This window comes from Streptomyces sp. NPDC021080 (assembly GCF_044333225.1).
Lineage (GTDB): Bacteria > Actinomycetota > Actinomycetes > Streptomycetales > Streptomycetaceae > Streptomyces.
Window position 1 is genome coordinate 1 of record NZ_JBIRQM010000011.1, and the last position, 57,005, is coordinate 57,005.

The 57,005-nt window shown below is 71.0% G+C and carries 49 protein-coding genes and 2 pseudogenes; 26 read left to right on the forward strand and 25 right to left on the reverse strand.

Going from position 1 to position 57,005, the window contains the following annotated elements:
* The 8 genes and pseudogenes from ACH4S8_RS26175 to ACH4S8_RS26210 all read left to right on the forward strand — a co-directional run.
* Positions 1–255, forward strand: a pseudogene (locus ACH4S8_RS26175) (glucose-6-phosphate isomerase); the annotation flags it as partial.
* A 10-nt stretch (positions 256–265) separates the two neighbouring features.
* Positions 266–1,144, forward strand: coding sequence for a phosphogluconate dehydrogenase (NAD(+)-dependent, decarboxylating) (gene gnd, locus ACH4S8_RS26180; protein WP_398398077.1), 879 nt, complete (start codon positions 266–268; stop codon positions 1,142–1,144).
* A 280-nt stretch (positions 1,145–1,424) separates the two neighbouring features.
* A complete protein-coding gene (locus tag ACH4S8_RS26185; RefSeq protein ID WP_398398079.1) occupies positions 1,425–1,934 on the forward strand; it encodes a helix-turn-helix domain-containing protein in 510 nt (169 codons plus the stop codon).
* Between the two features lie 215 nt (positions 1,935–2,149).
* On the forward strand, positions 2,150–3,085 hold the full coding sequence (locus ACH4S8_RS26190) for a GNAT family N-acetyltransferase (protein WP_398398081.1): 936 nt from the start codon (positions 2,150–2,152) through the stop codon (positions 3,083–3,085).
* 103 nt (positions 3,086–3,188) lie between these two features.
* A complete protein-coding gene (locus ACH4S8_RS26195; protein WP_398398083.1) occupies positions 3,189–3,731 on the forward strand; it encodes a transposase in 543 nt (180 codons plus the stop codon).
* Between the two features lie 364 nt (positions 3,732–4,095).
* A complete protein-coding gene (locus ACH4S8_RS26200; RefSeq protein ID WP_398398085.1) occupies positions 4,096–5,082 on the forward strand; it encodes an RNA-guided endonuclease InsQ/TnpB family protein in 987 nt (328 codons plus the stop codon).
* A 14-nt stretch (positions 5,083–5,096) separates the two neighbouring features.
* A complete protein-coding gene (locus ACH4S8_RS26205; protein WP_398398614.1) occupies positions 5,097–5,345 on the forward strand; it encodes a zinc ribbon domain-containing protein in 249 nt (82 codons plus the stop codon).
* A 66-nt stretch (positions 5,346–5,411) separates the two neighbouring features.
* Complete coding sequence (locus ACH4S8_RS26210; RefSeq protein ID WP_398398087.1) at positions 5,412–5,867, forward strand: tellurite resistance TerB family protein; 456 nt, start codon at positions 5,412–5,414, stop codon at positions 5,865–5,867.
* A gap of 148 nt (positions 5,868–6,015) precedes the next feature.
* On the opposite strand, the gene ACH4S8_RS26215 is transcribed toward ACH4S8_RS26210, so the two are convergent.
* Complete coding sequence (locus tag ACH4S8_RS26215; RefSeq protein WP_398398089.1) at positions 6,016–7,917, reverse strand: galactose oxidase-like domain-containing protein; 1,902 nt, start codon at positions 7,915–7,917, stop codon at positions 6,016–6,018.
* 328 nt (positions 7,918–8,245) lie between these two features.
* Between ACH4S8_RS26215 and ACH4S8_RS26220 the strand changes: the two genes are divergently transcribed.
* Positions 8,246–10,516, forward strand: a complete 2,271-nt coding sequence (locus ACH4S8_RS26220; RefSeq protein ID WP_398398091.1) for a Dyp-type peroxidase — start codon at positions 8,246–8,248, stop codon at positions 10,514–10,516.
* A gap of 503 nt (positions 10,517–11,019) precedes the next feature.
* On the opposite strand, the gene ACH4S8_RS26225 is transcribed toward ACH4S8_RS26220, so the two are convergent.
* Positions 11,020–11,457, reverse strand: a complete 438-nt coding sequence (locus ACH4S8_RS26225; RefSeq protein WP_398398093.1) for a PPOX class F420-dependent oxidoreductase — start codon at positions 11,455–11,457, stop codon at positions 11,020–11,022.
* 73 nt (positions 11,458–11,530) lie between these two features.
* On the opposite strand from ACH4S8_RS26225, the gene ACH4S8_RS26230 reads away from it, so the two are divergent.
* From ACH4S8_RS26230 to ACH4S8_RS26240, 3 genes are all read left to right on the forward strand, one after another.
* On the forward strand, positions 11,531–12,112 hold the full coding sequence (locus ACH4S8_RS26230) for a TetR/AcrR family transcriptional regulator (RefSeq protein ID WP_398398095.1): 582 nt from the start codon (positions 11,531–11,533) through the stop codon (positions 12,110–12,112).
* A complete protein-coding gene (locus ACH4S8_RS26235; protein WP_398398097.1) occupies positions 12,109–13,533 on the forward strand; it encodes an MFS transporter in 1,425 nt (474 codons plus the stop codon). Before ACH4S8_RS26230 ends, ACH4S8_RS26235 begins: the two co-directional genes overlap by 4 nt.
* Positions 13,534–13,667: 134 nt before the next feature.
* Positions 13,668–14,894 (forward strand): serine hydrolase domain-containing protein, encoded by a 1,227-nt coding sequence (locus ACH4S8_RS26240; RefSeq protein ID WP_398398099.1) that lies wholly within the window; start codon positions 13,668–13,670, stop codon positions 14,892–14,894.
* Between the two features lie 41 nt (positions 14,895–14,935).
* Here the strand turns inward: ACH4S8_RS26240 and ACH4S8_RS26245 are convergent, their stop codons facing one another.
* Together ACH4S8_RS26245 and ribA are read right to left on the reverse strand one after the other, a co-directional pair.
* Positions 14,936–16,165, reverse strand: coding sequence for an MFS transporter (locus tag ACH4S8_RS26245; protein ID WP_398398101.1), 1,230 nt, complete (start codon positions 16,163–16,165; stop codon positions 14,936–14,938).
* Between the two features lie 172 nt (positions 16,166–16,337).
* Positions 16,338–17,045 (reverse strand): GTP cyclohydrolase II, encoded by a 708-nt coding sequence (ribA, locus tag ACH4S8_RS26250; RefSeq protein WP_398398103.1) that lies wholly within the window; start codon positions 17,043–17,045, stop codon positions 16,338–16,340.
* 38 nt (positions 17,046–17,083) lie between these two features.
* Here ribA and ACH4S8_RS26255 point away from each other — a divergent pair, with 38 nt between their 5' ends.
* Complete coding sequence (locus ACH4S8_RS26255) at positions 17,084–17,848, forward strand: creatininase family protein (protein WP_398398105.1); 765 nt, start codon at positions 17,084–17,086, stop codon at positions 17,846–17,848.
* 137 nt (positions 17,849–17,985) lie between these two features.
* Here the strand turns inward: ACH4S8_RS26255 and ACH4S8_RS26260 are convergent.
* The 5 genes and pseudogenes from ACH4S8_RS26260 to ACH4S8_RS26280 form a co-directional block, all read right to left on the reverse strand.
* A pseudogene (locus ACH4S8_RS26260) lies at positions 17,986–19,083 on the reverse strand (lysylphosphatidylglycerol synthase transmembrane domain-containing protein); the annotation flags it as partial.
* Positions 19,002–20,003: a class I SAM-dependent methyltransferase gene (locus ACH4S8_RS26265; protein ID WP_398398616.1), complete on the reverse strand. Its 1,002-nt coding sequence runs from the start codon at positions 20,001–20,003 to the stop codon at positions 19,002–19,004. The pseudogene ACH4S8_RS26260 and the gene ACH4S8_RS26265, both read right to left, overlap by 82 nt.
* On the reverse strand, positions 19,931–21,145 hold the full coding sequence (locus ACH4S8_RS26270) for a glycosyltransferase family 4 protein (protein WP_398398107.1): 1,215 nt from the start codon (positions 21,143–21,145) through the stop codon (positions 19,931–19,933). Before ACH4S8_RS26270 ends, ACH4S8_RS26265 begins: the two co-directional genes overlap by 73 nt.
* A complete protein-coding gene (locus ACH4S8_RS26275) occupies positions 21,142–21,540 on the reverse strand; it encodes a 6-carboxytetrahydropterin synthase (protein WP_365872562.1) in 399 nt (132 codons plus the stop codon). The genes ACH4S8_RS26270 and ACH4S8_RS26275 overlap by 4 nt, the downstream gene beginning before the upstream one ends.
* A 137-nt stretch (positions 21,541–21,677) precedes the next feature.
* Positions 21,678–22,658 (reverse strand): NAD(P)-binding protein, encoded by a 981-nt coding sequence (locus tag ACH4S8_RS26280; protein ID WP_398398110.1) that lies wholly within the window; start codon positions 22,656–22,658, stop codon positions 21,678–21,680.
* Between the two features lie 108 nt (positions 22,659–22,766).
* On the opposite strand from ACH4S8_RS26280, the gene ACH4S8_RS26285 reads away from it, so the two are divergent.
* The 5 genes from ACH4S8_RS26285 to ACH4S8_RS26305 all read left to right on the forward strand — a co-directional run bounded on the left by ACH4S8_RS26285 (position 22,767) and on the right by ACH4S8_RS26305 (position 27,174).
* Positions 22,767–23,573 carry a CDP-alcohol phosphatidyltransferase family protein gene (locus ACH4S8_RS26285; protein WP_398398112.1) on the forward strand — a complete coding sequence of 269 codons (807 nt, stop codon included), beginning with the start codon at positions 22,767–22,769 and terminating at the stop codon, positions 23,571–23,573.
* Positions 23,574–23,654: 81 nt separating this feature from the next.
* Positions 23,655–24,542: a DNA-3-methyladenine glycosylase family protein gene (locus ACH4S8_RS26290; protein WP_398398114.1), complete on the forward strand. Its 888-nt coding sequence runs from the start codon at positions 23,655–23,657 to the stop codon at positions 24,540–24,542.
* 126 nt (positions 24,543–24,668) lie between these two features.
* Positions 24,669–25,808 (forward strand): ABC transporter ATP-binding protein, encoded by a 1,140-nt coding sequence (locus ACH4S8_RS26295; protein ID WP_398398116.1) that lies wholly within the window; start codon positions 24,669–24,671, stop codon positions 25,806–25,808.
* Entirely contained in the window at positions 25,805–26,503 is a 699-nt protein-coding gene (locus tag ACH4S8_RS26300; protein WP_398398118.1) for an ABC transporter permease, read from the forward strand. The genes ACH4S8_RS26295 and ACH4S8_RS26300 overlap by 4 nt, the downstream gene beginning before the upstream one ends.
* Positions 26,500–27,174 carry an ABC transporter permease gene (locus tag ACH4S8_RS26305; RefSeq protein WP_398398120.1) on the forward strand — a complete coding sequence of 225 codons (675 nt, stop codon included), beginning with the start codon at positions 26,500–26,502 and terminating at the stop codon, positions 27,172–27,174. Before ACH4S8_RS26300 ends, ACH4S8_RS26305 begins: the two co-directional genes overlap by 4 nt.
* Positions 27,175–27,390: 216 nt before the next feature.
* Here the strand turns inward: ACH4S8_RS26305 and ACH4S8_RS26310 are convergent, their stop codons facing one another.
* The 4 genes from ACH4S8_RS26310 to ACH4S8_RS26325 are packed head-to-tail and all read right to left on the reverse strand — an operon-like array spanning position 27,391 to position 31,474.
* On the reverse strand, positions 27,391–27,963 hold the full coding sequence (locus ACH4S8_RS26310; protein WP_398398122.1) for a GTP-binding protein: 573 nt from the start codon (positions 27,961–27,963) through the stop codon (positions 27,391–27,393).
* A complete protein-coding gene (locus tag ACH4S8_RS26315; RefSeq protein ID WP_398398125.1) occupies positions 27,953–28,384 on the reverse strand; it encodes a DUF742 domain-containing protein in 432 nt (143 codons plus the stop codon). The genes ACH4S8_RS26310 and ACH4S8_RS26315 overlap by 11 nt, the downstream gene beginning before the upstream one ends.
* A 58-nt stretch (positions 28,385–28,442) precedes the next feature.
* A complete protein-coding gene (locus ACH4S8_RS26320) occupies positions 28,443–28,916 on the reverse strand; it encodes a roadblock/LC7 domain-containing protein (RefSeq protein ID WP_398398618.1) in 474 nt (157 codons plus the stop codon).
* Between the two features lie 2 nt (positions 28,917–28,918).
* Positions 28,919–31,474: an ATP-binding protein gene (locus ACH4S8_RS26325; RefSeq protein ID WP_398398127.1), complete on the reverse strand. Its 2,556-nt coding sequence runs from the start codon at positions 31,472–31,474 to the stop codon at positions 28,919–28,921.
* Between the two features lie 342 nt (positions 31,475–31,816).
* Here ACH4S8_RS26325 and ACH4S8_RS26330 point away from each other — a divergent pair, with 342 nt between their 5' ends.
* The 3 genes from ACH4S8_RS26330 (at position 31,817) to ACH4S8_RS26340 (ending at position 34,804) form a co-directional block, all read left to right on the forward strand.
* Positions 31,817–32,776, forward strand: coding sequence for a glycine betaine ABC transporter substrate-binding protein (locus ACH4S8_RS26330; RefSeq protein WP_398398129.1), 960 nt, complete (start codon positions 31,817–31,819; stop codon positions 32,774–32,776).
* A 117-nt stretch (positions 32,777–32,893) separates the two neighbouring features.
* Positions 32,894–34,510, forward strand: a complete 1,617-nt coding sequence (locus tag ACH4S8_RS26335; RefSeq protein ID WP_398398131.1) for an aromatic amino acid ammonia-lyase — start codon at positions 32,894–32,896, stop codon at positions 34,508–34,510.
* 171 nt (positions 34,511–34,681) lie between these two features.
* On the forward strand, positions 34,682–34,804 hold the full coding sequence (locus ACH4S8_RS26340; protein ID WP_398398133.1) for a hypothetical protein: 123 nt from the start codon (positions 34,682–34,684) through the stop codon (positions 34,802–34,804).
* Between the two features lie 39 nt (positions 34,805–34,843).
* Here the strand turns inward: ACH4S8_RS26340 and ACH4S8_RS26345 are convergent, their stop codons facing one another.
* The 6 genes from ACH4S8_RS26345 to ACH4S8_RS26370 form a co-directional block, all read right to left on the reverse strand.
* A complete protein-coding gene (locus tag ACH4S8_RS26345) occupies positions 34,844–35,245 on the reverse strand; it encodes a hypothetical protein (protein ID WP_398398136.1) in 402 nt (133 codons plus the stop codon).
* Positions 35,246–35,314: 69 nt separating this feature from the next.
* The gene (oxc, locus tag ACH4S8_RS26350) at positions 35,315–37,066 is read right to left on the reverse strand and encodes an oxalyl-CoA decarboxylase (RefSeq protein ID WP_398398138.1); all 1,752 of its coding nucleotides are present in this window, start codon (positions 37,064–37,066) and stop codon (positions 35,315–35,317) included.
* 94 nt (positions 37,067–37,160) lie between these two features.
* Positions 37,161–37,373 carry a formate dehydrogenase subunit delta gene (locus ACH4S8_RS26355; protein ID WP_398398140.1) on the reverse strand — a complete coding sequence of 71 codons (213 nt, stop codon included), beginning with the start codon at positions 37,371–37,373 and terminating at the stop codon, positions 37,161–37,163.
* Positions 37,370–40,198: a formate dehydrogenase subunit alpha gene (fdhF, locus tag ACH4S8_RS26360; RefSeq protein ID WP_398398142.1), complete on the reverse strand. Its 2,829-nt coding sequence runs from the start codon at positions 40,196–40,198 to the stop codon at positions 37,370–37,372. Before fdhF ends, ACH4S8_RS26355 begins: the two co-directional genes overlap by 4 nt.
* Positions 40,195–41,835: a formate dehydrogenase beta subunit gene (locus tag ACH4S8_RS26365; RefSeq protein ID WP_398398144.1), complete on the reverse strand. Its 1,641-nt coding sequence runs from the start codon at positions 41,833–41,835 to the stop codon at positions 40,195–40,197. Before ACH4S8_RS26365 ends, fdhF begins: the two co-directional genes overlap by 4 nt.
* On the reverse strand, positions 41,832–42,311 hold the full coding sequence (locus tag ACH4S8_RS26370) for an NAD(P)H-dependent oxidoreductase subunit E (protein WP_398398146.1): 480 nt from the start codon (positions 42,309–42,311) through the stop codon (positions 41,832–41,834). The genes ACH4S8_RS26365 and ACH4S8_RS26370 overlap by 4 nt, the downstream gene beginning before the upstream one ends.
* A gap of 360 nt (positions 42,312–42,671) precedes the next feature.
* On the opposite strand from ACH4S8_RS26370, the gene ACH4S8_RS26375 reads away from it, so the two are divergent.
* Complete coding sequence (locus ACH4S8_RS26375) at positions 42,672–43,361, forward strand: GntR family transcriptional regulator (protein WP_398398148.1); 690 nt, start codon at positions 42,672–42,674, stop codon at positions 43,359–43,361.
* Positions 43,362–43,384: 23 nt separating this feature from the next.
* On the opposite strand, the gene ACH4S8_RS26380 is transcribed toward ACH4S8_RS26375, so the two are convergent.
* Positions 43,385–44,146, reverse strand: a complete 762-nt coding sequence (locus ACH4S8_RS26380) for an acyl-CoA dehydrogenase family protein (protein ID WP_398398150.1) — start codon at positions 44,144–44,146, stop codon at positions 43,385–43,387.
* A gap of 179 nt (positions 44,147–44,325) precedes the next feature.
* The gene (locus ACH4S8_RS26385; protein ID WP_398398152.1) at positions 44,326–44,880 is read right to left on the reverse strand and encodes a beta-class carbonic anhydrase; all 555 of its coding nucleotides are present in this window, start codon (positions 44,878–44,880) and stop codon (positions 44,326–44,328) included.
* 308 nt (positions 44,881–45,188) lie between these two features.
* Between ACH4S8_RS26385 and ACH4S8_RS26390 the strand changes: the two genes are divergently transcribed.
* Positions 45,189–47,678 carry a heavy metal translocating P-type ATPase gene (locus tag ACH4S8_RS26390; protein ID WP_398398154.1) on the forward strand — a complete coding sequence of 830 codons (2,490 nt, stop codon included), beginning with the start codon at positions 45,189–45,191 and terminating at the stop codon, positions 47,676–47,678.
* A 162-nt stretch (positions 47,679–47,840) separates the two neighbouring features.
* On the forward strand, positions 47,841–48,725 hold the full coding sequence (locus ACH4S8_RS26395) for an ABC transporter substrate-binding protein (protein WP_398398156.1): 885 nt from the start codon (positions 47,841–47,843) through the stop codon (positions 48,723–48,725).
* A gap of 53 nt (positions 48,726–48,778) precedes the next feature.
* On the opposite strand, the gene ACH4S8_RS26400 is transcribed toward ACH4S8_RS26395, so the two are convergent.
* Positions 48,779–51,433 carry a SpoIIE family protein phosphatase gene (locus ACH4S8_RS26400; RefSeq protein WP_398398158.1) on the reverse strand — a complete coding sequence of 885 codons (2,655 nt, stop codon included), beginning with the start codon at positions 51,431–51,433 and terminating at the stop codon, positions 48,779–48,781.
* A 269-nt stretch (positions 51,434–51,702) separates the two neighbouring features.
* On the reverse strand, positions 51,703–52,497 hold the full coding sequence (locus ACH4S8_RS26405; RefSeq protein ID WP_398398161.1) for an SGNH/GDSL hydrolase family protein: 795 nt from the start codon (positions 52,495–52,497) through the stop codon (positions 51,703–51,705).
* Positions 52,498–52,685: 188 nt separating this feature from the next.
* Here ACH4S8_RS26405 and ACH4S8_RS26410 point away from each other — a divergent pair, with 188 nt between their 5' ends.
* Entirely contained in the window at positions 52,686–53,591 is a 906-nt protein-coding gene (locus ACH4S8_RS26410; protein WP_398398164.1) for a 2'-5' RNA ligase family protein, read from the forward strand.
* Positions 53,592–53,758: 167 nt separating this feature from the next.
* Complete coding sequence (locus ACH4S8_RS26415) at positions 53,759–54,979, forward strand: Ig-like domain-containing protein (protein ID WP_398398620.1); 1,221 nt, start codon at positions 53,759–53,761, stop codon at positions 54,977–54,979.
* 505 nt (positions 54,980–55,484) lie between these two features.
* On the opposite strand, the gene ACH4S8_RS26420 is transcribed toward ACH4S8_RS26415, so the two are convergent.
* Positions 55,485–55,937 (reverse strand): hypothetical protein, encoded by a 453-nt coding sequence (locus ACH4S8_RS26420; protein WP_398398166.1) that lies wholly within the window; start codon positions 55,935–55,937, stop codon positions 55,485–55,487.
* Positions 55,938–56,051: 114 nt separating this feature from the next.
* A complete protein-coding gene (locus tag ACH4S8_RS26425) occupies positions 56,052–56,489 on the reverse strand; it encodes a hypothetical protein (protein WP_398398169.1) in 438 nt (145 codons plus the stop codon).
* Positions 56,490–57,005: the final 516 nt, after the last annotated feature.

Genomic DNA, 57,005 nt, shown 5'->3' on the forward strand with positions numbered 1-57,005 from the left:
AACCACCCCACGACCACGATCCTGGCCGCCGAGCTGACCCCCTCGGTCCTGGGCCAGCTCATCGCCCTCTACGAGCACAAGGTGTTCGTCCAGGGCGCGATCTGGAACATCGACTCCTTCGACCAGTGGGGCGTCGAACTCGGCAAGGTCCTCGCCAAGCGCGTCGAACCCGCCCTGACCGAAGGCGCCGACGTACCCGGACTCGATCCCTCCACGGCCGCGCTCGTGGCCGCTTACCGCAACCTCCGAAAGTAGTGAACTGACAATGCAGCTCGGACTCATCGGTCTCGGCAAGATGGGCGGCAACATGCGCGAGCGCATACGCCGCGCGGGCCACACCGTCGTCGGCTACGACCGTAATCCGGACCTCGCCGACGTGCACAGCCTCGCCGAACTCGTGAGCAGTCTCGAAGGCCCGCGCGTGGTCTGGGTGATGGTGCCGGCCGGCGCCCCCACCCAGACCGTCATCGACGAACTCGGTGACCTGCTGGAGGCCGGCGACACGGTCGTGGACGGCGGCAACTCCCGCTGGACGGACGACGAGAAGCACGCCGAGGAGCTGGCGGCCAAGGGCATCGGCTTCGTCGACGCCGGCGTCTCGGGCGGTGTGTGGGGCCTGGAGAACGGCTACGCGCTGATGGTCGGCGGCGATGCCGAGAACATCGAGAAGGTGCGGCCGGTCTTCGACGCGCTCAAGCCGGAGGGCGACTTCGGCTTCGTGCACGCCGGCAAGGTGGGCGCGGGCCACTTCTCCAAGATGGTCCACAACGGCATCGAGTACGCCATGATGCAGGCCTACGCCGAGGGCTGGGAGCTCCTGGAGAAGGTCGACTCGGTCACCGACGTACGTGAGGTGTTCCGCTCCTGGCAGGAGGGCACCGTCATCCGCTCCTGGCTGCTCGACCTCGCGGTCAACGCCCTGGACGACGACGAGCACCTGGACAAGCTGCGCGGTCACGCGGAGGACTCGGGCGAGGGCCGCTGGACCGTCGAGGCGGCCATCGACAACGCCGTTCCGCTGCCCGCCATCACGGCGTCGCTCTTCGCCCGGTTCGCGTCGCGGCAGGACGACTCGCCGCAGATGAAGATGATCGCGGCGCTGCGCAACCAGTTCGGCGGCCACGCGGTCGAGTCGGCGAAGTAGGGAAGGGCGGTCCTGCTCGCGGATCGAACCCGATCCGCGAGGGGGACCGCTCACGGCCGAAGCCGTCGGCCGGCTCTCCACCGAACGCGGCGATCCCGTGACCGCCGCGCGGAATCAACCGGGAACTTCCGTCACGGTCCGCTGGACGAGTAAGCCCGAACCCCGCCTGAGCCGCGGTGCGTGTGCATCGCCACGATCGTTCCGTTTACAGAACGTTCTGTTTATGGAACGCTAGTCGCGTCACGACAATGCATCGCCGGCGCGGTAGGGGCGGAAAGCTATGGAACTGGCCCAGGAGGTGGGCGAGCGGCTGCGCCGTCTGCGCCAGGACGGCGGCCTGTCGCTGTCGGAACTGGCCCGCCGCTCCGGCGTCGGCAAGGGCACGCTCTCGGAACTGGAGACCGGCCGGCGCAATCCGACCCTGGAGACTCTGTACGCGCTGACCACGGCCCTCGAGGCGCCGCTAAGCACGGTCGTCGGCCCCGCCCCGGTGCAGGGCGCGGCGGTGCACGCGGTGCTGACGGACCGCGTGCAGGACGCGGCTGCAGTGTCGGAGGTGTATCGCATCCGCATTCAGAGCGGCGCGGTGCAGCACTCGGCCGCTCATGTGCCGGGCGCGGAGGAGCACTTGCTGGTCTTCAGCGGCACGGCGCGGGTTGGTCCCGCCTCCGCCCCGTTCGAGGTGGGCCCGGGCGGCCACGCCCGGTGGGCGGCGGATGTACCGCATCAGTACGAGGCGGTGGGGAGGGATGTGGAGGGGGTGTTGGTGGTGCGCTACCCGGTGGAATGAGATGCCTACGCCGTACCGCCCTGCGCCAGGCCACGACCACCGCCGATCGGCCGTGGGATCCACCGCTGCGGCAGGAGGCCGACAGTATCCAGTCCGTAGGCCCGGGTCTGATGGTCGGTCTGACAAGGGCAGGAACAGCCAAGCCTGCCGGTGCCACTGGGTGGGATTTCGTGCAAAGCCGGCTACGTCATCGAGAGACAGGATGATCCCAGTACATGCCTGTACGTATAGCGCGCCCAGACGAACTACCTGCCCTCGTCCAGCACTCCGACCAGCCCGAGCGCAACGCCGGGACGGCCGCCTACCTCACCGACCTACTTGCCAAGAAATGCACCCGGCCGGAGTGGTGCCTGGTCGCGGAGGACGAGGCCGGTCGGCTCACCGCGGCCACCGCGCTATGGACCCTCCCCGGGAACGACGTCCCGATGGCCCTGGTGCTCCTTGAGACACCGTGGGACGAACCCGGCCTGGCCACCGGCCAGGCGCTGCTGGCCGAGGCCGTCGCCCTGGCCGACTCGCTCGGCGCCACGGAGCTGGAGCACGTCACCGACTCGCCGACGCAGCCGCCGCAGTACCAGGCGGAGCCGGAACGGCGCGCCGAGCTTCTCCGACTGGCGGGCTTCGAGCGGGCCCGTGACGGTCGCCGCTTCCGCCGCCGCTCCGAGGTAGAACTCACTTCGCATGATGACCGATTGACCTGGCATTCCCTGCCCAGTCTGGGCCGTGAGCCGTTCATCGCCCTCCTCGCCGAGGCGCTGCCGACCAGCACCGACGCCCAACTCGCCGCCAAGGTCGCCCGGCATGGCGCCCGGCGTGCCGCGGAGAGCCTCTTCGCGGACATGGAGGAGTTCTTGTACGAGCCCTCGTGGTGGGAACTCGGCTACGCTCCGGACGGCACGCCGGCTGCACTCAGCCTCCCCGCCCGAAACCCCTCGACCGCGGTGATCGGCCTGGTGGCTGTGTCTCCCGCCTGCCGCGGCAACGGCTACGCGACGGCGGTGGTGGCCCGCGGCACGCGGCTGCTGGTCGAAGCGGGCGCCGAGGAGATCCGCGGCGACTGCGACGCGGCCAACACCGCCATGATCATGGCTTTCGAACGGGCAGGCTACGAGAACTTCGCCGACCGCCAGGAGTTCACCCGCCGGTTGTGAGCGGGGGCCGCTCCCGCGCCGTAACGAATGCTGAGCGGCCCCTCCCCACCCCGGTTGGTAGGGCTGGACGAGTAGGTCCGAAGTCCTGCGGGCGCAAAGGAGAATGGTCTCGTTCGGGATGCCGCGGCCAACAGTGAAACGCTCGGACCTGGCCGGATGGGCGGGCTATGGGTACTGCGCCAGCCACTCGCGGTTCTACTGGGGGCTGAAGCTGTATCTGGTGTGCACTCCGTCCGGGATGCCGATCCTGTGGGCTTTGGCCGATCCGAAGATCGGCGAGCGGGAGGTGCTGGCCTCGATGCTCGAAGTCGAGGCAGACATGGTCGCCGAGCACGATGGCATCCTGCTGGTCAGTGACAAGGGCTTCGCCGGACGAGCCTTCGAGACGCTGCTGGAGGAACATGGCATCACGCTCCTGCGGCCGTCCCGCAAGGACGAGAAGGCCCGCTACGGCGAACCGATGCTCAAGAAGGTGCGGCAACTGATCGAGTCGGTGAACGACACCTCAAAGGTCAGCTCGACCTCGAACACCACGGCGGCCGCAGCTGTGCCGGAGTCGCGATTCGCGTCGCTCAGCACATCCTCGCGATGGCCGCCGCGATGTGGCACAACAACGCAACCAAAGCCCCGATCACCCGGTCACTGACCGCATATGACCACTGACCGGAGATCAGACTTACTCGTCCGGTTTCCACCCTTTCTTCCGGGCAGGGTACCCGGTCCTTCAGGGCCGGGGTGAATGCCCGCTCCCGCGGAGCGGGGCAGGGGAAGCCGAATCGCCGACAAGGCGGTTCGGCGTCTCGAGCGAGACGGTGGTGAGGCCGGCCTCGAGCAGGTGCGGCACCTCGGAGCCGACGGCGGTCGCTCGGCGGTGGCCGGTAGTCGTGGTCGGGTGGGTCGGTGGCCGGGAAGGGTCGCTCGCGCGGGTGATGTCGGTCGATGGTGTGGGCGGTCGGGGAACGTGCGGGCTAAATTCGCGGTCATGGCGCGGTTTCGGATGTATCCGACGGGTGAGCAGGCGGTACAGGGGTCGTAGGGCGGCTCCCGGTTTTGCCGAGCAGTGTCGTCAGCTCACCGAGGCCCGGCGTGAGAACGCGTGGCTGGGCGCGGGCAACGCCGATGTGCAGCAACAGACGCTGAATGACTTCGCCGCGGCCAAGAAGGCCCGCTTCGCGTCCGGGTTCGGTGAGCCGACCTGGCGCAGGAAGCACGTGCACGAGGGCTTCCGCGTCATCGGCACCGACCGCGTTCCGGAGTTCGAGGCGGACGGCTCACCGAAGCTGAACGCCAGGGGCAGGCAGGTCATGGGCCGGTCGGTCGTCGTGCAGAAGCTCAACCGGCGGTGGGCGCGGGTGAAGGTGCCCGGCTGCGGCTGGGTCCGCTTCCGGCTCACCCGGCCCGAACTGCCCAAGGCCAAGACGTTCCGTGTCACCTTCCGCAACGGCCGGTGGCACATCGCGTTCGCCGTCGTCCCCGCCCCCGTGGACGGCCCCGGCACGGGTGAGGTCATCGGCATCGACCGGGGCGTGGCCATCACCGCCGCCCTCTCCGACGGCCGGAAACTGAACTGCCCGCAGCTCACCGTCAAGGAACGCGCCCGGATCCGCAAACACCAGCGCCGGGCCGCCCGCGCCCCCAAGGACAGCGAGCAAAAGAGCGCCGAGTACGCGAAGGTAGCCAGGCTCAGGGCCCGTGAGGCGGACCGGCGCAAGGACTGGTGCGAGAAGACCAGCACCATGCTCGCCCGCACCTACGACCTGGTGCGGTTCGAGAAACTCAACATTCGGAACATGACCCGCTCGGCCAGCGGCACCGTGGCAGAACCCGGCAGGAAGGTCGCCCAGAAGGCCGGGCTGAACCGGGCGATCCTCGCCCAGGGCTGGGGCCTGCTCCGGCAACGCACCGGACACAAGGCCCCGGGCCGCACCGAGGACGTCCCCGCCCCCTGCACCAGTCTGCGCTGCAACGCCTGCTGGGGGCATCTCCCACGCCCTTAAGGCAGTGGGGGAGGATCGACAAGAACTCGCGCAAGAACCAAGCCGGGTTCGTCTGCTCCTCCTGCGGCTTCACCTGCAACGCCGACACCAACGCAGCAGTCAACGTCGCGGCAGGACAGGGCGGGTTTCCCCGCCCCCGGCGAACAGCCGGTGCCGGAGGGGTGACAACGGCCACCGGCCGCTCGAACACCCGTGAACCCCAACCCACACGGGCTGGAATCCCCCTCTTTCAGGAGGGGGAGGATGTCAAACTGCTGCCGTAGAAACCGAAGCGCACTCCGGTCCGCCCGCTCGGGCGGACCGGGCTCTTGACTACATATGGAGTTCTCATGGCCCTGTGGGACCGCATCAAGGAGTCCGCGTCGACGATGCAGACCCAGCTCGTGGCGAAGAAGAACGATCTCAAGAGCGGCGCCTTCCGCGACGCGAGCATGGCGATGTGCGCGCTCGTCGCCGCCGCGGACGGCTCGATCGACCCGTCCGAGCGGCAGCGCGTGGCCCAGCTCATCGCCACGAACGAGGTGCTGCAGAACTTCGACGCCATGGACCTGCAGCGCCGTTTCGACGACAACCTGAACAAGCTGACCGCCGACTTCGCCTTCGGCAAGGTCAGCGTTCTCCAGGAGATCGCCAAGGCCAAGAAGAAGCCCGCCGAGGCGCGCGCCGTCATCCAGATCGGCATCGTCATCGGAGGTGCCGACGGCGACTTCGACAAGACCGAGCAGGCCGTCGTGCGCGAGGCGTGCTTCACGCTCGACCTGCCCCCGCACGAGTTCGACCTCTAGGGCGCCCTGTACCCCGGCCGACCGGACCCCGGCTCGTCCGAAGACGCCGGGGCGGCCGGAGCGGCGCACACCTCGCCGGGTCCTGAGCGATGGCGGAGCCGAAGCCTCCGAGGACCTCCGAAGAGCGGAGGTCCTCGGAGCCGGGCGGTTACCGCGAACGGAGGCTCGACCCCCGCGTCTGGCCGCCGGAGGCCGGCTTGAGCTGTACCCAGCCGGCGGTGCTGGGTACGCCCTCCTCGTTGAGGAGGAAGAGCATGTAGTACCCGGGCGGGGCGGCGTTGGCCGACGGAGGTGCCTGCAGTTCGAGGAAGCTGCCGCTACGGCTCTTGATCCGCAGGTCGAGGTGGCGCTGGCTGGTGTTGAGCGAGTGGGTCGCGGTGGTCGGTGCCAGCAGGACGGCGCGGGTGACGTCGGCGGCGGTGTTGCTGCTCACCGTGATCTTCTCGTTGTACCCGACGGACGGGTTGAACACGGTGCCGAGGTGGGGACGGCTGCCCTGCTGGAGGTAGGCCGGCTCGTAGATCTCGATGCTGCCGTTCATGTCGTCGGTGATGTCGGGGTCGTTGGCGAGCTGCTGGAGCTCGTCACCGGTGACCATCACCCGGCCGTCCGGGAGCACCACGGCGTTGGAGTGGTAGCCGCGCGGCAGCCGCTGGGCCGGGCCGAGTTTCCAGTTGCCCTTCTCGTCGCGCAGTTCGATCTGGCGGTACTTCAGATCCGCGTTGGGGTTGTACGGGCCGTTGCCGTAGTCACGGATGTCGAAGGCGCCGTTGACGGTCATCAGGGTCCCGTCCGGCATGAGCAGGGTGTCGTCCTGGGTGCGGCCGAAGGCTCTCGCCTTCTCCTTGCTCCACTGGTTGCCGACCAGCTGATAGGTGTTCGGGTCGTCCCGGTCCCCGCCGAGCACCAGCACCGAGTCCGGGCCCTTGAAGCCGGCCGGGAGCGGCACGGCCGAACCGTAGTTGCGCGGCATGTTGTCCGGCCGGGGTGCCAGGTCCGTCCGGGTCTCGGCGACGGGGTCGAACTTCCACTGCTGCTCGGGGTTGCGGCCCAGGCCGTAGATCTTGCCGTCCCGCAGCGAGAAGAGGTGCGGGTAGTCCCGCTTGAACGGGGCGTCGGCCTTGAACAGTTCCGGCGCCCAGCCCTCCGGCTTGTCCGTCTTGGCCGTGGGCACCGGCTTGTTCAGAGCGGGGAAGCGCTCGACGATCGAGGTGGGGGTGCCCCAGCCGAGCTCCGACTGGCCGGACATGATCAGCTGCCGCCCGTCCGCACCGGTCACCACCGACGGGTACCACCGGCCGACCACCATGTCCTGGTTCTGGTACCACTTCTCCTCCCACGGGTCGAAGACGAGGGAGAGCTTGGCGCCGCTACCGCCGTTGCCGCCGAGGTTGCCGCCGAAGACGCCGAGCATCCCGTTGGGCAGGAAGGAGTGACCGGCACAGAAGAACGGCGCGGGACGGGGCTGGTCGAGCCCGTCCGGCATGTTGATCACGGGCGGTGTGACCTTGGTGAACGAGCCCGGTCCTGTGCCCTTGGCCGGATCCCACAGGTAGGCGCGGCCCGCGTTCTCCTTGCCGATGGTGTCGGTCGGGGCCGGCTCCTTCTGGGGGTTGGTCTCGATGCGCTCGAAGGAGAACAGCAGCACCTTGCCGGTGGGCAGCATGGCGATGTGCGCGGCGAAGTCCGGGGACTGGAAGTACTCCCGGAACCTGCCGGCGTCCAGCGCGTCGAAGTCCGCGTTGACCTTGGCCTGGGAGGCCGTGAGCGCCTTGAGCCGCTCGGTGCGGGTGGTCTGCGGGTACTCGCCGACGGCCTTGACGGCCTTCCTGGTCATGGCGTGTTCCTCGGCGTGCTCCTCGCCGATGACTTTCGCCTCCTCCGGGTCGGCCTTTGCCCGGTCGGCCGAGGGGGCGTCACCGCCGTGCCCGTGGGCGGCGGCCGGGCCGGACGACAGCACGGTGAGGGTCAGCGCGGAGACGGCACACGCGGAGAGCGTCGCGGACAGCATCCTTCTGGACGACCGCCCGGTCAGGTTCCTACGGGACATGGGACTCCTTGCGAGAGAGAGGCAGGGCGCGCAGCGGTGGCGTCGCGGCCGCGCCGTGTCACCGACCCGATGGCGGGCACATGACGCGAGCACATGACTACTGACAGTGTTCGCGGCTCGGTCGCCCGCTGTCGCGCGATGCCGGGCGGGCGGGTGACCCTCCGACAGCCGAACGAGTCAGAACCCTTACAGGACAAGGGTTTTGCGTCACGGCGCACACCCGCCGAAGGGTCCGGCCAACGATGCCCCGCCCCTTCGTCGATCACGCGGCGTAGCGCCATGATTACTATGATCATTACATGGCATATGCGGCTGTCAAGGAGGAGACGTGTCAGAAGAGACCAAACTGCGCGAGAGCGACGACATCCAGGGTGACGTGATCGCGGGCTTCAAGAAGGACCGCATGACGCTGCTCTTCCTCAAATTCGAGGACCCCGCGCGAGCCCGTACCTGGGTGAAGCGGCTCGCGTCCCAGATCTCCACCACCAGACAGGTGGCCGCCTTCAACGCGGCTTTCAGCAAGGCCAGGCAGTCCACCGGCGGCGACGACCCGCAGACGCTGAAGGCCACCTGGACGAACGTCAGCTTCACCTACGAGGGCCTGAAGGTCCTCGTGGGCGGCAAGGACCCCCTGCCCTCGGTGCGGAAGGGCGGCACTCTGGAGGCGTTCAAGGAGGGGTCCCACAAGCGCTCGCTGGGCGACACCGGCGACAGCTCACCCGAGAACTGGCTGTTCGGGGACGGCAAGGGCCAGACCGTGCACGCCGTGATCACCGTCGCCTCCGACACCGCCGACGGTCTCCAGGACGCGTTGACCGCCCAGCGCGAGGCAGCCGCGCAGGCCAAGATCGTGATCGTCTTCCAGCAGAACGGCGCCACGCTGCCGGGCACCCGCCGCGGAAAGGAGCACTTCGGCTTCAAGGACGGGGTCAGCGAGCCGGGGGTGATCGGCTTCGACGAGCCCGACCCGGAGCGGCCGGAGTACGTCAAGGACCATCCGGGCACCCGGCTGGTCCCGCCCGGCGAGTTCGTCATCGGGCACGACCGGGTCGGCGGGATTCCGTACGACGAGATGCCGGAGTGGGCCGCCAACGGCAGCTTCCAGGTGGTGCGCCGGCTAGCTCAGGACGTGCCGGGCTGGTGGGCCCAGGTCGCCGCGCAGCTGAAGGTCCTGAGGAAGGCCAAGGTGGTGCCGGACGAGGCGAGCACCGAATGGCTGGCCGCCCGGCTGGTGGGCCGTTGGCGCTCGGGCACTCCCGTCGCCAAGTGCCCGCACGCCGACATGCCGGACAACGCCCTCGCGGGCCAGGACAACGACTTCGGCTACCGCAACGACCCGGAGGGGTTCACCACCCCGCTCTTCTCCCACCTGCGCAAGACCAACCCCCGGGACGGCCTGCAGGAGAAGCCCGGCACGGAGCCGTTCCCCGAGAAACCGGTCATGGACCGACGCCGGATCATCCGCCGCGGCGCCCCCTACGGTGCGCCCTTCGACCCGGCCTCGGACGGCCCGGGCGGCCCCGACCACCCGCGCGGGCTGCTCTTCGTCTGCTACCAGTCCGACCTCGTCGAGCAGTTCGAGTTCATCCAGAAGAGCTGGATCGACAACGTCGACTTCCCGCCGAACCGCCCCGCGAAACCCGGCCCCGACCCGATGGTCGGCCTCACCGGCAAGGTCGGCTTCGAGAGCCCCGGTGCGACGACCGAGCTGAGCTTCCACCAGTTCGTCACCACCGAGGGCTCGGTCTACGCCTTCGTCCCCTCGCTCACCACACTGCGGCTGCTGGGCGACGGCCGCCTCACCGACAAGCTCCCGGACGCCGTCCGGCCGACCGACGCCTTCCTCCCGATTCCCGATCGCCAGCGGGACGACGGCAAGAGCTGGTACTGGGCCTACGGGACCGGCGGCGACGGACCGGTCTGCCGCACCGTCTCCATCGCCGACGGCGACGAGCACAAGGACGTCGTCGAGCGCCCCGACCGGCCCCTGGCCGCCTGGCCGTGCTACCTCGGCGTGTCGAAGGTGGACGCGATCCTGCCGGTGCCGGACGAGCAGCGCGTGGGCGGCCGGAGCCGGTACTGGCTGTTCCACACCGTCGAAGGCCGCCAGGTCTACCGGCTGATCTCGATCGCGGACGGGGCGGAGTCCGGACTCGACCCCGAGGCGGCAGGCGCCGTCGACCGGCCCGACCGGCCGATCTCGGCCTGGGCCTCGTTCAACGGCATCGAGCAGGTGGACGCTTTCCTGCCGGTGCCCGACATGCAGCGCCAGAACGGGAAAAGCCACTACTGGCTCTTCCACTCCTCCCTGGGGCAGCAGGTCTACCGACTGATCTCGATCGCCGACGGCTCCGCGCACAACGACGTCATCGAGCGCGGCGACCGTTCGCTCGGTCTGTGGCAGTCGCTGGCCGGCGTCTCCCGCGTGGACGAGTTCCTCGCCGTGCCGGACATGCAGCGCGTCAACGGGCTGAGCCTGTTCTGGGTGTTCCACCAGCAGAAATACCGGATCATCTGCATCGCCGACGGCCGCGGGCACAACGACCAGGTCACGGTCGAGGACCGCTCGATCACCCTGTGGAAGTCCCTGACCGGCTGAGGCCCGCCGGTGGTACGGGCGTCCCGGGTGACCGGGGCCGCCCGCACCACCCGGGTCCGCGGACGCCGGCCGGTCGGCCTCCGCGTGACCCGGCCGAGCCGTGACCGCCGATCCGTCCGGGGCGTGGTCGTCGTGGCCCGCCCGCCCGGACCACCCAGGTCTCCGAACGCGCGAGGCCTCCCGAGGACGTGGGCATCTCCTCGCGTTTCCGCGTGCCGTCGCGATTCCGACCGCCCGCACGCTTCGGCACGCCCCGTCGCCTCGACCGGAACATCCGCGCCCCGCAGGGCACTTGGTACGACGCCGCGCCGACCCCGACGATCACCACACCCGAAACGCTCGCGTACGCGACACCCTTGGGCCGTGACTCCGCGCACCCCGGCCGGGTTCAGGGGCGGCCGGCGTGCGCGGAGCCCTCGTCGACCGCCGCCGCCGGAGCACCGGGCATGCCGGCCGGCGGACCGACGCGGCGCGTCACGACCCGGGCGCCGGGAGATTCCGTATCAGCGTGCGGGGATCCCGTACGCCCGCTCCACGTGCAGCCGCAGCACCAGCCGGCGGTCGCGGACCATCGCCGCGCGGTAGTCGTCCCAGTCGGAGTGTTCGCCGAGGACGTCCCGGTAGACCCGGACGAGCTCCTCCACGGTCTCGTCGTGCGGATCCCCGGCGACCGGCGTCAGCTCGGCCGTACCCTCGGCGACCGTGTAAGCCCACCGGTCCGCGCTGGTCACGTGGTACGAGGCCCGTGGGTCCCGGCGCAGATTGCGGGTCTTGGCGCGGTCGTCGGTGAGCGACACGCGGATGATCCCCTCGTCGGGGTAGTACACGTGGCTGACGTTCGACAGCTGGGGCCGCCCGTCCTTCTTGAGGGTGACGAGCACCCCGCCCTTGTACGCGGAGAGCAGCTTCAGCAGTGCGTCCTGGGTCTCTTCATCGGTCATATCCGCGTCAACGCCCCGGACACGTCGCATCATCCCGTAGACAGTGTCTACTCCCCTCTGGTAGACACTGTCTATGGACGAGCTGGAGAGCACGGGCCTGAGGGCGCGCCTGGTGGACGTCGGGGTCGATCTCGTGCGGGCGGAGGGCGCGCAGGCGCTGACCCTGCGGGAGATCGCCCGCCGGGCGGGGGTCTCGCACGGCGCCCCGCGCCGCTACTTCCCGACCCATCTGGAACTGCTGTCCGCCATCGCGCGCCGCGGCTTCGACGACCTGCGGGACCGCGCGGCGAACGCGGCCGGCGACGAGCGGACCGGCCCCCGCGCCCGGCTCAGCGCCCTGGCACGGGTCTATCTGGACTTCGCGCTGTCCCAGCGCGGCATGTACGAGCTGATGTTCCGTCACGACCTGCTGGAGAGCAACCGGTTGGGGCTCCGCGAGACCAGCCTGCCGTTGTTCGCGGTCCTGGTGGACCTCGTCGCCCGGATCCGCCCGGAGGCCGACGCCCGCATCGTCGCCGGTGCCCTGTGGGCGAACCTGCACGGCATCGCCCAGCTCTGGGGCTGGGGAAGCCTGGGGCTCACCACGGACGCCGACGACTGCGCCCCCCTGCTGAACGCGGCACTCGACGCGCACCTCGGACCGGAGGAACGATGAGGACACCCGGGTCCGACAGCACCGCGCACCCTCCCGCCACTGCGGCCGCGCGCCCCGCGGCTCCGGGCACGGCGCACCGCGGGATCACCCTGGCGAGCAGTGTCGTCGGCGCCGTGATCGTCGCCCTCGACGGCACGGTCCTCACCGTCGCCCAGCCCACGCTGCAGGGCGACCTGAACGCCTCGTTCGCGCAGGTCCAGTGGACCAGCACCGCGTATCTCATCGCGGTGGCGGGCCTGCTGGTGTTCGCGGGCCGCCTCGGGGACCGCCACGGACACCGCCGGATCTTCGCCCTCGGCATCCTGGGCTTCGGGGCCGCGTCGGCCGGAATCGGCCTCGCGCCGGGCATCGGCTGGGTGATCGCGCTGCGCGTCGCCCAGGGTGTCTTCGGCGCGCTGCTGCAACCGGCCACCCTCGGCATGCTGCGTGCCGCGTACCCGCCCGACCGGCTCGGGACGCCCATCGCGCTGCGGGCGAGCGCCATCGGGATCGCCGCGGCCGCGGGCCCGCTGCTCGGCGGGGCGCTGGTCGACCACTTCGGCTGGCGGTCCGTCTTCTTCCTCAACGTTCCGCCGGCGCTGGCGATGGGCGTGGCGGCGCTCGGCGTCCGGACGCCCGACGCCCGGGAGCCCCGAACGGTCCGGCCGGCGGCCGACGGCCTCGACGTGCCGGGTGCCTGTCTGCTCACCGTCGCCCTGGTCGCCCTGGTGCACACGCTGGTCGCCGTGCCCGAGACCGGCTGGACGGCGGCGACCGTGGCCGGACTCGCCGTGGTGGCCGCCGCCGGCACCGCGTTCGTACACCGGCAGCACCGGGCGGCGAGCCCCCTGGTGCCGCCCGAGATCCTCGGCTCGGCGACCATCGGCGCGGCGCTCGGCATCCTGGTCGCCGTGTCCGCCGCCCTGCTCGGCACCCTGTTCGCCGCCAGTTGGTTCCTCCAGCGGACCCTGGGTCTCGACCCGCAGGAGACCGGCCTGCGGGCCCTGCCGGCCGGCGTGACGATGGTGCTCGGCGCTCCCCTCGCCGCCGTCCTCATGCGCAGGTTCGGCCCGCGCCGTACCGCCGTGGCCGGGACGCTCGTCCTCACGTCCGGCATCCTGCTCCTGGCCCGGCTCGGGCCGGCGTCCACCGCCGTGCCCGTCGCCTGCGGCTTCCTGCTGCTGGGCGCCGGTTTCGTCACCGTGATGGTGACCACGACGGCGGTCGCCGTACGGCACGCCTCCGTCGCGTCGGCCGGTGTGGCGGGCGGACTCCAGCAGACGGCGATGAACATCGGGCCCACGCTGGGCATCGCGGTCGCCGCCACACTGATGTCGCTGACGCCCGGCGCCGCCGTCGGTCCTGCGCTGACCGCCCTCGCGGTGTTCTCCGCGACGGCGGCCCTGCTCGCCCTGAGGCTTCCGGGGCACAAAAACCCGTGAGCGCCGCCGGGCCGGGCGTGCACGCATGGCGTCGCCGGGCAGACGGGAACGATCAGTAAGATCCCGGTCCGGCCGACGCCTCACCAGCCCGTTCGGGACGACGAGGGACACGAGCCGCAGTCCGAAGGAGAGCCATGGGACATCTGCGACAGGAAGTCGAGCCGGGATCCGTCGGCCTCGACCCCGGGGCACTGGACCGACTCGACCGGCATTTCGCCGCTCTGGTCGACGACGGCCGGCTCCCCGGCTTCCTCGTCGCCGTCTCCCGGCACGGGCAGGTCGCCCACCTCACGACGTACGGGCGACGCGACCGCGCGGCCGGACTCCCGGTGGAGAGCGACACGCTGTGGCGGATCTACTCCATGACCAAGCCGGTGACCTCGGTCGCGGCGCTCATGCTGCTGGAGGAGGGCCGCCTCGGACTCGACGACCGGGTGGCCGACTTCCTTCCGGCCTTCGCCGAGCCGCGGGTGTACGTCGGAGGGTCGGGGCCGGACACGAGGACCCGGCCCGCCGAACAGCCCATCCTGATCCGGCACTTGCTGACCCACACCGCGGGCCTGACCTTCGGCTTCTACCGCACGCACCCCGTCGACGCGCTCTACCGCGACGCCGGTGTGGAGTCCTCGGTGGCACCGGGCGCGGACCTGGCCGGGACCTGCGAGGTGTACGCCCGGCTGCCGCTCCAGTTCGAGCCGGGCACGCAGTGGAACTACTCCGTGGCCACCAACGTCCTCGGCCGTGTCATCGAGGTGGTGTCCGGCCAGGATCTCGACGACTTCCTCCACCGGCGCGTCCTCCGGCCGCTCGGCATGACGGACGCCGGTTTCCAGGTCACGGACGAACAGGCGGGCAGACTGGCCGAGTTGTACGGACAGGACGAGGAGGGGAAGCTCATCCCGATCGCCGGTCTCCCGCTGCGCGGCCGGCCCCGCTTCCTGTCCGGCAGCGGGGGAATGGTCGCCACCGCCCACGACTACCACCGCTTCATGGAAATGCTCCGGCGCCGCGGCGAACTCGACGGGACCCGGCTGCTGCGCCCGGGGACGGTGGACCTGATGGCGGCCAACCAGCTGCCCGGCAACGCCGACCGGCGCTCCTTCGGCAGCCCGGTCCACCGGGAGGACGGCAACGCGGGCCTCGGGTTCGGCCTGGGCGTCTCCGTCGTGGTGGACCGGGCGGCCACCCGGTCCCCGTCCAGCGAGGGCGCGTTCGGCTGGAGCGGGGTGGCCACCACGACCTTCTGGGTCGACCCGCGGCGCGACCTGACCGTGCAGTTCCTGAGCCAACTGCGCCCGAAGGGTTCGCACTCGGTCTTCCCCGACCTCAAGAGGCTGGTGCACGAGGCGGTACGGGCCTGACCACTGCAGGGGCCGGTGCAGGAGGCGGGTACGGGGTCCGATCACGGCAGGGGCGTGCGGTTGACCCGGTACACGTCCCGTACGCACAGGTTGAGCACGGTGGTGGTCACGATCACGCCCGCGCAGACCAGAAGCACCTCCCGGTCCGACCAGGCGCCCGCGGCCAGGGCGGCGAGCAGATAGCCGAGCGGGATCGCGCAGCGTTCCCCGACGCTGTTGAACGCGGCGGCCCTGCCCAGCTCGTTCTCGGGAACGTGCAGTTGGAAGGCCGTGGTCCAGGCGACGATGGCGACGTCGAGGCCGATGCCCGCGAGGAGCGCGGCGAACAGGACGGCGGGCAGCGGCAGCGCGAGTCCCATCGCCGTCAACGGCAGGAAGAGGAGGGAGGCGGTGCTCACGGCGACGGCGAGCAGCCGGTACGGCTTCCAGCGCAGGCACACCAGCGCACCCGTCAGCAGCCCGAGCGCGAACGCCCCTTGCACCAGGCCCCAGGAGCTCGCCCCGGAGTACAGCCGCGCGGCGAGAACCGGTCCGAGCATCTGGAACCCGGCCAGCCAGGCGGCGACCACGACCGTCCCGGCCAGCGTGTACGTCCACAGCCAGGTACGGGAACGGAATCCGGACCAGCCCGACCGCAGATCGCCCAGGACACCGCCCGTCGTGACAGGTGCGTCCAGGCGCAGTCCGTGCAGCAGCAGGGCCGCGACCAGGAAGGTGAGCGCGTCCCAGGACAGCGCCCATCCCGGTCCGCAGAGGGCGACGACAAGCCCGCCCGCCACGGGGCCGAGCACCCGTACGGCGTTGGTCGGCAGTCTGACCAGCGCGTTGGCCTGCTGGAGCTGTCCGGGCTCCACCAGCTGGTTCACCACGCCCTGGCCGGCGGGCACGGTGAACGCCACGGCGACTCCCGACAGGAAGCCGCAGGCGGCGATGGATCCGGTCGAGGCCGTACCGGTCATGACGACGACGGCGAGCGCCCCTTGGGCCACCGCCGCGGCCAGATTGCCCACCAGCAGGATCCGGCTGCGGGACATCCGGTCCGCGAGCACCCCGCCCACCAGCAGGAAGGCGACCGTCGGAACGGTGTTCACGGCGAGCACCAGGCCGAGCGATCCGGCTCCGCCGCCCTCTCCGATCACCGCGTAGGCGAGCGCGAGCGGGGCCATCGCGGATCCCGTCGCCGAGATCAGCCCGGCCAGTGCGAACCGCCGGAAGCGGGCGCTGCGCCAGGGTGCCGTCGGAGCCTTCGGCACCTGGGCCGCCGTCTTCATGTTCTTCTCCCGCCACCGGAAAGGGGCCTGTCCGGTCCTGTCCGGTGCCCGGCCGAGCGGCGATCATACGGGGGCGGGGCCGGTCCGGGGCCCTGATTCGGACAGCCCCGGAACCGCACACCCCTCTTCCGTCATCCCTCTTCCGTCATCCCGCTTCCGCCGGCCTCTTGCTTCATTCCTCGGTGACGACCGTCTTCGCCTCTCCGGCGAAGATCGCCTTCGCCCACTCCTCGCCGTCCAGGTGGGGCAGGTAGTGGTCGAGGCGTTCCCGCTTGGTCAGCAGGTAGGTGAGGTTGTCCTCGCACGGCGGTATCAGGAGCGGCACCTGCTCGGCGACCTTGATGCCGTGGCGCAGCAGCGACTCCCGCTTGCGCGGGTTGTTCGACAGCAGCCGCACGGACCGTACGCCGAGGTCGTGCAGCATCTGAGCCGCCACCCGGTAGTCGCGGGCGTCGACCGGCAGGCCGAGGGCGACGTTCGCCTCGACGGTGTCGAGGCCCTCCGCCTGGAGCTTCATCGCCTTGAGCTTGGCGAGCAGGCCGATGCCCCGGCCCTCGTGGCCCCGCAGATAGACGAGGACGCCGCGGCCCTCGGCCACGATGGCCTGCAAGGAGGCGGTGAGCTGGGGGCCGCACTCGCAGTGCTGCGATCCGAAGGAGTCACCGGTCAGGCATTCGGAATGCAGCCGGGTCAGGACGTCCCCCTTTCCGAGGGTGTCCAAGTCGCCGTACACGAGGACGACTTGTTCCTCGCCGCGGTCGTGGTCGAGGTAGCCGACCGCGTGGAAATCGCCGTACACGGTGGGCAGCGGGGCAATCACGACTCGTTCGACACCTGTGAGGTGGGCATTCCCGCCGAGTACGCCAAAGTTATCTGTCATGATCTGGTTCCTAAGCAGAGTCGAAAGGGCCGTGAAAGATGAGTAGTTCGGGAACACGCGTGATGGTGTCGGGTGGTCTGCTGTCACTGGACACCACGGAGGATGTCCGCGAGCGGGGGTCCGGTGTCGCCCGCCAGGTCGCCGTCCTTCCCGTCGGCAGCCTCGAACAGCACGGCGCGTACCTGCCCCTGACGACCGACACCCTGGTGGCGTGCGCCATCGCGCGGGAGATCGCGGCCGCCTATCCGGTGCATCTCCTGCCTCCGGTGACGATCTCCTGCTCGCACGAGCACGCCGCCTGGCCGGGCACCGTCAGCATTTCCGCCGTCACGCTGTACGCCGTCGTCCGGGACATCGCCGCTTCGTTGCGGCGATCGGGCGTCGACACCCTGGTCGTGGTAAACGGGCACGGCGGGAATTACGTACTGGGCAATGTGGTCCAGGAATCCGCGGGCACCGGTACCCGCATGGCGCTTTTCCCGGCCATGGAGGACTGGGAAGGAGCGTGTGAACGGGCCGGTGTGCAGACGTCGTTGCTCACCGATATGCATGCCGGAGAAATCGAGACGTCCATTCTCCTGCACGCCCATCCGGAATGCGTCAAAGACGGTTATGAGACCTCCGATTTCGTCGCCGACGACCGTCGGCATCTGCTCACCCTCGGCATGTCGGCCTACACCGAGTCCGGGGTCATCGGACGTCCCTCGATGGCCGGCGCCGAGAAGGGGAAGGAACTCCTCGCCGGGCTGACCGAAGCCTTCGGAGCGTATCTCTCGCTGGTGACGTCCGAGACGCTGCACTGATCGGGTCCTCCCGCGCTCTCCTCGCGGGGGCGCCGGAGCGCGGCACCCCACCGGACGACCAGGACCACGGCACCGGGCAGGGCCGCCGCGAAGCTGAGCACGCCGTAGATCACCGCGACGGTCAGGCCCATGCCGGCGCCGAGCCCGGCGGCCCCGAACGCCCAGGCGGTGGCGCCCTCGCGGGGGCCCCACCCGCCGACGTTCAGCGGCAGCCCCATGGCCAGCAGGGCCAGCAGGGCCAGTGGCGTCAGCACGGTGACGGACGCGGTGGATCCGGCGGCCCGGGCGGCGAGCACGAACATCGCCAGATGGCCGGCGAGCACCAGGACCGACGAGAGCGTGACGCCGGGCCAGCTGCGCCGGGCCAGCAGGGCGCCCCGGGCCTCGACGAGCGCGCCGCGCACGGCTCCGTAGCGTCCGGAACCGGAAGGACCCCGCCGCCTGCGGACGACGGCGAAGGCCACCGCGCCGCACACCGCGACGATCGCGAGGACCAACGCGGTCTCGCGGGCCTCGGCGAGCACGGGTGACGGCTGGGTGAGCAGCACCACCGCGCCGACGGCCACCAGCACGGCCTGTCCCGCGGTGCGTTCGAGCACCACCGAGCGCACGCCCCGGCCGATGTCACCGGCGCTCTGCCCGTGCCGCACGGCCCGGTGCACATCGCCGAGGACCCCGCCGGGCAGCGCCGCGTTCAGGAACAGCGCGCGGTAGTAGTCCGCGACGGCCCCGCGCAGCGGGAGTTCGATGCGCAGCTCCCGGGCGACCAGGCACCAGCGCCAGGCGCTGAACACCGTGGTGAGAAGCCCGATGGCGATCGCCACCGTCAGCGTGGTCCCGTCGATCCGGCGCAGCCCGTCCACGAACACCCCGGTACCCAGGCGCCAGAGCAGTACGCCGAGGATCAGGACGCCGGCGGCGGTGCCGACGTGCCGCCGGACCCGGCCGGACACGCGCCGGGCCCGGGAGGTTCCGTCGGCCGCGGGGCTGCCGGAGTCGCCGGCCGGGGCGGACCCCGGCTCGGCGCCCGCGGGGTCCGGGACCTGCGAGGCAGGCGCGCCGGACTCCGCGGGGTCGTTCAGGGGCGGGCCGTCGAGGTCCTCGGCCACGGCCGCCGGAGCGGCGGACGGGCCCAGTGTCTCCAGGCCCGCGCTCACGCCGCACCCCCGACGGGGTGGGGCAGCGCCAGCACATCGCTGTGGTGGACGACGACCCGCAGCTCGCCCGCGGCGCACGCCGCCAGCCGGGACTCCAGATACGCCTGGGCGCGTTCCGCCAGCTCGGGGCGCTGCTCCACCGCCGCGCCGACCCAGCCGCGCAGCCACTCCGCGGTGAGGGCGGCCTCGTCGGGGCCGAGCCGCCAGGGGCTCGGATGCACCCGCACGGTGGCGTCGTAGCGGGCGAACGCCTCGCAGGTGGCGGTGACGGAGTCCGGGCCGAGCAGGTCTCCGCGCCGCTGGTGGGCGTTGAACGCCTCGGTGATCTCGGCGTCCATCGGGTCGGCCGGGGTGAGGTCGACCCGGCCGGCGACGGACAGCGTCAGCAGGGCGGGCACGCCGGCGCCGGCGCAGGCCGCCGCGAGCCGGTCGATCTCCTCGGCGGTGAGCACGTCGAGCAGCGCCGAGGCGGTCACCAGGGAGGCGCCGGCCAGGGCGTCGGCGGTCAGCCGCCCGATGTCACCGCGCTGGGTGGTGACGTCGACGTGACTGCCGTCGGCCGCCGCCTTGGGCGCCCCGACGGTGGCGAAGTGCAGCAGGTACGGGTCCCGGTCGTGCAGGATCCAGTGCTGGGCGCCGTCGAGCCGGGGCGCCAGCCACCGGCCCATGGAGCCGGTGCCGCATCCGAGGTCGTGGATGGCCAGGCCGCCGCGCACGGGCCGGTTGGCCAGCCGGATGCGCAGCGGGTCGAGGAGCTCGACCGCCCGCGCGGCGGCGTCGGCGGGCTCGCGCAGCTGGAGCCACTGGGGTGCGTAGCGCACCTCTTCGGTGTCAGGGTCCCCGACTCGCTGACCGGGCACGCCCGTCCTCACCTTCTCCTCGGGGAGGCCGGAGTCCGGCCCGCTCGCGGGGGTCGTCGCGGTGCTCACGCCGCCCTCCGGGGTTCCTGGGGCAGTCGGCCGAGCACGCCGGCCAGGCTGCGCGCGGTGGTCGCCCAGCCGTCGAGGGCGGCACGCCGTCCGCGGGCGGCGGCCTTCAGCCGGCGGCGCACGTCGGCCTCGCCGAACCAGCCGCGCAGCTCGCTCGCGAGCGCCGCCGGGTCCTCCGGGGGCACGAGGATGCCGGGCACTCCGCCGTCGGGGGCGACTCCGACGGCCTCGGGCACACCGCCGACGTCCGTGGCGAGCACGGGGATGCCGCGGGCCAGTGCCTCGGTGACCGCCATGCCGTAGGTCTCCGCGTAGGAGGTGAGGACCATGAGGTCGGCGGCGGCGTAGGTGGCGTCGAGTTCGGCACCGGCCTGGGGACCGGCGAGGTGCAGCCGGTCGCCGAGGCCGTACTTGGCGATCAGACCGCGCAGATGCTCCACGTAGGCCGGGTCCTGGCCCAGACCGCCGACGCAGACGCAGCTCCAGGGCAGGTCGGTGACGGTGGCCAGCGCCTCGATGAGCCGGTGCTGGCCCTTGCGCGGCGTGACCGAGGCGACGCACAGCAGCCGTGAGACACCGTCGGTTCCGGAGGCGAGCGGGGCGATGTCGGCGCCGGGGGCGGCGGCGTGGACCCGGTCGGGGGCGAGGCCGTGGTGGGCGACGAGCCGGCGGACGGCCCATTCGCTGGTGGCCACGACGGCCGACACGGCCCGCAGGGTCGTACGTTCCAGGGCGTCCAGCTCGGCGGCCACGGCGGGTTCGAGTCCCGTCTCGTCGCCGAGCGGCAGGTGGACGAGGACGACGAGACGCAGCCGGCCGGCCTCGGGGGCGACGATCTCCGGGACTCCGCAGGCGACGATCCCGTCGAGGAGGACGACCGTGCCGTCGGGCAGGTCGGCCAGGGTCCGGGTGAGCTCCGCACGGGCGGCCGCGGTGGGGCGGGGCCACTCACCGTCGAGGATGTGCCGTTCGACCTGCCAGCCGAAGCCGGGCAGGTCGAGGCAGAGCCGGCGGTCGTAGGCGTTGCCGCCGCTGGGCGTCGCCGGGTCGTCGACGCCGCCCGGCATGACGAAGTGCACGGTGCGCAGGGACATGGGGATGATCTCGGCGTTCTTGAGAGCCGCGTTCTGCACGGGCACGTAGTTCAGGGCACCGGGCCCGGCGGCACGGCCGGACGGCGGGGACGCCTGGTCCAGGGTCACGTCGGTCACAGGGCACGCTCGTAACTCGCCCAGGCGATGTGCGACTCGTGCAGGGTGACGGTGATCCCGGTGAGGCCGCGGGCTCCTTCGCCGAGGCCTCCGGCGTGCACGCGGTCGGCGAGCCGGTCGGCGATGACCTTCGCCAGGAACTCGGTCGAGGTGTTGGTGTCCTTGAAGTCCGGCTCGCTGTCGAGATTGCGGTAGTTCAACTCGCTCACGACGGCGCCGAGCTCCTGCGTGGCCAGTCCGATGTCGACGACGATGTTGTCGTCGTCCAGCTCGGGGCGACGGAAGGTGGCGTCCACCAGGAACGTCGCCCCGTGCAGGCGCTGCGCGGGTCCGAAGACCTCTCCACGGAAGCTGTGGGCGATCATCAGGTGATCGCGGACGGTGATGCTGAACAACGGACGACCCTCCAGGTGCGGTGCGTCTGATCCCCTGCCGGGATCACGTCGTGTAGTACGGCTGCCCGGTTCACCTTGTTCAGCCGCGTGTTGCCCTTTCTTCGGAGTCCGTAGAGGTCAGGCCGGTTCTCGTCGGCTCAAACCTCTTCGTAGGCGACCCGGTGGCACAGGGCGGGTATCGATCCGGAGGCCAGTTTCCCCATCACGCCGGGAAGTTCGCCGAAGGAGCACTCGCCCGTGATCAGGGCGTCGAAGGCCGGTTCGGCGAGAAGTTCGAGGGCGAGCGCCAGCCGGTCCGCGTACGTCCTTCCGGCCCGGCCGGAGGGGGAGACGGAGCCGACCTGGCTGCTGCGCAGGGTGAGACGGCGCGAATGGAACGCTTCTCCGAGCGGCAGGGCCACCCGGCGGTCTCCGTACCAGCTCAGCTCGATGACGGTCCCCTCGTGGGCCAGCAGGCCGAGCGCGAGGTTCAGTCCGGCCTCGGTGGCGCTGGCGTGCACGACCAGGTCGAGTTCGCCCTCGGCGTCCTCGGGGAGCGCGAAATCGACGCCGAGCGCGCGGGCGACGGCACCGCGTGCCGGGTCGGCGTCGACGAGCTGGACGCGTACGCCGGGGAACCGGGCGAGCAGGGCCGCGACCGAGCAGCCGACCATGCCGCCGCCGACCACGGCGATCCGGTCGCCGATCAGCGGGGCGGCGTCCCACAGGGCGTTCACCGCGGTCTCGACGGTGCCGGCGAGGATGGCGCGGGAGGCGGGCACCGACTCGGGCACGACGGTCACGGCGCTCACCGGGACGACGTACCGCGTCTGGTGCGGGTAGAGGCAGAAGACCGTCCGCCCGAGCAGATGCGCGGGTCCTTGCTCCACCCGGCCGACGTTCAGGTAGCCGTATTTCACGGGAGCGGGGAAATCCCCCTCCTGGAACGGCGCGCGCATCGAGGCGTGCTGGTTCTCGGGGACTCCCCCGCGGAACACGAGGGTCTCGGTGCCCCTGCTGACTCCGGAGTAGAGCGTACGGACCAGTACCTCGCCCTCCGCGGGCGCGTCGAGGGTGACGTCACGGAGCTCGCCGTGGCCCGGCGAGGCGAGCCAGAAGGCGCGAGCTGTGAGTTCCATGAGCGTCCTCCTGAACGATTCCGCAGATCTTCACGTACGGAGCAGTGACAAGTCGCGCACACGGTACGCGGCGTTGATCGAATCTGTCATTCGGCCGGAGGATCTGCGGTGGCCCTGAACAACATGTACGGTGCAAGGCTCCCCCAGCAGGAGACCATGGTGGGAGCCGGCGTGCAGCTCCTGGTCCTGGCCCTGCTGGGCACGGCGATCGGGATGGGGCCGGCGGGCTGGCTGACCGGCCTGGTGTTCGCGTTCGCCACCTGGGCGGTGCTCACCCGTGCTCTGCGGCGCACGCAGCCCCGCTCCTTCGGGCCCGCCAACCGGGTCACGCTCGGCCGCGCGATCCTGGTGGGCGGTGTCACCGCGCTGGTCGCGGACTCCTTCGAGAGCTCGCCGCCGGTGAGTCTGCTGGTCGGTCTGACGGCGGTCGCCCTGATCCTCGACGGCGTCGACGGCAAGGTCGCCCGGCGCACCGGCACCTCCTCGGCCCTCGGCGCCCGCTTCGACATGGAGGTGGACGCGTTCCTGATCCTCGTGCTGAGCGTGTACGTCGGGATGTCGCTCGGCCCGTGGGTGCTGCTGATCGGCACGATGCGCTACGCCTTCGTCGCCGCCGCCCGGGTGCTGCCGTGGCTGAACGGCGAGCTGCCGCCGAGCATGGCGCGCAAGACGGTGGCGGCCCTGCAGGGCGTCATCCTGCTGGTCGCGGGCTCCGGGCTGCTGCCGTACGACGTGGAGGCGGCGGCCGTGCTGACGGCGCTGGCGCTGCTGGTGTGGTCGTTCGGCCGCGACATCCTGTGGCTGTGGCGGCAGGGCGGGCAGGGGCTCGTGGAGCCGGCCCGGGAGAACCGCGAGAGCCACGAGCGCGTGCCGTCGCGGGAACTGGTCAGCGCGGGTTCCGCGGGCCGCGCGTAATAGTTGACGGATATTGTCAGGTATCGCCTCCACAGTGGTGCTCACCGACACGGTGAACGTGTCCCGAGCGGGAGGTACGGCATGGCGCGGCACATGGTCGAGTTCGAGGTGGCGGGTCCCTGGTCCCTGGAGAACTGCAGGGAGTTCTGGGAGGAGATGGCGCCCGTGCCGCCCTCCGCGGCCAAGGGCACGGGGGCGGGCTTGCGGACCGTCTTCCACGCCGACGCGGACTGGCGGCAGGTCACGGCCGAGGTGACACAGAGCGGGTCCACCGCCCGGGTCACGGTCGCGGGAGACGGCGATCTGGACGCCGCCGCCGAGCAGGTGCGCCGCTTCCTCTCGCTGGACGTCGACGCCCGCGCCTGGCCCGAGGTCGGCGACCGCGACCCGGTGATCGGCCGGATCCAGGCGAGCCGGCCGGGACTTCGCCCGTGCGGTTTCCACTCCCCTTACGAAGCCGCCTGCTGGGCGGTGCTGACCCAGCGCACCGGGATGCCGGCGGCCCGCGGGATGCGCCAGGACCTCATCTCCGCGTACGGCACCGGCGGCGCGTTCCCGGCGCCCGGGGCCCTGCTCCGCCTGGACGCCGAACTGCCGTGGCGCAAGACCGAATACCTGCACGCCGTCGCACGGGCCGCGCTCGACGGAATGCTCGACGGCGCCCGACTGCGTTCCCTGGAACCGCGGGACGCGATGCGCCAGGTCCAACAGGCCAAGGGACTCGGCGCCTTCGCCGCCGAACTCGTCGTGGTCCGGGGGGCCAACCACCCCGACGTCCTGCCGACCCAGGAGCCCAGGCTCGCGGCGGAGATCGCCGAACAGTACGGGCCCGACCGCGAGTTGACCGAGATCTCGGAGAAGTGGCGGCCGCTGCGCACCTGGGCCGCGCTCCACCTGCGGGTCCTGCGCGGTGAGCGGCTCGGTGTCACGATGACCCGTGCGAGCCGGCCGGGGCGCACCCAGAAATAGCGGACGTACGCACGACATTCACGATCTGTCATGGCCGGGAACGAACATCGACTGACTAGACTACGCACCCTCGTGCACGTGATCGCGCCACGCGCGGGCAAGGCCGTTCCCGAAGGGTTTCGACGCTTGATAGCCATCGAAGATGTCAGCAAGCGATACGCCGACGGCACGGTGGCCGTCGATCGCCTGTCCCTCCAGATACCGGACCACTCCATCACCGTTCTCGTCGGACCCTCGGGCTGCGGCAAGACCACCACGCTCCGCATGATCAACCGCATGATCGAGCCCAGCGGCGGCACGATCCGGGTCGACGGCGAGGACATCCGCACCCGGCCCGTCAACACCCTGCGCCGCTCCATGGGTTACGTCATCCAGAACGCGGGCCTCTTCCAGCACCGGACGATCCTCGACAACATCGCCACCGTGCCCCGGCTGCTCGGCTGGTCCAGGCAGCGCGCCCGCGAGCGCGCGGCGGAACTCATGGAGCGGGTCGGCCTCGACCCGGCCATGGCCCGCCGCTATCCGTACCAGCTCTCCGGCGGCCAGCAGCAACGGGTCGGTGTCGCCCGCGCGTTGGCGGCCGACCCGCCCATCCTGCTCATGGACGAGCCGTTCTCCGCGGTCGACCCCGTCGTACGCCGGGGACTGCAGGAGGAGTTGCTGCGCATCCAGAGCGAACTGGGCAAGGCGATCGTGTTCGTGACCCACGACATGGACGAGGCGATCACCATCGGCGACCGCATCGCCGTCCTGCGCACCGGCGGCAGGCTCGCCCAGTTCGCGGCCCCCGACGAGATCCTCTCGGCGCCGGCCGATCCGTTCGTCGAGAAGTTCCTCGGCTCCGACCGGGGCATCCGCGGTCTGTCGTTCCTGTCCACCCACGAACTCGGACTCGACCGCTCCCGGGTGTTCCCCGTCGGCTCCGACTGGCGGGAGATCGCCGGACGCGCACCCGAGGGAGCGCCCGTGCTGGTCACCGACGCCGGCGGCGAGCCGCTCGGCTGGGCCGACCCCGGCAGCTGGGACGGAGACGTCGAGGCCCTCGAACCGTGCGGCCCGTGCTTCGAGGTGGGCCGTGACTCGCTGCGGGTCGCCCTGGACCGGGCGGTGCTCTCGCCGACCGGCCAGGCGGTCGGCGTCGACGGCTCCGGGAAGGTCCTCGGGGTCGCCGGGCAGGAGACGGTGGCCGCGGCGATCCGGTCGGCCCGGCGGCGACGGGCCGCGGACGCCCCGCAGGGGGCGCCGGCGGTGAAGGCCGGGCGATGAACGGGTTCTTCGACATACCGAGCGACCTCCAGCACAGCTACGGCGGTCTGATCGCCATCCATCTGCAGGAGGCGCTCGTCCCCGTGCTGGCCGGCCTCCTGCTGGCGCTGCCGGTCGGCCTGTTGTGCGTCCACTACAGCTGGCTCTACGCGCCGGTCCTGTGGACCTCGACCGTGCTCTACGCGATCCCCTCGATCGCCTTCTTCGTCGTGCTCATCGACTACACCGGGCTCAGCCAGCTCACGGTGATGATCCCGCTGTGCCTGTACAGCCTGGTCGTGCTCGTCCCGGCGGTGGTCGACGGGATCCGCTCGGTTCCCGAGGAGACGAACGCCGCCGCCTCGGCGATGGGCATCGGCCTCGCGCGCCGTTACTTCCAGGTGCAACTGCCCATCGCCGTACCGGCGATCATGGCAGGACTGCGGGTGGCCACGGCCTCCAGCATCAGCCTGGTGAGCGTCGGCGCGCTGATCGGCAACCAGGGCGGGCTCGGAAACCTGCTGACCACCGCCCAGTTGTACGGCCGTCCCCGGCTCGCGGTGACCTCGGTGGTCACCATCGCCGTCCTCGCGATCGTGATCGACGCCCTGCTGGTCCTGCTCCGGCGGCTCCTCACCCCCTGGCAGCCGCCGTCCGGCCGCGCCGCCGGGCGCTCCGGGGCCACCCCCGCGCGCACCGCGGAGGGCGCCTCGTGAACGTACTGAACTTCATGCAGTCCTTCTTCGGCGACGGCTCCCACTGGCACGGCTACGACGGCATCCCGCAGCGCGTGTGGGAGCACGTCCAGTACACGGCCGCGGCCCTCGCGATCGCCTCGGCCATCGGGCTGCCGATCGGCCTGGTCACCGGGCACACCGGGCGCGGCGGCAACGCGCTGGCCTTCCTGTCCACCGGAGCCCGCGCACTGCCGACCTTCGGGCTCCTGGTCCTGATGTTCCTCTGGCTCGGCCTCGGCATCGTGCCGGTGATGATCCCGCTCGTGGTGCTGGCGGTCCCACCGGTCCTCATCACCACCTACGAGGCGATCCGCGCCGTGGACCCCTCCCCCGTCGACGCGGCCCGCGGCATGGGCATGCCGGAGGCGCGGATCCTGTTCCAGGTCGAGGTCCCGGCGGCGCTGCCGCTGATCCTCAGCGGGCTGCGCTCGGCGACGGTCCAGATCGTCTCGACGGCCACGATCGCGGCCTACGTCTCCCTTGGCGGGGTCGGCCGGTACATCCTGGACGGCCTGTACCAGCACGACTACGAGAAGGTGGTCGGCGGAGCCGCTCTCACGGCCGTTCTCGCGCTGCTCGTCCTCATGCTGTTCTGGGCCGTGGGCCGGGTGGCGGTCTCCCCGGGAGTACGCAGGCGCCGGGCGGCGTAGGGCCACGCGCACGGACGACCACCCTGCGGGGACGGCTTCGAGCCGTCCCCGTCCGCGTCGCTCGGCCCCGCCGGACGAGGAACGGGCGGGTACCCCCGGCCGTGCCGAGGCACGGCCCGAGCCGTTCGTCGGACACCGCCCTCGACCACACCCGCCGGACCGACGGGGTGCGGGTCTCGGCCGCCGGGAAGGCCCCGCGGCCCCGGGGAGGTGTGATCAGCCTTCGGCCCTGGCCAGAGCATGTTCGAGGACGACGAGCAGCGCGTCCCGTACGGATCCCCGGTCGCGTGCGTCGAAGACGGTCAGCGGCACATGGTCGGCGACGTCGAGGGCCCAGCGTACGTCGTCCAGATCGTGTTCGACCTTGCCGTCGAAGGCGTTGACGGCCACCGCGAAGGGGATGTCGCGGTGCTCGAAGTAGTCGACGGCCGCGTAGCAGTCGTCCAGGCGCCGGGTGTCGACGATGACGAGTCCGCCGAGCGCGCCCTCGACGAGGTCGTCCCACATGAACCCGAACCGCTCCTGGCCGGGGGTGCCGAACAGATAGAGCTTCAGGGTCGGGTCGAGGGTGACACAGCCGAAGTCCATGGCGACGGTCGTCGTCACCTTCTCCGGGGTGTGGGTGAGGTCGTCGACACCGGCGGCGACCGAGGTGATGGACGCCTCGGTGGTCAGCGGCTCGATCTCGGAAATGGCCCCCACCGTCGTGGTCTTGCCCACGCCGAAGCCGCCCGCGATCACCATCTTCACCGGCAGCGGCGGCCGGGGACGCCCGTCGTCATCCCTCATGGATCGCGCCCCGGGAGTCGGGGACAGCTCGGAGACCATCGATCACCCTTCGCAGAACAGTGGCATCGCGGTTGGAGCGGGCCTGTGGCGCGTACAGGGCCAGTTGGCCGTCGGCGCGCAGATCGTCGGCGAGGACCCGGACCACATTCAAGTGCATCCTCAGTCTCGCCGCGATCTCCGCGAGCGACTGCGGCTCGCGGCAGACCGTGATGATGTCGCGGTGCTGGTCGAAGACGAAGCGGTCCAGCGTCGCCAGTCCCGCATTGGTGGCCACCACCTGTGTCTCGATCGGTATCGGCGGAACGAGGCTGTCCCCGCCGGCGATCCGCCCCGCGGTCAGCAGGAACGGCCGGACGACCGAGGCGGGGCGCTCCGCACCCCACGCGCCGTCACCGCCGGCCAATGGCTCGCCGGACGTCATCACGTCCTCCCCCTTCGGTTCGCGGCGCGTCACCGGTCATGTGACGCGCCGTCGGACATCACCCGGCCGGTGCGATGCCCACGGTTCGCTTCAGTTCCATCACCAGCTGCGGACTCAGCACCGCACCGGCCCGGTTGGCGAAGAGGGTCATCTCGTAGGCGATGTTGCCGAGCTTCGCCTCCTTCGAGGCGACCACTCCGAGGACCGCTCCGGCGCCGAGCGAGGACACCAGCACATGCCCTTCCTCCAGGTCGATGATGACCTTGTTGAGGCTGCCGAGGCCGTAGTTGCCGGAGGCTCCCATGGCGAGGCTGGTGATGCCGGAGACGATCGCCGCGAGCCGCTCGGAGTCGGCCTGGCCGCGCAGTTGGGAGACCGCGATGAGCAGTCCGTCGGAGGAGACGCCGATCACGTCGACGACTCCGGCCGTCTCGGTGGCGAACCGGTTGAGCAGCCAGTTGAAGTCGGCCGCGGCGGTCTTCACGTCCGCCGCGGGTTCCGCTGTCCGGGACTCGGGCCCGCCTGTCCACATGGTCACGTGCTCATGCCTTCCGGGGAAGAGGGTCTTCTGTTCTGGGTGTGGGTCCCGGCCGGGCCGTCGGGTCTGCCGCCCGGTCGGGTCACCACGGTCGTGCGGTCCTCGGCCGCGCTCTCACGTTCGGCCCGCAGGACGGCGGCCTCGAACTCGTCGAGTTCGGAGCGTGCCGCCTCGGCGTCCGTGGGTTGCCAGGACGGCGGCCTGCGGTGGGTGGGCGGTTCCGTGGGGCGGGGCAGCCGGCTCGACGCGGTGGCGGCCGACAGGGTCGCCCCGCGCACCCTGCGGCGCAGCGGACCGGCCTCGCCGGTCCGTCCCGGGCCGATGGGTACCGGCTCGGGTCCGGCACCGGGCCGGGTACCGCCGTGCGTCGTCGCGTGCTCGGCACCGGTGTCCGCCGCCTCCGAACGGCGGGCGTGACCGGGGGACTCGGCGGTCCTGGACCAGGCGGGCACCCTGCGGGGCAGGCCCGAGGGGCCGGGCGGCGTCTCGACCCGTGCCTTGCGCGGCTCACTCGGACCGGAGCGGCGCGCGGGCGGCTCGATCCGCGGGGCCCGCGCGGCGACGAAGTCCGGGTCACCGGGCACGAGGTGGACCGCGGGCACCGCGACGGTGGCGGTGACACCACCGCCCGGGGTGCGGGACAGCGCGACCTCGATGCCCCAGCGCCGGGACAGACCGCCGACCACGAACAGACCGAGGACCTCGGTCGGCGCCAGGTCGAGGCGCTCGCGCCGGATCAGCCGGGCGTTCTCCTGCTCCAGCCGCTCGGGGCTCATGCCGAGTCCGTGGTCGATGATCTCGACGAGGGCTCCGCCTCCTTGGTGGCGGGGCCGCAGGACGACTTCGACGCCACTGGTCGCCGGGGAGAACATCACGGCGTTCTCCAGGAGTTCGGCGAGCATCAGGGTCAGATCGCCGACGATGTCGGGGACGACGGTGACATCGCCCTCGGCGTGCGGGGTGACGCGCTGATAGCCCTCGATCTGGCCGAGCGCGGCGCGGACGACGTTGCTGAGCCGCATCGGTTCGGTGTTGAGACCGGTCTCGCTGATCCCGGCGAGCAGCATGAGGCTGTCGGCGTTGCGCTGGAGACGGACGGCGATGTGGTCGATGCGGTAGAGCCGGTCGAGCACCTCGGGGTCGGTCTCACCGCGCTCCACCGAGTCGATCAGGGCGAGTTGACGGGCCGTCAGGTTGCTGACCCGGCGGCCGACGTTGCCGAACATCTCGGCGATGTTGCGCCGGCTGACGACCTGGCGTGCCAGCAGCGCGCCCGCGGTGACCTGGACCTGGTTGAACGCCTCGGCCAGTTCACCGATCTCGTCGCGCACCGGCACGGGAACGGCCTCCAGCCGCGGCGGGCTCGCGTCGTCGGCGTCGTCGTCCGCGACGCGGGCGAGCTCGCTCTTGGCCGCGCCGGCCACGTGCTGGGCCGCCGCCGTCAGGGTGCGTACGGTCCGCACGACGGAACGCCGGGTCAGCACGGAGAACATCAGCCAGGCGGCGAAGGCGGCGAGGATGCCGGCGATCAGCCAGACCACCCGCCACCAGGCGGCGTTCGACGCGGACTGGGCGTTCCCGGCGATGCCGCCGATCAGTGACTGGACGATCTTCAGCCGGTTCTCGGCCTGCCGCTCGTAGGTGGGCCCGGCGCGCAGTGCCTCGCCGAGCGCGGCCCGCAACTGCGCGGCGTCCTCGGCGACCAGTGCTCCGGGGTCGACCTGGAGCGTGGCCCAGTGCTGGGCGATGACGCTCTGGTACGGGCTGTGCTCGATCCCGGCGAGGTCGGTGCCCTGTTCGGGGCCGGCGGACCGGGTGAACCGGTCGGCCTGGTAGGTGTACTGGTCGTAGTCGCCGACGGCGGCGGTGAACTCGATGAGCGCGTTGGCGTCGCGGGTGCGGGCGGCGAACACGCTGGTCTCGAAGGAGGCGTGGGCGGTGTCGGCGCGCAGCAGCGCGTCGAGCAGACTGCCCGCGGACGAGGAGGACTCGCCGCCCGAGCGGCCGAGACCGAGGCCGTCGATGAGACCCTCGATCACCGATCCGTACGCCGGGTCGATGTTGTCGGCGGGTATCGGCCCCTGCTCGACGGTCTCGCGGAGGCTGTCCAGGCCTTCGAGTTCCTTCAGCGCCTGGGCCTCGCCGTCGGGCAGCCGGTCGCCGTAGACGGCCCGGACCGCCGCGATGCGGGTGTCGACCTTGTCCTGCGCGGCCAGATAGGCGGCGGTGTCCGGCGCACTCTTCGCCGAGCCGGCGGCCTCGTAGCGCAGGGAGACCAGGAGTGCCTGCCGGTGCTCGGTCTGCACGGCGTCGATGAGTTTCGTCACCTGCACGCTGTCGCGCACGAGTCGGGCGGTGTCGGCGGCGGACCGGGCCCGGCCGATCTCACCGGAGACGACATAGGCGAGCATCACGGAGATGACGGCGAGCGGCACGATCACCAGAACATTGAGTTTCCGGCGGAAAGGCCAGCGGTCCAGCAGAGATGGTGTCCGGCCGGTCCCGAGAGCAGTGGACGGCTGCCCCGGGGCGGCCTTTCTGTGCGCGGGCACCCAACCTCCTTGACTTCATTCCCCGTTGGCAGCCCAAAAGCGGGCCTGCGTGGATCAATGGTCACGAGCGAACGCGATCGGGCCGACAAGTGGAAGGGGGCCCTCGACGCGGCCAACACTAGCGGCTGCCGTCGGAGTACGGCCATGATCAACCTAAAAGTGGCACGCCAGGACGCCTGATTCGCTCCCCTTTCGGTCACGTTGCGCCTACGGGCTGAAGCTGTACGGTCCCCTTCAGTGATCTATTCGTGTCTTGACGGTAGTTGAGGCGGCTCGATTGGATCGTCAGGACCGTCACCCGCGCCCACCAGCCCCCACCGCCCCACCGATTGCCAAGTCTGGATGACCAACGTGACCATCGCCAGAAGCACTCGAACCTCCGCAACTTCCGCTGTTTCCCTGCTGGTTGTGGCCGCCGCCGCGCTGACGGGCTGCGGCTCCTCCGACAACTCCGACAGCAAGGACCCGTTGCAGGGCGACGCCGCCAAGGCCGGTACGGTCGTTGTCGGTTCCAACAACTTCCCCGAGAGCATCCTGCTCGCCGACATCTACGGCGAGGCCCTCAAGGCCAAGGGAATCAAGGTCAGTTACAAGCTGAACATCGGCAGCCGCGAGACCACGTACGGTCTGATCAAGAACGGTACGATCACGGTCCTTCCGGAGTACAACGGCGCGCTGCTCGCCTACCTGGACGCCAAGGCCGCGCCGGAATCCGTCGACGAGACCGACCAGGCCATCTCGGCCAAGCTCGACTCGAAGCTGTCCCTGCTGGAGCCGTCCAAGGCCGAGGACAAGGACGCGATCGCCGTGAACGAGGAGACGGCCAAGAAGTACAACCTCACGGCCAAGTCGACCATCAGCGACCTCGCCGCGGTGGCGAAGGACATGGTCATCGGGGGGTCTCCCGAGTTCCAGACCCGGCAGCAGGGCCTGAAGGGCCTGAAGTCCGTGTACGGTCTCGACTTCAAGAGTTTCAAGGCACTGGACGCGGGCGGCCGGCTCACCGTGACGGCGCTGCAGAAGAACAACATCCAGGCCGCGGACGTCTTCACGACGGACCCCACCATCAGCAAGAACAAGTTCGTCGTGCTGCAGGACCCGAAGAACCTGTTCGGATTCGAGAACGTGACTCCGCTGACCTACCGGAGCGGTCTGCCGGCGGCCGGAATCGCGGTCCTCAACGACGTCTCGACGAAGCTCGACACCGACACCCTGGTGAAGCTCAACGGCGACGTGCAGAACGGCAACAAGGACCCGCTGGACGTGGCCAAGAACTGGCTGGCCTCGGCGGGACTGAGCTGACGCCGGGGCCGGCGGCCGGCTGACAGGTGCCCGCGGGCCGGGAGGCCGTCCTCCCGGCCCGGCTCCCGGCGAAGACGGCGACGGCAAGGGCACACGGCTGAGGAGTGAACGTCCGGCATGCTCGAGCGCACGGCCGCCGCCACCGGTGGCCCGGCCACCGCACGCCCGGCCACGGGGAGCGCGCCGACCGGTGCGGCTCTCGACGGCCGGGGTCTCGATGCCGCCACGGTGGCCGAGGTCGCCGACGGAGCGGCACCGCCGGCCCTGTCCCCGGCGGCACTCGAGGCCATGGAACGCACCCGGCTGGCGGCGCACCGGCTGGCGGCGGAGGGCGCCCGCGTCTACGGACGCAGCACCGGCGTGGGAGCACACCGGGGGCTGGCCGTCGAGGAACACGACGGCGCGGGCCACGATCTGCGGCTGCTGCTGAGTCACGCGGGCGGTGCGGGCGAAGCCCTGCCCGCACGCCAGGTCCGCGCGATGATGGTGGTGCGGACGAACCAACTCCTGTCCGCGGGCTCGGGTCTGCGCCCCGAGGTCGCCACGGCCGTCGCGCGGGCGCTGCGGGCGGGAGTGCATCCCCGCGTCCCCGAGTACGGGTCCGTGGGCACCGGTGATCTGACGGCGCTGGCCCAGCTGGGGCTCGCCCTCTTCGGGCACGGCACCTGGATCCGGGACCGGACGGCCTCCGAAAGCCGCTTCCGCGACGGCCTGTCGCCCGAGCATCCGTTCCCCGAGCGCCTCCCCCTGCAACGCGGCGACGCACTGGCCCTGTTGAGCAGCAACGCCCTCACCCTCGGGCAGTCCGCGCTCGCCTGGCACGACCTCGGGGTCCCGTTGCGCGCCGCACACGTCGTGGCCGCGCTCTCCCTGTACGCGGTGGACGGCTCCCTCGAACCGTACGCACCCGAGGTCCACGCGGCCCACGCGCACCCGGCGACCGGCCGGGCGGCGGCCCGTGTCCGGAGACTGCTCGGCGGAGCGGCCGACGGCCCGACAACCCTGGCCGGGCTGCCGGCCGACGTGCCGCCACGGGTGCAGGACCCCTTCGGCTTCCGGTGCTTCCCGCAGGCCCACGGCCCCGCGATGGAAGCGTGGAGCGGCCTGGAGCGGGTTCTGTCCATCGACCTCAACTCCGCCACCGAGAACCCCCTCATCGGCTGGGACGACCTCACGGGCGCTCCCGTCGCCCGGCACCACGGCGGCTTCTTCACCGCGCCGCTCACCCTCGCGCTCGACCAGCTGGGCCTCGCCGTGCTCGGCACGGCCCGGCTCTCGGCGGCCCGGCTGTCCGCACTCGGCCGCCCCGAACTGACGGGACTGCGCTCGTACCTGGCCGACTCGTCCTCGGCCGGGTCCGGGATGATGATCCTGGAGTACACCGCCGCCGCGGCCCTCGCCGAGATACAGGCGTGCGCCACCCCGGCCGCGCTCGGGCATGCGGTGCTGTCCCAGGGCATGGAGGAGGCGGCGACCTTCGCGACCCAGGCGGCCCGCAAGGCGCTGCGGACGGCGGGACCCTACCGGCTGGTCCTGGCCTGCGAACTCGTCGCCGCCGTACGGGCGTTGCGCCTGCGGGGCACTGCGCCCGCGCCCGGAACCCCCGCGGGCCGCGCCTACCTCCGCGCGGCGGCGGCACTGGACCCGGACATGCGGGACCGCCCCCTCACGGACGACGTGACCGCGGCCGCGGCCCTGCTCACCGAGTTCGCCGAACCCGGCGGCGACGCGTGAGGACCCGGGCGCCCGGGCGGGAGTCTGCGCGGTCCCCGGCCGCCCTCGGACCGGCCTCCTTCGGCCCCGCCTCTTTCCGGCCCGTCCCCTTCGAGTCGCGCACGTGTGGGAGACCTTCGCCATCGCCCCGCTGCGACGTCCACGAGCCGTTCGGCCGGCACCCGGTGGGACGTGGACGTCCTGCCGCCGACCGCCCCGCAACGGGCGGAGGGGCTACAGGTGTTCCGCCGCGTCGCCGCGGCGCTCACGGACGACGGCGAGACCGCCGGCAGCCGCTTCGGCGTGAGCGGCTGAGCTCGGGCCGGCCGGAACGCGCCCGGTCTGGAACGGGTTTCAGGCCGCCGGGCGGTCCCTTCCGGTTCGGGACAGCCACTGCCACCGTCTGCGCTCGGTCACACAGGTCACGACGGCCAGCAGGCTGACCGGTACCGCCGCCCAGGCGGGCCAGGCGAGCCACGAGAACACCACCGCCGCGACGAGTTGAAGCAGCACCAGCAGCACGGTCGCCCGACCCGGCACCGCCACCATGACGTTGGACTTGTCTCCCGGGGTCGCGAAGACGGTCGGCAGGCCGATGAGCAGCACCACGGAGACGACGGCGAGCAGCCACGAACGGTCGGACAGCGCCCAGGGCGTGGCCACCCAGGCCACGATCTCCGTCGCGAAGCGAAAGACGGAGGGTATGCGGTCGTCGGGCCGCCCCGACGCGGTCGCTCCAAGAGCGGTATCGGTCACCGCGAAACGATCCCACGCCGGACTCCCGATCACCAGACGGGCACGATCCCTGTGAAGTCGGTCCGCAGGTCACTTCGCGGCCGACGCGATGTTGCCCCCCGTGATGCCCTTCGGGTTCAGGTGGGCGATGTGGCCGCTCTCGGTGCCGGCGGAGGGATCGATGGCGCAGTCGATGAGCGCCGGGCCGCCGGAGGCCAGTGCCTCGGTGAGGGCGGCGGTGACCTCGGCGGGCGTGGTCGCGCGATAGCCCTTGCCGCCGAACGCCTCGATCATCCGGTCGTGGCGGGCCGCGAGCATGAGGGTGGTCGGGGAGGGCGCGTCACCGAGGGGGTTGACGTCGTCTCCGCGGTAGACACCGCCGTTGTTCATGACGACCGTGACGACGGGCAGCCCGTACCGGCAGATCGTCTCCAGCTCCATGCCGCTGAACCCGAAGGCGCTGTCGCCCTCCACGGCCACGACCGGGGCGCCGCTCTCGACGGCGGCGGCGATCGCGTAGCCCATGCCGATGCCCATGACACCCCAGGTGCCGCTGTCGAGACGGTGCCGGGGCACGTGCATGTCGATGACGTTGCGCGCGATGTCCAGCGCGTTCGCGCCCTCGTTGACGATGTACGTCTCCGGGCGCTCGCGCACGACGTCGCGTACGGCCTTCAGGGCGCCCATGAACTGCATGGGACGCGGGTCCGCCTTCAGCCGCTCCGCCATCTTCGCGACGTTCCGCTCCGACCGCGCTCCCAGCTCCGCGCGCCAGGCGGCGGGGGCCGCGATCCGGCCGGGCTTGGCCCGCTCGGCGATCGCCTCCAGCACGGACTCGATGTCTCCGACGAGCGGGGCCGCGATGGGCTGGTTGCTGTCCATCTCCCGGGCCTCGATGTCGACGTGGATGAACCGGGCGTCGGGATTCCACTGCGGTGCCTGGCCGTGGTTCAGCAGCCAGTTGAGGCGCGCGCCGACGAGCATCACGACATCGGCCCTCTTCAGCGCGAGCGAACGGGCGGCGGCCGCCGACTGCGGGTGGTCGTCGGGCAGCAGGCCCTTGGCCATCGACATCGGGATGTAGGGGATGCCGGTGGACTCCACGAACTCACGGATGCGCTCGTCGGCCCGCGCGTACGCGGCTCCCTTGCCCAGCACCAGCAGCGGCCGTTCGGCACCCGCGAGCAGGTCGACGGCGCGGTCCACCGCCTCGGGCCCCGGGAACTGGCGCGGGGCGGGGTCGACGAGGCGGCTCAACGTCCTCGCGCCCGCCTCCGCGTCCATGACGGAGCCGAGCACCGCGGCGGGGACGTCGAGGTAGACACCGCCGGGGCGCCCGGAGACAGCGGTGCGCAGGGCGCGGGCGATGCCCCGGCCGATGTCCTCCACGCGGCCCACCCGGTAGGCGGCCTTGCAGAACGGCTGCGCGGCGGCGAGCTGGTCCATCTCCTCGTAGTCGCCCTGTCTGAGGTCGACCAGGTGCCGCTCGCTGGAGCCGGAGATCTGCACCATGGGGAAGCAGTTGGTGGTGGCGTTGGCCAGGGCGACCAGACCGTTGAGGAATCCGGGCGCGGACACGGTCAGACAGATGCCGGGCCTCTTCGTGAGAAAGCCGGCGGCCGCCGCGGCGTGGCCCGCGTTGCTCTCGTGCCGGAAGCCGATGTAGCGGATGCCCCGCGCCTGCGCGAGACGGGCCAGATCGGTGACCGGGATGCCGACGACCCCGTAGATCGTGTCGACGTCGTTCATCTGCAGCGCGTCGACGACCAGGTGGTACCCGTCGGTGAGCTCGGTCTGCGTGTCGGTGTTCGCCGCGGTCTCCGGTGTCGAGGGAGTGGTCATGGTCCGAGGTCCTCCTTGGGCTGGTTCTGTGGGTTTTCGGTCCTGGCGGTGGCTGGTCCAGGTGGTTTCCGGTTCTGGCGGTGGTCACCCCGGCTCAGCGCAGGAGCCGTACCGCCGCGATCACCAGTGGATGCAGCCCCTCGGCTCCGTCGTCGGCGTACGCGAGGAGCCGGGAGCGCATGCGCGGGTCCCAGAAGCGGCCGATGTGACCCGCGACGGCCTCGGCGGCCGACTCCTCCGGCAGGTGCCCGAGGTTCACGGCGATGTCGTTCGCCATCCGGCGTTCGGGTGGCACGGTCGCCGTCATGCCGGTCCACCACCGGTGAGGACGTCGTCCGCGGCCCGCCGCGGTGTCCGCTCGCCGTGTCCGAGCGGGTGGGCGAGCCCGACCTGTACGGCGGTGACCTTGTACTCGGGGCAGTTGGTCGCCCAGTCGGAGTTCTCGGTGGTCACCACGTTGGCGCCGGTCACCGGGTGGTGGAACGTGGTGTAGACGACGCCGGTGGGCATCCGGTCGGAGATCCGCGCCCGCAGGGTCGTCCGCCCGACCCTGCTGGCCAGCGTCACCAGAGCGCCGTCGGTGATGCCGCGGACCTCGGCGTCGTGCGGGTGCAGCTCCAGGACGTCCTCGGGATGCCAGGCGACGTTGCCGGTGCGCCGGGTCTGCGCGCCGACGTTGTACTGGCTGAGGATGCGCCCGGTGGTGAGCACCAGCGGGAAGCGCCGGGTGCTGCGTTCACTGGTCGGCACGTACGCGGTGACGACGAACCGGCCCTTGCCGCGCACGAACGCGTCGACGTGCATCACCGGTGTCCCCTCGGGGGCCGAGGCGTTGCACGGCCACTGCACGCTGCCCAGCTTGTCGAGCAGGTCGAAGGACACTCCGGTGAACGTCGGCGTGACCGCGGCGATCTCGTCCATGATCGCGGCCGGACGGTCGTACGCCATCGGGTAGCCCATGGCGGTGGCGATCTCGCACACGATCTGCCACTCGTGCCTGCCCGTCCTCGGCTTCGTCACCGCGCGCACCCGGTTGATCCGGCGTTCGGCGTTGGTGAACGTGCCGTCCTTCTCCAGGAAGGAGGCGCCGGGCAGGAAGACGTGCGCGAACCTGGCCGTCTCGTTGAGGAACAGGTCCTGCACGACCACGAGTTCCATCGCCTCGAGGGCGGCGGTGACGTGCTGGAGGTTGGGGTCGGACTGCGCGATGTCCTCGCCGTGCACGAACAGGCCGCGGAACGTCCCGTCGATCGCGGCGTCGAACATGTTGGGGATGCGCAGTCCGGGTTCGGCGAGGAGGGTGCCGCCCCACAGGTTCTCGAACACCTCGCGGACGGCGTCGTCGGACACATGGCGGTAGCCGGGCAGTTCGTGCGGGAAGGAGCCCATGTCGCAGGAGCCCTGGACGTTGTTCTGCCCGCGCAGGGGGTTGACCCCGACGCCGTCGCGGCCGATGTTGCCGCAGGCCATCGCGAGGTTGGCCATACCCATGACCATGGTCGAGCCCTGGCTGTGCTCGGTGACGCCGAGGCCGTAGTAGATGGAGCCGTTGGGTGCGTTCGCGTACAGCCGTGCGGCGGCGCGCAGTTGGCCGGCAGGGACACCACTGATCCCCTCGGTCGCCTCCGGACTGTTCTCGGGCAGGGCCACGAACTCCGCCCACGCGTCGAAGCCTTCGCACCGGGTGTCCACGAAGGAACGGTCGACCAGGCCCTCGGTGACGACCACGTGGGCCATGGCGTTGACGACGGCGACATTGGTGCTGGGCCGCAGCTGGAGGTGGTGCGCGGCCTCGACGTGCGGGGAGCGCACCAGGTCGATCCGGCGCGGGTCGACGACGATCAGCTCCGCGCCCTCGCGCAGGCGTCGCTTCATCCGGGAGGCGAACACCGGGTGTCCGTCGGTGGGGTTGGCCCCGATCACCACGATGACGTCGGCCTCGGCCACGGAGCGGAAGTCCTGGGTACCGGCCGACTCGCCGAAGGTCTGCTTGAGCCCGTATCCCGTCGGGGAGTGGCAGACACGGGCGCAGGTGTCCACGTTGTTGTTGCCGAACGCGGCGCGCACCATCTTCTGGACGACGTACACCTCCTCGTTGGTGCACCGTGACGAGGAGATCGCGCCGATCGAACCCTGCCCGTGCCGGCGCTGGATGTCCCGCATCCGCCGGGCGACCGTGCCGATGGCCTCGTCCCACTCGACCTCGCGCCAGGGATCGGTGATCGTTTCGCGGACCATGGGCTTGAGGACCCGGTCGGGGTGGGTGGCGTAGCCGAAGGCGAAGCGGCCCTTCACGCAGGAGTGGCCCTCGTTGGCGCCGCCGTCCTTGTACGGCACCATGCGGACGAGTTCGTCGCCGCGCAGCTCGGCCTTGAAGGAGCAGCCGACCCCGCAGTAGGCGCAGGTGGTGACCACCGACCGGGTGGGCATGCCGAGTTCGACCACCGACTTCTCCTGGAGCGTGGAGGTCGGGCAGGCCTGGACACAGGCCCCGCAGGACACGCACTCGGAGTCCATGAACGTCTCCGCGGCGCCGGGCGAGACCTTGGAGTCGAAGCCGCGTCCCTCGATGGTGAGCGCGAAGGTGCCCTGGACCTCGCCGCAGGCGCGCACACAGCGGGAGCAGGCGATGCACTTGGCCGGGTCGAAGTCGAAGTACGGGTTGGAGGTGTCCTTCTCGACGTCGAGGTGGTTCTCGCCCTCGTAGCCGTAGCGCACCTGCCGCAGGCCCACCACGCCCGCCATGTCCTGGAGTTCGCAGTCGCCGTTGGCCGGGCAGGTGAGACAGTCGAGCGGGTGGTCGGAGATGTACAGCTCCATGACGCCCTGGCGGAGCTTCTCCACCTTCGGTGTCTGCGTCCTGACCTTCATCCCGTCCGCCACCGGTGTGGTGCAGGAGGCGGGGGTGCCGCGCCGGCCGTCGATCTCCACCACGCACAACCGGCAGGAGCCGAAGGGTTCCAGACTGTCGGTAGCGCACAACTTCGGTATGTCGACGCCGGCGAGCGCGGCGGCGCGCATCACCGAGGTGCCCTCGGGAACGGTCACCGCCAGCCCGTCGACCTCCAACGACACCGTGGCCTCGCCGGGCCGTTCCGGGGTGCCGAAGTCGGGTTCCTTGAGCAGTGTCATGGTGTGCCCTCCCTCCTCGCGCCGCCGTTCTGCCGGGAGTTGGCCTCCGGGTCGGAGCCACGGGCGAGGAAGTCGTCAGGGAAGTGGGTGAGGGCGCTGCGTACGGGCATCGGTGTGAGCCCGCCCATCGCGCACAGTGAACCGTCGGTCATCAGGTCGCACAGGTCCTCCAGGAGCGCCAGGTTCTCGTCCCGTTGCCGACCGGCCACGATCCTGTCGATGACCTCGACGCCGCGTACCGAACCGACCCTGCACGGGGTGCACTTGCCGCAGGACTCGGCGGCGCAGAACTCCATCGCGAAGCGGGCCCGGGCGGCCATGTCGACGGTGTCGTCGAAGACGACGACGCCTCCGTGGCCGACCATCGCGCCGGCCTGCGCGAAGGCCTCGTAGTCCATCGGCAGATCGAACATCGACGTGGGCAGATAGGCGCCGAGCGGCCCGCCGACCTGCACCGTGCGCACCGGGCGGCCGGAGAGGGTGCCGCCGCCGTAGTCCTCGACCAGTTCGCGCAGGGTGACGCCGAACGCGGTCTCGACGATGCCGCCGCGCGCGATGTTGCCGCCGAGCTGGAAGACCTGGGTGCCGCGCGAGCGTTCGACACCGAGGTCCGCGTAGGCCCGCGCGCCGGAGGCGAGCACGACGGGGACCGTCGCGAGGGTGAGCACGTTGTTCACCACGGTGGGTCTGCCGAACAGGCCCTCGACCGCCGGGATCGGCGGTTTGGCGCGGACCGTGCCGCGCTTGCCCTCCAGGCTCTCCAGCATGGAGGTCTCCTCGCCGCAGATGTACGCGCCGCCTCCGACCCGGACGTGCAGGTCGAAGTCGAGGCCGGATCCGAGGACGTCCTCGCCGAGCCAGCCGTGTTCGCGGGCGACGCCGATCGCGGCCCGCATGGTGGCGACCGCGTCCGGGTACTCCGAGCGGATGTAGAGGTAGCCCTCGCTCGCGCCGACCGCGTGCGCGGCGATGGTCATGCCCTCGATGAGCAGGAACGGGTCGCCCTCCATGACCATGCGGTCGGCGAAGGTGCCGCTGTCGCCCTCGTCGGCGTTGCAGCAGACGAACTTGAGCTCGTCCGCGCACTCCAGGACGGTCTTCCATTTGACGCCGGCCGGGAATCCGGCGCCGCCCCGGCCGCGCAGGCCGGACGCGGTGACCTCGGCGACCACGTCCGCGGGCCGGCGCTCCAGTGCGGCGCGCAGTCCCACGAGGCCGCCGTGGGCCACGTAGTCGTCCGTGGACAGCGGGTCGGTGACGCCGACCCGGGCGAAGGTGACCCGGTTCTGCCGGGCCAGCCAGGGGTGCCGGTCCACCACGCCGATCCGCAGGGGGTGTTCGGCGCCGTCGAGCATGCCGGAGGCGAGCAGGTCCTCGACGTCGGACGGGGCCACGGGGCCGTAGCCGACGCGGCCGTGCGGGGTCACCACCTCGACGAGGGGTTCCAGCCAGAGCATGCCCCGTGATCCGTTGCGTACGACGTCGAGGGGGAAGCCGCCTCGTACGGCAGCCCTTCGCAGGGCGTCCGCGACGTCGTCCGCTCCGACGGACCGGGCGGCCGAGTCGCGGGGGACGTAGACGGTGGCGGCGGGGTGCGCCGTGCCCTCGGTCCGGTCGTCGTCGGGCCCGCCGGTCACGACGGGACCTCCCCGTCGAGGATCGAGCCCAGCCGGGCCGGGCCGACGCGTCCGTACAGCCGCCCGTTCACCTCCACCGACGGGCCCAGGGCGCAGTTGCCGAGGCAGAAGACCTGCTCGACGGTGAGGGCCCCGTCGGCGCTGGTCTCCCCGAGTGCCGGTCCGGCCTCGCGGGCCCGGGCCACCAGGCCGTCGGCGCCGAGCGCCTGGCAGGCCTCGGCCCGGCAGATGCGTACGACGACGCGGCCGGCCGGTTCCCGGCGGAAGTCGTGGTAGAAGGTCACCACTCCATGGACGTCCGCCCTGGAGAGGTTGAACTCGTCGGCGAGCACGGCGATCGCCTCCTGCGGAACACATCCCAACTTCGCCTGTACGGCGTGCAGTACGGGCAGGAGCGCACCGCGCTGATCCCGGTGGACGGCCGCCACCCTCCGCACCACGCTCTCGACCGTCACGTCACTCACGCTGGCCGTCATGATCGCTCCGCCTTCCCTTGCACGGGTCCCCGGCGATGCTTGCGGGAGACCGAGACACTACCCCATACAGGCTTCTGTATACAGAACTTAATCCGAATCAACTCGCTTCTCCCGGACGGGAATTGGCCACAGGGGCGAGGGCCGGCCGACCACGGGGGCGGGAGCGGGTTGACCACGGGGGCGGGAGTCGAGCGGTCCGCGCTCCGGCGGCACCCCGGCCGACCTGGGATCGCCTCCCGGCGACCCACCATCCTGCATACGAAAACCTGTATGCTGACGCGGCCGTCGGCGACCCTCTCGGCGGCCACCTCTCGGCAGAGCCGTCGGCCCCACGGGGCCCGGTGGCGGAACGGGGCTCCCATGCGTGAGGCACTCACGGCCGCCGCGACCCGGCGCGTCACCCGCCCGGCGCCACTTCGGCAGGCGGTGTACGACGCCCTGACCGAGCTGATCGTCAGCGGCTCCCTCAAGCCCGGCCAGCACCTCGTCGAGGCCGAACTCGCCGAACACCTCGGGGTCAGCCGCCAGCCGGTACGCGAGGCACTGCAACGGCTCCAGACCGACGGCTGGGTCGATCTGCGCCCCGCCCAGGGGGCCTTCGTCCACTCCCCCACCGAGGAGGAGGCCGCCCAGCTCCTGGGCGTCCGCGCGGTCCTCGAGACCTACTCGGCCCAACTCGCCGCCCAGCACGCGAAGCCCGAGGACGTCGAGAGACTCTGGGAGCTGCACCAGGAGGGCGTCGACGCCCTCGCCGCGAGCGACATCGAGCGGCTGGTCGCGGCGAACACCGCGCTGCACGCCTTCATCACGTCCATCGCCGACAACGCCGTACTGGCCGAACTGATCGCGGGTGTCGGCCAGAAGGTGCGCTGGTACTACACGCCGATCGCGCGGCCCCGCGGCAAGGAAGCCTGGAACGAACACGCCCAGCTCATCAGGGCCATCGCCAAGGGCGACTCCGACCGCGCCGGCGAGGTCATGCGCAAGCACACCGAGCGCACCACCGGCTTCTACCGCAAGCAGCTGGCCGCCGGGACGAACCAGGACTGACCGGGGGGCCCGCCGTACGGACCTCATCGCGCACACCGCCCGCCGGGTCCGGGGAGTGCGCCGTCGGCGGCAGCCCTCGGTCCCGGCAGCCACGGCCGCACACCGCGCAGCAGGATGTCGCGGCCGCCGCCGTCCCGTCCGAGCATCACGTCGGCGGGAACGAGCACCGGATCCGCGTACAGGGTGGAGGTCCCGCTGCCCCTGGGCCCTCCCCCGCCCGGCCGGGCGGGGACGAAGAGGTCCGAGACCTGCGCCGGAACGACCCACAAGGTCAGACCGTCCGGCCCGGCGAGCGGCCGGGAGGACCAGAGGTAGCTGTCGGCCTCCCCCGCGGCGACCACCTGCCGCTTGCGGCCCCGCAGGGCGACCACGTCGGCGAAACGGGTGGCGACCGAGCAGGACCCCTCGTACGCGCCCTCCTCCCCGCGCCCGCCGCATCCGTCCTCGAAGAGGGCGAGGCCGACGAGGTGCCGCCCGGCGACGATCTCCTCGCGCACCCAGGAGCCACCGCACAGTTCGACGGCGGCGACCGCCGCGAAGTGGGAGGTGAGCACGGCGGCGGTCGCCGGGCAGACGCGCGCGATCCTCGCGACCACGTCGACGGCCTCCGGGAGCCCGAGCCCGCCACCGCCGGACTCCCGGGCGACGGTGAGCCCGAGCACCCCCGCGCGGCCCAACGCCGCCACGGCCTCTCGGGGGAACCTGTCCTCCCGGGCCGTCCGTTCGGCGGCGGGCGCGACGACTTCGGCCAGGACGGTGGAGAGAGTGGTGGTGCGGTAGGACACGAGGTGCCCCCTCCTCGCGAGCGACTCCCGAAGACTGCATACAGTATGCAGCGTCCTCGCGAGACGCACCAGACGGATGCCGAGACGAATCCGGAGGCGGGAACCGCCCCGGAGGACCGCCCTCGTGCCGCAGGGCGGCGGCTCCACCGCCCTGCGGCACGAGAACGGGACAGAACGGCTCAGTCCCGCGGGTCGATCTCCCGCAGCAGCCCGGTCGTGACGTCGAAGACGAAGCCGCGGACGTCGTCGGTGTACGGCAGGAACGGTGACGTACGCACCCGCTGCATCGACTGCCGTACGTCCTGGTCGACGTCACGGAACGCCTCGACCGCCCAGGCCGGCCGCTGCCCGACCTCCATCTCCAGCTCGTGCCGGAACTCCTCGGTGATGCTCTGCAGACCGCAGCCCGTGTGGTGGATGAGTATGACGCTGCGCGTTCCCAGCGCGCGCTGACTGATCGTCAGGGACCGGATGGTGTCGTCCGTGACGACACCGCCCGCGTTGCGCACGGTGTGACAGTCCCCCAACTGGAGGCCGAGCGCGGCATGGAGGTCGATCCGGGCGTCCATGCAGGCCACGACGGCGACCCGCTGAACCGGACGGGCGTCCTTGCCCGGATCCACGAACCCGGCGGCATACGCGCGGTTGGCCGCCACGAGCCGGTCGATGACCGTCCCGCCGACCGGGAGAGGGTCGGCGGACCGGGCCGGACGACGGGATGCTGAAGTCGACATGAAGGGCTACCTCACTCGGATCGGTGACGGAGAGACCTCTACCCGATCCATGTATGCGATATGCGATAGCCCGCGCCTCGCCGCCCCCGCGAAAGGCCGCACACCCCGCGACCGGCGGACGCCGTGTCCGGCACCCCACGGCCGACGGACGCCGTGTCCGGCACCCCACGGCCGACGGACGCCGTGTCCGACACACCCCACGGCCAGCGGACGCCAGGTCCACTGTGCCACTGCGTCATCCGGTGGGAAGGAACGGTGTCCGCCCCGGAGCGGCGCGGGATCGTCGGCCGCTGCGTCACAGTGGTGCCGTGTACGACCACGACACCGAGCGCGGCCGCCGCACGGAGGCGCCGAAGGACCGCAGCACCGTCGTGCTGGACGTCCGGGGGCTGCGCTGGGCCTCTCAGCAGAGCACCGTCACCGCGGTCCTCGGACGGCGGCCGGGGGTTCTCGACGTCGAGACCAACCCGGTGGCCCAGACGGCGACGGTGGTCTACGACCCGCGTCGCACCTCCCTGACCGAGCTGCGGCACTGGGTGAGGGAGTGCGGCTGTCACTGTGCGGGCCGGTCCGTCCCGGCGCACCTCTGCGACCCGATGGCCGAACCCGGGCCACCCGCGACACCGGCCGCATCCGGACCAGCACCCGGACCCGGACCCGGACCAGCATCCACACCTGCCCCAGCACCGACACCTGCCCCAGCACCGGCATCGGCCCCCTCACCGGCACCGACGCCCGGACCCGCACCGGCGGCTTCTCCGGACGAGATGACGGGGCACGGTGGGCAAGAGGGCATGTCGATGGCCGCCATGGTCGCCGACATGCGCAACCGCTTCCTCGTCGCCGCGCTCTTCTCGGTCCCCGTCGTGATGTGGTCGCCGATCGGCAGGAACGTCTTCCACCTGGACCTGCCCGTCCCCTTCGGGCTGCGCGAGGACGCGTGGGCGCTGCTGCTGAGCCTGCCGGTGATCCTCTACTCCTGCACGATCTTCTTCGACGGTGCCCGGCGGGCCCTGCGCGCCCGCACCCTCGACATGATGGTGCTGGTGGCGGTCGCGGTGGGCTCGGGGTGGCTGTACTCGCTGATCGTCACCCTCACCGGCGGCGGCGACGTCTTCTACGAGGCGGTCACCGTGCTGGCCTCCTTCGTCCTGCTGGGCCACTGGTTCGAGATGCGGGCCCGGGGCGGCGCCAACGACGCCATCCGCACCCTGCTCGACCTCGCCCCGCCCAAGGCGCTCGTCCTGCGCGACGGCGACCCCGTCGAGGTGCCCACCGCCGAGATCGTGGTCGGTGACCTGCTGCTGATCCGCCCCGGCGCCAAGATCGCCGTGGACGGTACGGTCGAGGAGGGCACCAGTGAGATCGACGAGTCGATGGTCACGGGCGAGAGCCTGCCCGTGCACAAGGAACCGGGCTCACCGGTCGTCGGCGCCACCGTCAACGCGAACGGCACGCTGCGGGTGCGGGCGACGAAGGTCGGCTCCGACACCGCGCTCGCCCAGATCGTGGAACTCGTCCAGCAGGCACAGAACTCCAAGGCCCCCGGGCAGCGGCTGGCCGATCGCGCCGCGTTCTGGCTGGTCCTCGTCGCCCTGGTCGGCGGCGCCGTGACGCTGACCGTGTGGCTGCTCGCCGGGCGCCCGCCGAGCGAAGCCATGCTGTTCGCGATCACCGTCGTCGTGATCACCTGTCCGGACGCGCTCGGGCTGGCCACTCCCACCGCGATCATGGTGGGAACCGGACTCGGTGCGAAGCGGGGCGTGCTGTTCAAGAACGCCCTGGGCCTGGAGACGTCGGCCCGTGTCGACACCGTCGTCATGGACAAGACGGGCACGCTCACCAGGGGCGAGCCGGAGGTCACCGACGTCCTCACGGACGCCCGTACGACCGAGGAGGAACTCCTGCGGCTGGTCGCCGCGGTGGAACGGGAGTCCGAACACCCGCTGGCGGAGGCGGTCGTACGGTACGCCGGGGCCAGGGGGATCGCCGCCGAGCGGGCGGTGGGTTTCGAGAACGTGCCCGGTCATGGCGCGATCGCCCGGGTGTCGGGCCACCGGGTCGCGGTCGGCAACCTCCGGCTGGCAGAGCGCGAGGGCATCGACCTCGCGGAGCTGACCCGGGACCGGGAGAGACTGGCCACCACGGGTCGTACGGTCGTGATCGCGGCGGTCGACGGTCGCGCGGCCGGACTCATCGGCATCGCCGACGCGCCGAGGGAGACGTCGGGGGCCGCGGTCCGCGAACTGCACGCGCTCGGTGTCGAGGTCGTCATGCTCACCGGCGACAACCGGGCGACCGCCGAGCGGATCGCCGGGCAGCTGGGCATCGACACCGTGATCGCCGAGGTCCTGCCGGGCGACAAGGCCGCCGAGGTGGCCGGACTGCAGGCCGGCGGCCGCAAGGTCGCCATGGTGGGCGACGGCGTGAACGACGCCCCCGCGCTCGCGCAGGCCGACCTCGGTATCGCGATCGGCGCGGGCACCGACGTCGCCATCGAGACCGCGGACCTGGTCCTGATGCGCTCCGATCCGCTGGACGTGCCCACCGCCCTGCGCATCGGGCGCGGCACCCTGCGCAAGATGCACCAGAACCTCGGCTGGGCCATCGGCTACAACGCGCTGGCGCTGCCGATCGCCGCCGGCGTGTTCGAGCCGGCCTTCGGTTTCGTGCTGCGCCCGGAGATCGCCGCGCTGTCCATGTCCGGCTCCAGCTTCATCGTCGCCGTCAACGCCCTCGCCCTGAAGGGATTTCGCCTGCCCGGCACCGGCCGGCCCTCCGCGCCCGCTCCGCCGTAGGACGAGACACACGGCCCCGGCCCTCCGCGCACCCCACCGGCCGTGCGGCCGGGGCGACGGTGGCGCCGAAACGGCACACTTCTCCCACGTGGCTCCGGCAGTCGTACGGTTCGGGGTGATTTATGGTGGCTCAAGGAGTATGCCCCTACCGGAGGTGCAATGATGCGCGCCGCGGCAGCGATCGTCTCTCTGACTGTCGGCGTGGCGCTCATGGTCGCGACATCGGCTTGCGACGAGGGCGGGTCGAAGTCCCCGAAGACCCAGCAGTACGGCGACTGTCCGATCTCGGGACGTCACGGGGAGTTCCACCTGTCCCCCATGACGGCGGGCGCCCTCACGGTCAAGACGACCCTGCCCGCGCCCGGCTGGTGGAACAGCGGCAGCGACCCGGCCGGCATCAAGAGCGGCTACGAATACTGCATGGCCGCCAACATCGCCTACCGGTCCGGACTCGACCGGGTGAAGGTGGAGAACGCCCCCTTCCCGGAGGTCGTCTCCGGAAAGACCAAGAACTTCGACCTGGCCCTGGCACAGATCACGATCACCCCGGAACGGAGCAAGGTCGCCGAGTTCTCCCCGCCCTACCTCGCCTCGACCCTGGGCGTGCTGATCAGGGACGGCGAGAAGATCGACCAGGACAACATCAGTGACGTCCGCATCGGCGTGGCGGAGGGCACCACGGGCGAGGCGTTCGTGAAGAACCGCCTCAAGCCGACCAAGCCCGTCACCGCCTTCCCCAACGACCCGGACATGGTCACCGCGCTGGAGAAGGGCCGGATCGACGCGGTCGTCCACGACACGACGATCCTGCTGGCGTACCCCCAGAAGCGGGAGGGCAGGGTGCGTCTCGTGGGCCAGTACCGGACCGACCAGGGTTACGGCGCCTTGTATCCGAAGGGGTCGCCCAACAGGAAAGAGCTGGACCGGGTCATCAAGCAGCTGATCGACGACGGGACGCTCGCCAAACTGTCGGTCGTCTATCTCGGGGGCGCCTTCGGCCAGGACCCGGACAAGATCCCGTACTTCAAGGTCGTCCCCGGCTCCTGAACACTCCGGGGCACCGGGCCCCGCGGTGCGCGGCGGTCCGGTTCCGTCCCGTGTCACAGGTCCGCCATCAGGAGGGCGCCGAGATCACCGGCGGCTCCGGCGTCGAGTGCCTGCTCAGCCCAGATGATCTTGCCTCGGTCGGTGTACCGGGTCCCCCAGCGGCGGGACATCTGCGCGACGAGGAACAGACCGCGCCCCCCTTCGTCGGTGAAGGTCGCGCGACGCAGGTGCGGGGACGTGCTGGTGCCGTCGCCCACCTCGCAGATCAGGCTGTCGCCGTCGCGCAGCAGCCGCAGACTGATGGGGCTCCCTCCGTACCGGATGGCGTTCGTCACCAGTTCGCTGAGGATCAGCTCGGTCGTGAACGCGGCCTCGCCGAGCCCCCAGGCCTCCAGCCTGCGGGTGGCCTCGGCGCGGATCCGGGGGACGGCCGCGGGGTCGGCGGGCACCTCCCACTCCTCGATCTGGTCCGGGTCGAGCAGCCGGGTGCGGGCGACGAGCAGGGCGACGTCGTCGCTCGATCCGGTGCGCAGCATCGCGTCGAGCACCGTGCGGCAGGTGTCGTCCGGAGTGGCACCGTCCGTCCCGACGAGCGCCTGCTTCAGCATGCCGAGCCCCACGTCGATGTCGCGGCCGCGGGCCTCGATCAGTCCGTCGGTGTAGAGGACCAGACGGCTGTCGGCGGCCAGCCGGAGTTCGGCCGTCTCGACCGGCAGACCCGCCCCCACGCCCAGGGGCGGGGCGACGGGGATGTCGGGGAACGTCACGGAGCCGTCCGGCGAGACCAGCGCCGGACCGGGATGGCCGGCCCGGGCGAGGACACACCGCCCGGAGACCGGATCGTAGACCGCGTACAGGCAGGTGGCGCCGGTGATGGCCTCGGCCGCCGCGTCCTCGTCGATCCGGGTGATCAGGTCGTCCAGGTGACCGAGGATCTCGTCCGGAGGCAGGTCCAGGGCGGCGAAGTTGTGCACCGCCGTCCTCAGGCGGCCCATCGTCGCGGCGGCGTGCAGACCGTGTCCGACGACGTCACCGACCACCAGGGCCACCCGCGCGCCCGGCAGCGGGATGACGTCGTACCAGTCGCCGCCCACCCCCGCCTGGGCGGGCAGGTACCGGTGCCCGACCTCCAGCGCGGACAGCTCGGGGAGGACGCCGGGCAGCAGGCTGCGCTGGAGGGTGACGGCCGTGATGTGCTCCCGGGTGTAGCGGCGCGCGTTGTCGATGCACACGGCCGCCCGGGCGGCGAGTTCCTCCGCGGGGGACAGGTCGTCCGGCTCGAAGGGGGCCTGATCCGCCCGCCAGAACTCCACGACCCCCAGCAATTGGCCCCGCGCCTTGAGCGGCACCGAGATCATGGAGTGGATACCGTATTCGGTGATCTTCTGCGCCTTCTCCGGGTCCTGGGCCCGCCATCCGTCGGCCGTGGCGAGGTGCTCCACGAGGACCGACCGGCCGGTGGTCATACCGATGGCCACGGGGTTGCCGGACACGTAGCGCATCAGCGTCCCGGCGGGGCGAAGGGGCGCGTCCTGCCGGATGCCCGCGGTCGCGACGCGACGCATGTCCGTACTCGCCCCCGTCGGTTCACCGCCCTGCAGCACGGACTCCACCAGCTCGACCGTGGCGAAGTCGGCGAAGCGCGGGACCGCCACCTCGGCCAGTTCCTCGGCGGTGCGCGTCACGTCGAGGGTGGTACCGATCCGCGTGCTGGCCTCGTAGAGCAGCTGCAGGCGTCCGCCCGCCACGTCCGCGCGGCCCGCGAGGGCGCGCAGCTCCGTGGTGTCGCGCAGGGTGGCCACGCTGCCGCCGTTCGGGCCCACCGGCCGTACGTTGACCGCGAGCAGGACGTCTCCGGCCAGGAAGACCTGGTCCGTGGCCGCCCGGCCCGATGCCAGCAGTGCGGCCAGGGCCGGGCTCAGTCCGAGTTCGGTGACCGGCCTGCCCTCGGCCTCCGACGGCAGCGCGACCAGCCGGCGCGCCTCGTCGTTGACCAGCAGCAGGCTTCCGTCACCGTCCAGGATGATCACGCCCTCACGGACCGCGTGCAGCACCGCGTCGTGGTGCTCGTACATACGGGTCATCTCAACCGGTCCCAGGCCCCCGGTCTGGCGCCGCAGACGCCCGCTGACCAGGGCCGACCCGCCCGCGGCCAACAGCAGCGCGACACCGCCGGCGGCGAAGATCACCGGCAGTTGCTGCTGCACCACACCGGCCACCTTGTCCACCGTGACCCCCACGGTGATGAGGCCGACGACGGTCCCCTTGGCGTCGAAGACGGCCACCGTCGAGTCGACCGCCTTCCCCAGACTGCTGTCGAACGTGGTCTGGTGGGGCTGGCCTCCGAGCGCGTCGCTGAAGGAGGTGGTGACGTGCTTCCCGATCTGCGACGGGTCCGGATGGGTCCACCGGAAGCCGTAGGGGCTCAGCGCCACGACGTAGTCGACGCCGGTCTTCTTGCGCACCACCTCGGCATGGGGCTGGAGCAGCGCCGTCGGGTGTTTGCTCTTCATCGCCGCCACCGTGCCCGGGGCGTTCGCGAACGTCTCGGCCACCGACAGCGACCGGTCGCCGGCCTCCCGGATCGCGCGGTTGCGGTCCTGGATCACGAGCACCACCACGGCCGTGGCGATGAGCAGCAGGACGACGACCAGTTGCAGCAGGAAGACCTGACCGGCGACGCTGCGCGGAGTCAGGCGCGACCACATACGCGCGCCGACGGATCGGCGATGGGCCTCCGGGCCGGCTTCCGGCGGTCCGGTCTTCGGCGGCACACGGTCGCCCCGGCGGCTCGCCGGGACTTTTCGCCCAAGTTTGCCCATTTCCTCAGTATCAGTGACCGGCCCGGCGGGCGCGGCTCAGGAGAAGCCGGTCCCGGGTTCTCCGGCGACCTCGTGCGACCTCGTCACCGCCCAGGTCCGGCCGTCGTTCGACGGGGGAGGTCAGGGGGCGAGCCGGGCCGGCTCGCCCCGGGGGGTCAGCTGTTGGCGTTGAGGACGGGGTAGTAGCCACTGGCGTGGCCGGTGGCGGTGGGGTGGTACGACTCCCAGCTCGGCGAGACCACCAGGGAGTGCAGCCAGCCGTCGCTGGAGCACAGCTCATGGCCGCCGAACGCGGTGCGGACGTCTCCGAAGACGAAGCCGTGGGCGGCGGCACGGGCGGCGATGACGCCGTCGATGACGTCCGAGGCCTCGTCGATCTTGCTGTGCTTGGTGGCGCTGAGGCCGACGCAGAAGACGTTGAGCGTATACATGTGCGGGTAGCCCAGAACGACCACCTTGGCGTTGGGCGCCTTGGCGCGGATGGCGTCGTAGGTGGCGTCCAGGCGGGCGGGGAGCGTGTTCCGGGCGTAGTTCTCGGCCGTGTTCACGCGATTGACGCAGTCGGTGTCGGAGCCGGTCACGCAGGTGGTCATGACGTCCGAGAAGCCGGCGTCGTTGCCGCCGATGGTGAGGGAGACGAGGCCGGTGGAGGAGTTCAGCGGGGCGAGCTGGTTGTTCGTCACGTCCGTGGTGACCGCGCCGGAGCAGGAGGTGTCGGCGAACGAGGACGGTGCGTGGGCGTTCTTCCACAGGTAGGGGTAGGCGCTGAGGCTGCGGTGGCAGTCTCCGCTCGAACTGTCGTAGTTCCCTGCGCCGTTGCCGGCCGAGTACGAGTCACCCAGTGCGACATAGGCCGGCCCGGCGGCGTTCGCCGGACCGGTCAGCACCAGGCCGAACATCATCGCGAGACCGAGGGCGACAAGGGCGGATCTCAATTTGACGCGTCTCACAGGACCTCCCTGAGCGGGAAAGCTGGCCCTCATTTGGTACAACGGACAACCACTTGATGGAAGTGTTCATGTCAAAATTGTTTCCGTATTCAACATCACGTTTGACGTCACGGAAACACGCCCGGACGCCGGGCCGCGCGGCACCCTGGAGGAGGAGGCGGCGGCGCGACAGCGGGAGAGGACGCGTGATGCGAACCGGCGACGAGACCGCCCACCCGGGCCGCCAGGACCCGCGGGACCGGGCGGCAGGGGTGGACCCCGTCGACGCGTCGCACTCCGGCCGGACACGGGAGCCGCGAGCGGACCCGGGCTTCGGCCGGGCACGGGAGCCGCGAACGGCCCCGGGCTCCGGTGGGGCGCGGGACCTACGAGCGGACCCGGACTCCGGTGGGACACGGGACCCACGAGCGGACCCGGACTCCGGTGGGGCGCGGGACCTACGAGCAGACCCGGACTCCGGCCGGGAAGAACGCGTCGCCGCCCTCGGCTCGCCCCCGACGGCCCGCACCGCGGTGGCCTGGATCCCGCCCGCGGAGCTGTGGCCGCCGATCCAGGACATCCGCCGGGATCACGACCCGCAGATCCACCGCTGGCCGCCGCACGTCAATGTGCTGTTCCCCTTCGTGCCCGAGGCCGACTTCGAGCGGGCCGCCCCGCTGCTCGCCGCGGCAACGGCCGGGACGCCGGTCTTCACCGCCCGGCTGGACGGAGTGCGGACCTTCCGGCACAGGGCGCACTCCACCGTGTGGCTCGATCCGGCGGCGGCCGGCCGGGCACCGTGGGAGGACCTGCACCACGCGCTGCACCAGCGGTTCCCCCTCTGCCGCGGACCCGTCAAGACCTTCACTCCGCACCTGTCCCTGGGCCGGACCCGGGATCCGCGGCGCGTCGGCGCCGACTGCACCGCCCGGCTCGACGCCATGACGGCGACGGTCTGGGAACTCGTCCTGCTCTCGCGCAGGGGTCACGGGCCGATGCAGCCACGCGCCACGATCATCCTGGGCACGGGCGAGGTCCGCCGCCTCCCCGCACCCGGTCTCGAAACGCCCGGCCCGGAGGACACGGCATGGCTCTCCGAGATCACCGACAGATGAGGCCGTCACGCGTGAAACCCACCACAAACCACTCCCGCAAACCGGACTAAACCGTAAAAATGCTTCTTTGGGGCCGATTGCCCCTTCGGTAATCGGCTCGGGGGATTCAACGACCAGCGGCATGGGAGAAGCGTTTGATCACCGTACGCAAGCGACGCACCGGACTGATGGCTACGGCCGGAGCACTCGCACTCACAGCACTGGGCGGTACCAGCTACGCAGCCACCAACGACACCGGGACCCACCCGGAAACGAAGGCACAGACACAAACACAGACACCGTCACCGTCACAGTCACCTCAGGCGGGCGCCCAGGACGTTTCCGACGCCCGAATAAAGATCACGCCCGGGCAAGGAGTCCACGGCGTCGGGGTCAACACCCCCGTGAACGTCACCGTCAGCAACGGCAGGCTCACCAAGGTGACCATGACCGCCACCGCGACCGGTACCGAGGTTCTGGGCACCCTGTCCGCGGACGGCACGTCCTGGAAGCCGAACGGCCCACTGAAGCGGGCCACCGGATATCTGGTCGCCGCGGAGGCCGAGGACGCACAGGGCCGCTCCGCCACCGCGAACGCCACGATCTCCACGGTCTCCCCGGCCAACGACTTCCTCGGTCACCTCTCCCCCGGGAACGGCTCGACCGTCGGTGTGGGCATGCCGGTGTCCTTCACCTTCGGCAAGGCGATCGGCGACAAGGCCGCCGTGGAGTCGAAGATCCAGGTCAGCACCAGCAGCGGCGAGCAGGTCGTCGGCCATTGGCTCAACAGCAGCCGCCTGGACTTCCGCCCCGAGCACTACTGGAAGCCCGGCTCCACCGTCACCGTCAGGATGAACCTCGACGGCGTCCAGAAGACGTCCACGTTCAAGATCGGCCGGAGCCAGATCAGCACCGTCGACGCCAGGACCAAGCAGATGACCGTCGTACGGGACGGCAAGACGATCAAGACCATCCCGATCTCGTCCGGCAGCGCCGAGCACCCGACGTACAACGGCCGGATGGTCATCTCCGAGAAGTACCGGCAGATCCACATGAACGGCGCGACCGTCGGCCTCACGGAGAAGGACGGCAAGCCCTCGTACGACATCAAGGCCGTACCGCACGCCATGCGCCTGACCGCCTCGGGCACGTTCATCCACGGCAACTACTGGGGCGGCGACTCGGTCTTCGGCAAGGTCAACACCAGCCACGGCTGCGTCGGCCTGAAGGACGTCAGGAACGCCGGCGACCCCAAGCTGCCCGCGGCCTGGTTCTTCGACAACTCGATGACCGGTGACGTCGTGATCGTCAAGAACTCCGCGGACAAGACCACGGTGGCCCCGGACAACGGCTTCGGCGACTGGAACATGCCGTGGAGCAAGTGGGTCTCGGGCAGCACGTCCAACTGACGCCACGTCACTCCCCAAGCGTCTGAACCTGAATCCCTTCCGCCAGGCGGCGGGCGACACCGTATCGCCCGCCGCCTACGACGTCAGGACGCTCGAGTAGCCCTCGCCGCGTGTGGGACCGCGGTTGCGTCATGTCGTCCAACATACGACCGATATCGGCGGACCGGCGGACTGTTCGACACCAGTACTGTGCGCCCATCGCCCTATAGGTGCTAGAAACCTCATCCACGCTGGTCAGGCCGCATAGGGGCGCTGTCGTGACCGGCTCACCCACCTCAACGTCCAGCGACGCGACCGTCTCGGCGGCATCCTGCACAAGTACCAACATGCCGCGTGAGCAGGGCGGATGATTTTTCGGCACCCGCAACGTCGTCGACGAGTTACCGGGTTACACATGGGACCCCGCCGCGTCCGAGCGCGGCGAGGACAAGCCGATCAAGTGCGACGACCACAGCGTCGATGCACTGCGCCGTGCACTCCCCCGCGCACAAGCGGCGCCACCTGCTCACCACATCCACCGGCGCCGGGGAACCGGGATAGTTCGCCCCGTCCGAGCCCTCCACAAGAGCACGGAGCAGTAGACCCAGCCGGACAGGGAGATCAGCCCCAGCAGAATGCTTAAGGCTCCAACAAGTGCAGCCGAGGGGAAAGCGCGCAGATGCCCCAGCGTCACGGCAAGGCTCTCAACCGACAGCAACCACAGGTTCCAACGTCGCTTCCTGCGAATGACCTTGACGTAATCTTCAAATCTGCGCTGCTCAGCTGCATCTTTGGCGGCCTCTTCATTGAGAATGCGCCGCTGGCGTTCATTCCAACGCCGTTGCGTCTCCGCCGCCTCCGGGTCCATCGGCGCAGCGGGCGAGGTGAACACAACGTCACCGTGAATGGCACCGGACTGCACGACGGGACCCCCGACGTCGCCGCTCAACTCATTGCGTGCGTACGGCTGTTCACTCATGAGACGAAAGATACGCCTGGCGCTCGAATGATCACCAATGGAGGCACCATGCCGCTGTCGTAGAACAGTGCTCCCTGGCCGCTACCCGCATGGCCATCGCACCTTCCGCAGGACTCAGCCCTGACCGGAAGGTGTCCCGAAGCTCAGCGAGCCCACGTTGCCGGCCTGAATGACTGGGCCGTGCTGCACGCCTCCGCTGATCGTGTTGCGGACATCCGCGACCTGTTGATCGTGTCTTTGCGGTGCCAAGTCATCAAGAATTGAACGTAGTTCGGAAGCGGCATCCCGGTTAGCCAACAACGTGCGCCGCAATCGCGTACGCCACTCCGCCTCGACATCCAAGGCGGTCTGCTCGTCGCCAGCCTGCATGGCCGTCGCCAGTTCTCCACGCGAGGTCTCTAGCTCACCCTCGATCAGGTCTTCCTCACCACTACGGTGACGTGAGAAGAATGAGACCATACGGTCACGGGCCTGTTCCCAGGAGTCCGCCGCCATCTGCTGAACGAATACCGTAGCGCCTGCGGCAGCGAGTGCCACCAACTCCGCTTCCATCGAACCCCCTTCGGAGCAGCTGACGCAGCCACCCTACTTCTCTGCACTCGACGACCACAGCGTCAACGCCTCGCGGTACGTGGCGCCTACGGGCTCGGAGAGGCGGAGCGATCCCTAGCCTTCCTCCCAAACCTCCAAATACTCCCAAACTTCGCAGGTCTCCCACCTCTCCCGGGCCTCTCTCTCCCCCCCCCGAAGTCGGGCTCTTCGTCCTCTGGGTATGCAGCGGGCGCGACCCAACGGAACAGGACAATCGCGCCGACGATGGAGAGTACAACCGGTGCCACCCACCGGTCGGTGAGGAACCCGAATGTGAGGCACGAGGCAACAGCGAGAACGAGGCAGATTCCGGCGCACCCCATGCGCGAACTCAGCCTCGTGGGCCTCCTCAGCCTCTGTGGCCTCCCTGACCTCTGCTTCCTTCCGCATAACTTTCGCCATGTGGCGAGCCAGCTTGCCAGGGTCCTGTGTCGTGCCGGACCAGTGCATGTGAACGCTTCCGAACTGCCCCACGGG

What these genes read in the sequence shown, in the direction of transcription:
- ACH4S8_RS26370 (WP_398398146.1), bottom strand. Translation starts at nt 42,311, where the DNA reads ATGACGGCCAGCGTGAGTGACGTGACGGTCGAGAGCGTGGTGCGGAGG.
- ribA (WP_398398103.1), bottom strand. Translation starts at nt 17,045, where the DNA reads ATGACAGATAACTTTGGCGTACTCGGCGGGAATGCCCACCTCACAGGT.
- ACH4S8_RS26290 (WP_398398114.1), top strand. Translation starts at nt 23,655, where the DNA reads ATGGCGCGGCACATGGTCGAGTTCGAGGTGGCGGGTCCCTGGTCCCTG.
- ACH4S8_RS26300 (WP_398398118.1), top strand. Translation starts at nt 25,805, where the DNA reads ATGAACGGGTTCTTCGACATACCGAGCGACCTCCAGCACAGCTACGGC.
- ACH4S8_RS26415 (WP_398398620.1), top strand. Translation starts at nt 53,759, where the DNA reads ATGGCTACGGCCGGAGCACTCGCACTCACAGCACTGGGCGGTACCAGC.
- ACH4S8_RS26235 (WP_398398097.1), top strand. Translation starts at nt 12,109, where the DNA reads ATGAGGACACCCGGGTCCGACAGCACCGCGCACCCTCCCGCCACTGCG.
- ACH4S8_RS26400 (WP_398398158.1), bottom strand. Translation starts at nt 51,433, where the DNA reads ATGTGGTCGCGCCTGACTCCGCGCAGCGTCGCCGGTCAGGTCTTCCTG.
- ACH4S8_RS26355 (WP_398398140.1), bottom strand. Translation starts at nt 37,373, where the DNA reads ATGACGGCGACCGTGCCACCCGAACGCCGGATGGCGAACGACATCGCC.
- ACH4S8_RS26385 (WP_398398152.1), bottom strand. Translation starts at nt 44,880, where the DNA reads ATGTCGACTTCAGCATCCCGTCGTCCGGCCCGGTCCGCCGACCCTCTC.
- ACH4S8_RS26240 (WP_398398099.1), top strand. Translation starts at nt 13,668, where the DNA reads ATGGGACATCTGCGACAGGAAGTCGAGCCGGGATCCGTCGGCCTCGAC.
- ACH4S8_RS26230 (WP_398398095.1), top strand. Translation starts at nt 11,531, where the DNA reads ATGGACGAGCTGGAGAGCACGGGCCTGAGGGCGCGCCTGGTGGACGTC.
- ACH4S8_RS26280 (WP_398398110.1), bottom strand. Translation starts at nt 22,658, where the DNA reads ATGGAACTCACAGCTCGCGCCTTCTGGCTCGCCTCGCCGGGCCACGGC.
- ACH4S8_RS26420 (WP_398398166.1), bottom strand. Translation starts at nt 55,937, where the DNA reads ATGAGTGAACAGCCGTACGCACGCAATGAGTTGAGCGGCGACGTCGGG.
- ACH4S8_RS26185 (WP_398398079.1), top strand. Translation starts at nt 1,425, where the DNA reads ATGGAACTGGCCCAGGAGGTGGGCGAGCGGCTGCGCCGTCTGCGCCAG.
- ACH4S8_RS26245 (WP_398398101.1), bottom strand. Translation starts at nt 16,165, where the DNA reads ATGAAGACGGCGGCCCAGGTGCCGAAGGCTCCGACGGCACCCTGGCGC.
- oxc (WP_398398138.1), bottom strand. Translation starts at nt 37,066, where the DNA reads ATGACCACTCCCTCGACACCGGAGACCGCGGCGAACACCGACACGCAG.
- ACH4S8_RS26310 (WP_398398122.1), bottom strand. Translation starts at nt 27,963, where the DNA reads ATGAGGGATGACGACGGGCGTCCCCGGCCGCCGCTGCCGGTGAAGATG.
- fdhF (WP_398398142.1), bottom strand. Translation starts at nt 40,198, where the DNA reads ATGACACTGCTCAAGGAACCCGACTTCGGCACCCCGGAACGGCCCGGC.
- ACH4S8_RS26425 (WP_398398169.1), bottom strand. Translation starts at nt 56,489, where the DNA reads ATGGAAGCGGAGTTGGTGGCACTCGCTGCCGCAGGCGCTACGGTATTC.
- ACH4S8_RS26225 (WP_398398093.1), bottom strand. Translation starts at nt 11,457, where the DNA reads ATGACCGATGAAGAGACCCAGGACGCACTGCTGAAGCTGCTCTCCGCG.
- ACH4S8_RS26335 (WP_398398131.1), top strand. Translation starts at nt 32,894, where the DNA reads ATGCTCGAGCGCACGGCCGCCGCCACCGGTGGCCCGGCCACCGCACGC.
- ACH4S8_RS26215 (WP_398398089.1), bottom strand. Translation starts at nt 7,917, where the DNA reads ATGTCCCGTAGGAACCTGACCGGGCGGTCGTCCAGAAGGATGCTGTCC.
- ACH4S8_RS26315 (WP_398398125.1), bottom strand. Translation starts at nt 28,384, where the DNA reads ATGACGTCCGGCGAGCCATTGGCCGGCGGTGACGGCGCGTGGGGTGCG.
- ACH4S8_RS26410 (WP_398398164.1), top strand. Translation starts at nt 52,686, where the DNA reads ATGCGAACCGGCGACGAGACCGCCCACCCGGGCCGCCAGGACCCGCGG.
- gnd (WP_398398077.1), top strand. Translation starts at nt 266, where the DNA reads ATGCAGCTCGGACTCATCGGTCTCGGCAAGATGGGCGGCAACATGCGC.
- ACH4S8_RS26320 (WP_398398618.1), bottom strand. Translation starts at nt 28,916, where the DNA reads ATGTGGACAGGCGGGCCCGAGTCCCGGACAGCGGAACCCGCGGCGGAC.
- ACH4S8_RS26375 (WP_398398148.1), top strand. Translation starts at nt 42,672, where the DNA reads ATGCGTGAGGCACTCACGGCCGCCGCGACCCGGCGCGTCACCCGCCCG.
- ACH4S8_RS26195 (WP_398398083.1), top strand. Translation starts at nt 3,189, where the DNA reads ATGGTCTCGTTCGGGATGCCGCGGCCAACAGTGAAACGCTCGGACCTG.
- ACH4S8_RS26395 (WP_398398156.1), top strand. Translation starts at nt 47,841, where the DNA reads ATGCGCGCCGCGGCAGCGATCGTCTCTCTGACTGTCGGCGTGGCGCTC.
- ACH4S8_RS26190 (WP_398398081.1), top strand. Translation starts at nt 2,150, where the DNA reads ATGCCTGTACGTATAGCGCGCCCAGACGAACTACCTGCCCTCGTCCAG.
- ACH4S8_RS26255 (WP_398398105.1), top strand. Translation starts at nt 17,084, where the DNA reads ATGAGTAGTTCGGGAACACGCGTGATGGTGTCGGGTGGTCTGCTGTCA.
- ACH4S8_RS26210 (WP_398398087.1), top strand. Translation starts at nt 5,412, where the DNA reads ATGGCCCTGTGGGACCGCATCAAGGAGTCCGCGTCGACGATGCAGACC.
- ACH4S8_RS26330 (WP_398398129.1), top strand. Translation starts at nt 31,817, where the DNA reads ATGACCAACGTGACCATCGCCAGAAGCACTCGAACCTCCGCAACTTCC.